The sequence below is a fragment of the Paenibacillus sp. p3-SID867 genome (assembly GCF_025142895.1).
GTDB lineage: Bacteria > Bacillota > Bacilli > Paenibacillales > Paenibacillaceae > Paenibacillus_AQ.
This window is the reverse complement of sequence record NZ_JAMBDM010000014.1, coordinates 115344-173014: the sequence shown is the minus strand read 5'-3', so window position 1 is coordinate 173014 and position 57671 is coordinate 115344. Positions and strand designations below refer to the sequence as shown.

51 protein-coding genes, 1 tRNA gene, 1 pseudogene and 1 riboswitch (1 of these 54 only partly in view) are annotated in these 57671 nt (G+C 50.4%); of the genes and pseudogenes, 36 read left to right on the top strand and 17 right to left on the bottom strand.

Annotation, left to right across the window (positions count from 1 at the left end; translation table 11 throughout):
- Positions 1-115 precede the first annotated feature (115 nt).
- The gene (locus tag M4D81_RS25505; RefSeq protein WP_260068482.1) at positions 116-259 is read left to right on the top strand and encodes a hypothetical protein; all 144 of its coding nucleotides are present in this window, start codon (positions 116-118) and stop codon (positions 257-259) included.
- 125 nt (positions 260-384) lie between these two features.
- A complete protein-coding gene (locus M4D81_RS25500) occupies positions 385-1326 on the top strand; it encodes a GNAT family N-acetyltransferase (protein WP_260068481.1) in 942 nt (313 codons plus the stop codon).
- 120 nt (positions 1327-1446) lie between these two features.
- Here M4D81_RS25500 and M4D81_RS25495 read toward each other — a convergent pair whose 3' ends face one another.
- Both M4D81_RS25495 and M4D81_RS25490 read right to left on the bottom strand, forming a co-directional pair.
- Positions 1447-2478, bottom strand: a complete 1032-nt coding sequence (locus tag M4D81_RS25495) for a ribonucleotide-diphosphate reductase subunit beta (protein WP_071222122.1) — start codon at positions 2476-2478, stop codon at positions 1447-1449.
- Between the two features lie 806 nt (positions 2479-3284).
- Positions 3285-5618 (bottom strand): ribonucleoside-diphosphate reductase subunit alpha, encoded by a 2334-nt coding sequence (locus M4D81_RS25490; protein WP_260068480.1) that lies wholly within the window; start codon positions 5616-5618, stop codon positions 3285-3287.
- 194 nt (positions 5619-5812) lie between these two features.
- A riboswitch (cobalamin riboswitch) is annotated at positions 5813-6045 on the bottom strand.
- A 359-nt stretch (positions 6046-6404) separates the two neighbouring features.
- Between M4D81_RS25490 and M4D81_RS25485 the strand changes: the two genes are divergently transcribed.
- Entirely contained in the window at positions 6405-6710 is a 306-nt protein-coding gene (locus tag M4D81_RS25485) for an MTH1187 family thiamine-binding protein (RefSeq protein ID WP_071222119.1), read from the top strand.
- A 108-nt stretch (positions 6711-6818) separates the two neighbouring features.
- A tRNA-Thr gene (locus tag M4D81_RS25480) sits at positions 6819-6890 on the top strand.
- A gap of 1030 nt (positions 6891-7920) precedes the next feature.
- Here the strand turns inward: M4D81_RS25480 and M4D81_RS25475 are convergent.
- Entirely contained in the window at positions 7921-8160 is a 240-nt protein-coding gene (locus M4D81_RS25475; RefSeq protein ID WP_216532661.1) for a WGxxGxxG family protein, read from the bottom strand.
- A gap of 364 nt (positions 8161-8524) precedes the next feature.
- Here M4D81_RS25475 and M4D81_RS25470 point away from each other — a divergent pair, with 364 nt between their 5' ends.
- On the top strand, positions 8525-8623 hold the full coding sequence (locus M4D81_RS25470) for a YjcZ family sporulation protein (protein WP_074961926.1): 99 nt from the start codon (positions 8525-8527) through the stop codon (positions 8621-8623).
- Between the two features lie 490 nt (positions 8624-9113).
- Here M4D81_RS25470 and M4D81_RS34875 read toward each other — a convergent pair whose 3' ends face one another.
- The gene (locus M4D81_RS34875; RefSeq protein ID WP_397376778.1) at positions 9114-9314 is read right to left on the bottom strand and encodes a DUF6199 family natural product biosynthesis protein; all 201 of its coding nucleotides are present in this window, start codon (positions 9312-9314) and stop codon (positions 9114-9116) included.
- Between the two features lie 406 nt (positions 9315-9720).
- Between M4D81_RS34875 and M4D81_RS25465 the strand changes: the two genes are divergently transcribed.
- A complete protein-coding gene (locus M4D81_RS25465) occupies positions 9721-10449 on the top strand; it encodes an N-acetylmuramoyl-L-alanine amidase (protein WP_071222317.1) in 729 nt (242 codons plus the stop codon).
- Positions 10450-10720: 271 nt separating this feature from the next.
- On the opposite strand, the gene M4D81_RS25460 is transcribed toward M4D81_RS25465, so the two are convergent.
- The gene (locus M4D81_RS25460; protein WP_071222114.1) at positions 10721-11053 is read right to left on the bottom strand and encodes a hypothetical protein; all 333 of its coding nucleotides are present in this window, start codon (positions 11051-11053) and stop codon (positions 10721-10723) included.
- Positions 11054-11315: 262 nt separating this feature from the next.
- On the opposite strand from M4D81_RS25460, the gene M4D81_RS25455 reads away from it, so the two are divergent.
- From M4D81_RS25455 to M4D81_RS25430, 6 genes are all read left to right on the top strand, one after another.
- Complete coding sequence (locus tag M4D81_RS25455) at positions 11316-13061, top strand: ABC transporter ATP-binding protein (RefSeq protein WP_071222112.1); 1746 nt, start codon at positions 11316-11318, stop codon at positions 13059-13061.
- Positions 13058-14863 (top strand): ABC transporter ATP-binding protein, encoded by a 1806-nt coding sequence (locus tag M4D81_RS25450; protein WP_260068479.1) that lies wholly within the window; start codon positions 13058-13060, stop codon positions 14861-14863. The genes M4D81_RS25455 and M4D81_RS25450 overlap by 4 nt, the downstream gene beginning before the upstream one ends.
- A 161-nt stretch (positions 14864-15024) precedes the next feature.
- Positions 15025-15579 carry a hypothetical protein gene (locus M4D81_RS25445; protein ID WP_260068478.1) on the top strand — a complete coding sequence of 185 codons (555 nt, stop codon included), beginning with the start codon at positions 15025-15027 and terminating at the stop codon, positions 15577-15579.
- A gap of 189 nt (positions 15580-15768) precedes the next feature.
- A complete protein-coding gene (locus tag M4D81_RS25440; protein WP_071222109.1) occupies positions 15769-16068 on the top strand; it encodes a phage holin family protein in 300 nt (99 codons plus the stop codon).
- Between the two features lie 112 nt (positions 16069-16180).
- Positions 16181-16699 (top strand): DinB family protein, encoded by a 519-nt coding sequence (locus M4D81_RS25435; RefSeq protein ID WP_260068477.1) that lies wholly within the window; start codon positions 16181-16183, stop codon positions 16697-16699.
- A 188-nt stretch (positions 16700-16887) separates the two neighbouring features.
- On the top strand, positions 16888-17046 hold the full coding sequence (locus M4D81_RS25430) for a hypothetical protein (protein WP_155087117.1): 159 nt from the start codon (positions 16888-16890) through the stop codon (positions 17044-17046).
- Positions 17047-17097: 51 nt separating this feature from the next.
- Here M4D81_RS25430 and M4D81_RS25425 read toward each other — a convergent pair whose 3' ends face one another.
- Together M4D81_RS25425 and M4D81_RS25420 are read right to left on the bottom strand one after the other, a co-directional pair.
- Positions 17098-17328 carry a hypothetical protein gene (locus M4D81_RS25425; protein ID WP_071222107.1) on the bottom strand — a complete coding sequence of 77 codons (231 nt, stop codon included), beginning with the start codon at positions 17326-17328 and terminating at the stop codon, positions 17098-17100.
- Entirely contained in the window at positions 17329-17904 is a 576-nt protein-coding gene (locus M4D81_RS25420; RefSeq protein WP_260068476.1) for a 5' nucleotidase, NT5C type, read from the bottom strand.
- A 286-nt stretch (positions 17905-18190) separates the two neighbouring features.
- Between M4D81_RS25420 and M4D81_RS25415 the strand changes: the two genes are divergently transcribed.
- From M4D81_RS25415 to M4D81_RS25405, 3 genes are all read left to right on the top strand, one after another.
- Positions 18191-20443 carry an excinuclease ABC subunit UvrA gene (locus M4D81_RS25415; RefSeq protein WP_260068475.1) on the top strand — a complete coding sequence of 751 codons (2253 nt, stop codon included), beginning with the start codon at positions 18191-18193 and terminating at the stop codon, positions 20441-20443.
- 292 nt (positions 20444-20735) lie between these two features.
- Complete coding sequence (locus M4D81_RS25410; protein WP_260068474.1) at positions 20736-22412, top strand: glycoside hydrolase family 13 protein; 1677 nt, start codon at positions 20736-20738, stop codon at positions 22410-22412.
- Between the two features lie 39 nt (positions 22413-22451).
- Positions 22452-23513, top strand: a complete 1062-nt coding sequence (locus tag M4D81_RS25405; protein WP_083397709.1) for an NAD(P)-dependent alcohol dehydrogenase — start codon at positions 22452-22454, stop codon at positions 23511-23513.
- 131 nt (positions 23514-23644) lie between these two features.
- On the opposite strand, the gene M4D81_RS25400 is transcribed toward M4D81_RS25405, so the two are convergent.
- Positions 23645-24493, bottom strand: a complete 849-nt coding sequence (locus tag M4D81_RS25400; RefSeq protein WP_260068473.1) for a hypothetical protein — start codon at positions 24491-24493, stop codon at positions 23645-23647.
- Positions 24490-25008 carry a sigma-70 family RNA polymerase sigma factor gene (locus tag M4D81_RS25395; RefSeq protein ID WP_071222101.1) on the bottom strand — a complete coding sequence of 173 codons (519 nt, stop codon included), beginning with the start codon at positions 25006-25008 and terminating at the stop codon, positions 24490-24492. The genes M4D81_RS25400 and M4D81_RS25395 overlap by 4 nt, the downstream gene beginning before the upstream one ends.
- Before the next feature lie 281 nt (positions 25009-25289).
- Between M4D81_RS25395 and M4D81_RS25390 the strand changes: the two genes are divergently transcribed.
- From M4D81_RS25390 to M4D81_RS25370, 5 genes are all read left to right on the top strand, one after another.
- Positions 25290-26540 carry an MFS transporter gene (locus M4D81_RS25390; protein WP_260068472.1) on the top strand — a complete coding sequence of 417 codons (1251 nt, stop codon included), beginning with the start codon at positions 25290-25292 and terminating at the stop codon, positions 26538-26540.
- A 421-nt stretch (positions 26541-26961) separates the two neighbouring features.
- Positions 26962-27282, top strand: a complete 321-nt coding sequence (locus M4D81_RS25385; protein ID WP_071222099.1) for a PadR family transcriptional regulator — start codon at positions 26962-26964, stop codon at positions 27280-27282.
- 71 nt (positions 27283-27353) lie between these two features.
- Positions 27354-27695, top strand: a complete 342-nt coding sequence (locus M4D81_RS25380; protein WP_071222098.1) for a DUF1048 domain-containing protein — start codon at positions 27354-27356, stop codon at positions 27693-27695.
- A gap of 169 nt (positions 27696-27864) precedes the next feature.
- The gene (locus M4D81_RS25375; RefSeq protein ID WP_260068471.1) at positions 27865-28626 is read left to right on the top strand and encodes an ABC transporter ATP-binding protein; all 762 of its coding nucleotides are present in this window, start codon (positions 27865-27867) and stop codon (positions 28624-28626) included.
- The gene (locus M4D81_RS25370; protein WP_071222096.1) at positions 28627-29376 is read left to right on the top strand and encodes an ABC transporter permease; all 750 of its coding nucleotides are present in this window, start codon (positions 28627-28629) and stop codon (positions 29374-29376) included.
- Between the two features lie 103 nt (positions 29377-29479).
- Here the strand turns inward: M4D81_RS25370 and M4D81_RS25365 are convergent, their stop codons facing one another.
- The gene (locus M4D81_RS25365) at positions 29480-33679 is read right to left on the bottom strand and encodes a WIAG-tail domain (protein ID WP_260068470.1); all 4200 of its coding nucleotides are present in this window, start codon (positions 33677-33679) and stop codon (positions 29480-29482) included.
- A gap of 651 nt (positions 33680-34330) precedes the next feature.
- Between M4D81_RS25365 and M4D81_RS25360 the strand changes: the two are divergent.
- Positions 34331-35828: pseudogene (locus M4D81_RS25360) on the top strand (HD-GYP domain-containing protein).
- Between the two features lie 179 nt (positions 35829-36007).
- On the opposite strand, the gene tatC reads toward M4D81_RS25360, so the two are convergent.
- Together tatC and M4D81_RS25350 are read right to left on the bottom strand one after the other, a co-directional pair.
- The gene (gene tatC / locus M4D81_RS25355; RefSeq protein WP_260068469.1) at positions 36008-36778 is read right to left on the bottom strand and encodes a twin-arginine translocase subunit TatC; all 771 of its coding nucleotides are present in this window, start codon (positions 36776-36778) and stop codon (positions 36008-36010) included.
- A gap of 23 nt (positions 36779-36801) precedes the next feature.
- On the bottom strand, positions 36802-37053 hold the full coding sequence (locus M4D81_RS25350; RefSeq protein WP_071222093.1) for a MerR family transcriptional regulator: 252 nt from the start codon (positions 37051-37053) through the stop codon (positions 36802-36804).
- A 277-nt stretch (positions 37054-37330) separates the two neighbouring features.
- Between M4D81_RS25350 and M4D81_RS25345 the strand changes: the two genes are divergently transcribed.
- The 7 genes from M4D81_RS25345 (at position 37331) to M4D81_RS25315 (ending at position 41934) form a co-directional block, all read left to right on the top strand.
- Entirely contained in the window at positions 37331-38935 is a 1605-nt protein-coding gene (locus tag M4D81_RS25345; protein ID WP_260068468.1) for a flavin monoamine oxidase family protein, read from the top strand.
- 19 nt (positions 38936-38954) lie between these two features.
- Positions 38955-39509 (top strand): RidA family protein, encoded by a 555-nt coding sequence (locus tag M4D81_RS25340; protein WP_260068467.1) that lies wholly within the window; start codon positions 38955-38957, stop codon positions 39507-39509.
- Between the two features lie 81 nt (positions 39510-39590).
- A complete protein-coding gene (locus M4D81_RS25335; RefSeq protein ID WP_071222091.1) occupies positions 39591-39806 on the top strand; it encodes a twin-arginine translocase TatA/TatE family subunit in 216 nt (71 codons plus the stop codon).
- Between the two features lie 247 nt (positions 39807-40053).
- A complete protein-coding gene (locus tag M4D81_RS25330) occupies positions 40054-40257 on the top strand; it encodes a CsbD family protein (protein ID WP_071222090.1) in 204 nt (67 codons plus the stop codon).
- Positions 40258-40289: 32 nt separating this feature from the next.
- Positions 40290-40565, top strand: a complete 276-nt coding sequence (locus M4D81_RS25325) for a hypothetical protein (RefSeq protein ID WP_260068466.1) — start codon at positions 40290-40292, stop codon at positions 40563-40565.
- A 245-nt stretch (positions 40566-40810) separates the two neighbouring features.
- Positions 40811-41485, top strand: coding sequence for an NAD(P)H-binding protein (locus M4D81_RS25320; protein WP_260068465.1), 675 nt, complete (start codon positions 40811-40813; stop codon positions 41483-41485).
- A 68-nt stretch (positions 41486-41553) separates the two neighbouring features.
- Positions 41554-41934, top strand: coding sequence for a RidA family protein (locus M4D81_RS25315; RefSeq protein ID WP_071222088.1), 381 nt, complete (start codon positions 41554-41556; stop codon positions 41932-41934).
- Positions 41935-42078: 144 nt separating this feature from the next.
- On the opposite strand, the gene M4D81_RS25310 is transcribed toward M4D81_RS25315, so the two are convergent.
- The 3 genes from M4D81_RS25310 to M4D81_RS25300 all read right to left on the bottom strand — a co-directional run bounded on the left by M4D81_RS25310 (position 42079) and on the right by M4D81_RS25300 (position 46344).
- Complete coding sequence (locus M4D81_RS25310; RefSeq protein ID WP_260068464.1) at positions 42079-42843, bottom strand: tryptophan-rich sensory protein; 765 nt, start codon at positions 42841-42843, stop codon at positions 42079-42081.
- A gap of 98 nt (positions 42844-42941) precedes the next feature.
- On the bottom strand, positions 42942-44558 hold the full coding sequence (locus M4D81_RS25305) for a response regulator (protein ID WP_260068463.1): 1617 nt from the start codon (positions 44556-44558) through the stop codon (positions 42942-42944).
- A 1-nt stretch (position 44559) separates the two neighbouring features.
- Positions 44560-46344 carry a cache domain-containing sensor histidine kinase gene (locus M4D81_RS25300; RefSeq protein WP_260068462.1) on the bottom strand — a complete coding sequence of 595 codons (1785 nt, stop codon included), beginning with the start codon at positions 46342-46344 and terminating at the stop codon, positions 44560-44562.
- Between the two features lie 152 nt (positions 46345-46496).
- On the opposite strand from M4D81_RS25300, the gene M4D81_RS25295 reads away from it, so the two are divergent.
- From M4D81_RS25295 to M4D81_RS25285, 3 genes are all read left to right on the top strand, one after another.
- Entirely contained in the window at positions 46497-47378 is an 882-nt protein-coding gene (locus M4D81_RS25295) for a carbohydrate ABC transporter permease (RefSeq protein ID WP_071222084.1), read from the top strand.
- On the top strand, positions 47378-48214 hold the full coding sequence (locus M4D81_RS25290; RefSeq protein ID WP_071222083.1) for a carbohydrate ABC transporter permease: 837 nt from the start codon (positions 47378-47380) through the stop codon (positions 48212-48214). Before M4D81_RS25295 ends, M4D81_RS25290 begins: the two co-directional genes overlap by 1 nt.
- 143 nt (positions 48215-48357) lie before the next feature.
- Positions 48358-49647: an ABC transporter substrate-binding protein gene (locus tag M4D81_RS25285; RefSeq protein WP_071222082.1), complete on the top strand. Its 1290-nt coding sequence runs from the start codon at positions 48358-48360 to the stop codon at positions 49645-49647.
- Positions 49648-49947: 300 nt separating this feature from the next.
- Here the strand turns inward: M4D81_RS25285 and M4D81_RS25280 are convergent, their stop codons facing one another.
- Positions 49948-50160: a PLDc N-terminal domain-containing protein gene (locus M4D81_RS25280; protein ID WP_260068461.1), complete on the bottom strand. Its 213-nt coding sequence runs from the start codon at positions 50158-50160 to the stop codon at positions 49948-49950.
- Between the two features lie 311 nt (positions 50161-50471).
- Between M4D81_RS25280 and M4D81_RS25275 the strand changes: the two genes are divergently transcribed.
- From M4D81_RS25275 to M4D81_RS25265, 3 genes are all read left to right on the top strand, one after another.
- On the top strand, positions 50472-53573 hold the full coding sequence (locus M4D81_RS25275; RefSeq protein WP_260068460.1) for a DEAD/DEAH box helicase: 3102 nt from the start codon (positions 50472-50474) through the stop codon (positions 53571-53573).
- Between the two features lie 70 nt (positions 53574-53643).
- The gene (locus tag M4D81_RS25270) at positions 53644-54381 is read left to right on the top strand and encodes a hypothetical protein (protein WP_260068459.1); all 738 of its coding nucleotides are present in this window, start codon (positions 53644-53646) and stop codon (positions 54379-54381) included.
- 190 nt (positions 54382-54571) lie between these two features.
- Positions 54572-55450 carry a M15 family metallopeptidase gene (locus tag M4D81_RS25265; RefSeq protein ID WP_071222078.1) on the top strand — a complete coding sequence of 293 codons (879 nt, stop codon included), beginning with the start codon at positions 54572-54574 and terminating at the stop codon, positions 55448-55450.
- A 249-nt stretch (positions 55451-55699) separates the two neighbouring features.
- Here M4D81_RS25265 and M4D81_RS25260 read toward each other — a convergent pair whose 3' ends face one another.
- Entirely contained in the window at positions 55700-56068 is a 369-nt protein-coding gene (locus M4D81_RS25260; protein ID WP_071222077.1) for a hypothetical protein, read from the bottom strand.
- A 376-nt stretch (positions 56069-56444) separates the two neighbouring features.
- On the opposite strand from M4D81_RS25260, the gene M4D81_RS25255 reads away from it, so the two are divergent.
- On the top strand, positions 56445-57266 hold the full coding sequence (locus M4D81_RS25255) for a zinc ribbon domain-containing protein (protein ID WP_071222076.1): 822 nt from the start codon (positions 56445-56447) through the stop codon (positions 57264-57266).
- A gap of 97 nt (positions 57267-57363) precedes the next feature.
- Positions 57364-57671 carry the start of a TrmB family transcriptional regulator gene (locus M4D81_RS25250; RefSeq protein WP_071222075.1) on the top strand. It continues 589 nt past the right edge of the window, so the window shows 308 of its 897 coding nt (coding positions 1-308); it begins with the start codon at positions 57364-57366; its stop codon lies beyond the right edge, outside the window.

Sequence of the window (57671 nt, the reverse complement as noted above, 5' to 3'; positions counted from 1 at the left end):
GTTAATTAGATGATGGAAAGCTAACGTTGCGACTCGAGCTTAAGGCAGAGACTTTGTATGAACATAGATGTTTGGCATAGATGAACCGCGCGAAGCAGAAGGGAGGAGGATCCACATGAAAAAAAGATCATTGGCGTCTTTGGCAAAAGGCATGGGATACTCCACCGCTGTTTTCTTTGATCCGTCCGATCTTGGGAGAAGTGTGTCCAAAATCGGATATTCGGGCGATCAAGGATCCTTCCATTCGATGACCGAATGAGGATGCAGTGGAATTAAACACCACAGGTCGCTTGCTTGTGGTTGCATAGATCGGCATGTACACCACAGGTGCGCTGTGGTGTTTTTTTGTGTTTCTAATGATTCAAACAGAGGAGAGGGATACGTATGTTCATGCAAGGGAAACAGATTTATGTGAAGTCGGTAGAGGAATCGAATGTGGACGCACTTTTGAAGCTCGAGAAGGATAACCGGGATTTTTTCCAGCGGTTCACGGGCTTAAGGGAAGAGAGCTTCTACACCCATCAGGGACAGCTTGAGCGGATCCGAAAGGCCATGGAAGCCAGCAAGGCAGATCAAGGGTATGTCTATGTGATTGGGCTGCGGGACACCCGAGCGATCATCGGGGAGATTATGCTTACCGAAGTGGTGCGGGGAAATCTGCAGAGCTGCTGGATCGGTTATTTTTTGGACCAAGACCATAACGGAAAGGGCTATATGACCGAAGCGGTTCAATTGGTCGTGAAGTTTGCCTTTCAGGAATTGAAGTTTCACCGGATTGAGGCGGGCGTGATGCCGCACAACCGGGCCTCGATCCAAGTGCTTTTGAAAGCCGGATTCCATAAAGAAGGGATTGCCCGAAAAAACGTGAAAATCAACGGAACGTGGGAGGACCATCAGACGCTGGCTATTTTGAATGAAGCCGATGAGCAGCAGCCGTCTTCAATTCAGCGGTACAATCCACATGTTATTGCTCCGCCGATCGGGCCTTATACCCATATAACCAAGGTTCCGAGAGGGAGCGAGCTGCTGGTCTTCTCCGGTCAGGTGGGAACCGACAGCGAGGGGAACCTGCCGGACGATATGAAGCAGCAGGTGGAGAACACCTTGGGGAACATTGAGAGGTTGTTGGCTGCGGAAGCGATGTCGGCGGATCATATCGTCAAAATCAACATTTGGGCGGCTCAGGAGGTCGACTGGGATCATTTCCATCAGGTATGGGAGAAATTCCACGGGGGGAAGGCCCCGGCCATGACGATGGCTTACGTGCCGGCATTGGCGATGCCGTCCATTCTGGTGGAGATCGAGGTATGGACAGCAAAGGGATAGCATTGATGAACCGTAAGTAAGAGCTGTAGACTTGGACTGCGGCCGATCATATGCAGTTACAAAAAAACCTCCGTGGATTCCTGTTAAGGGATCACGGAGGTTTGTTATATGGAGAGGAGCTTATAGATCGTCAAACCCGTTGTCGTCGCCAACTTTGCCGTAGTTACGGGATTTGGCTTCGAAGAAGTCGGTCTTCGTCGCGTTGAGGGCTTCATCCGAGAAAGGCTTGATCCATGGCATGCAGTTAACGTCCACGCCTTCATAAGCTTTTTCTAGACCCATCATGGTGATACGACGGTTCGCGATGTACTTGATGTAATCGCCCAATTCGTTCAGATCGATGCCGCGCACATTGCTGAGTGTGTAGTGAGCCCAGTTGGTCTCAAGCTCAACCGCACGGTCAATGGTGCGGTACAGGTAGTCGATGTTCTCTTTCGTGTTCAGCTCAGGGAAGTCCTTGAGCAGCTGCTTGAACACTTCGGCGAAGAAGTAGCAGTGCTGGTTCTCGTCACGCTGAATATAGGAAATCATCTGGCTGGTTGCCATCATCTTCTGGTCACGGGCCAAGTTGTAGAAGAAGGCAAACGTGCTGTAGAAGAAGATGCCTTCCAGGATCAGGTCCGCCACCATGGCTTCGAAGAAGGACTGCGGCGACGGATTGTCACGGAAGTTTTGATAGATGTCCGAAATGAACTGATTGCGCTCTAGCAGAACCGGATCATGCTTCCAGTACTCGAAGATTTCCTTCTGTTCCTGATCCGAAACGATGGAAGAGAGCACATAGGAATAGGATTGGTTGTGAACCACCTCTTGCTGACCGATGATGGCCGAGATGGCTTCGAGCGATGAATCCGTGAAGTATCGCTTCACGTCGCTCACAAACATCGTCTGCATGGAATCCAGAACAGCCAGCAGGGAGATGTTGATCTTGAAGGTGCGCTGCTCTTCAGGGTCCAGGCGCGGGAACTGCTGCGCATCCTTGGACATCGGAATCTCGTCTGCGATCCAGTGGTTCAGCAGCAGGACCTTGTACAGCTTATACATATGAGGCATCCGAATGTCGTTCCAGTTCAGAATCCCGGAGCATTCACCTTCAATAACACGCGTGGAACGGTTGGGTGCTTCGGTGTTAAATATCTTTTGCATTTGCATGCCGATTTTCTCTCCTTGTATATCATAGTAGGGCGGCGCTTAGGCGAAGCTGAGGAATATTGGTCCAGCATGCTCACGGGACGGGTATCGCACCGGGACGGGTATCCATCTCCAGCCGCTTGTTGTCCGCCCTTTGCCTGAATGTATTGTAAAGGTTGCAAAGGGCTCCCAAAGGCGGACGTAAACTCTTCCGATTGGATACCCTTACCCTTGTAGTCTTCTATTTAGAAAGCTTATCCACTTCTGCTGTGCGGGAACACCCGCATGCAGCTGTTCGATGCTTGTTTGCACCGCATGAGAAGCGATTCCCAAAGGGAGAGCGATCCACGCAGGCAGTAACTCAACAAAAAGCACGAAGTAACTCATTAGTTTCGCACCACATGAGAAGCGATTCCCAAAGGGAGAGCGATCCACGCAGGCAGTAACTCAAAAACCGCACGAAGTAACTCATTAGCTTCGCACCACATGAGAAGCGATTCCCAAAGGGAGAGCGATCCACGCAGGCAGTAACTCAACAAATCGCACGAAGTAGCTCAAGGTCCCTGCGCCGCATGAGAAGCGATTCCCAAAGGGAGAGCGATCCACACAGGCAGTAACTCAACAAATCGCACGAAGCAGCTCATTCGTCTCCGCACTAAATTCCAGCGTTCCCGTAGGGAGAAAGCGCTCCTAGCCACCAAAGTAACGTAGAAGCGTCTCATTCACACCTTGAACCTCTTACGGGTGTCCAGAGGGCAGCGCCCTTGGGGCCCTCCCTTGGAAGGGAGGGTTTGGGTGGGTTCGAAAATAGGTTGATCTATCGACAGTTAGCTAGCACAGCTTTCACACTCTTCAATCGTCAGCGCACGGCTGCGTACATAGTACGTGGACTTGATACCGGCTTTCCAAGCATGCAGGTGCAGCTCCAGGAATTCCGAAGCACGGATATCAGGGCGGACATACAGGTTAAAGCTTTGCGCCTGGTCAACGTGACGCTGACGGGCGGCAGCCATTTTGATGGACCAATGCTGGTCGATCAGGAAAGCCGTTTTATAGTACCAGATCGTTTTTTCGGACAGATCCGGAGCCGGGTTAGCCACTTTATAGGTGGTTTTTTCTTCATAAGAAAGAAGTTCGTACAATGGATCGATGCTCGCCGTGGAACCCGCGATGATCGAGGTGGAGCCGTTCGGTGCGATGGCAAACAGCCATGCGTTACGGACACCGTTCGCTTGCACTTCCTGCTGCAATTCACGCCACTGTTCGGTGGTCACGAACTTGCCTTCATGCTCGCCGTCGGTGTAACCGCGGAACGTGAAGTACTCGCCGCTCTCCCAGTCGGAGCCTTTGAATTTCGGATAGTGGCCTTTTTCCTTGGCCAACTCCATGCTGGATTTGACGAGCAGGTAGTTGATGTGTTCGTACAGATTGTCATTATAGGCAACGGCTTCGTCGGATTCCCAGCGAATGCCTTCCAGCGCCAGCAAGTGGTGCAGACCGAAGGTGCCGAGACCGACCGCACGATATTGACTGTTGGTATATTGAGCTTGCAGAACTTCAATATTGTTAATGTCGATGACGTTATCCAGCATGCGAACCTGGATTGGAACGAGACGCTCCAGCACACCGGCAGGTACAGCACGAGCCAAGTGGATGGAGTTCAGGTTGCAGACAACGAAATCGCCAGGGATTTTGGAAATGACGATCCGGGTTTGCCCGTCTTTCGTAACCAGCTCCTCTTGCTCAACGACTGTCGGAGATTGGTTCTGCATGATCTCCGTGCACAGGTTGGAAGAGTAGATCATGCCATGCGCAGAGTTCGGGTTCGCACGGTTGACCGTGTCGCGGTAGAACATGTACGGTGTACCCGTTTCAAGCTGGGATTTCATGATGCGCTTCATAATGTCGATGGCTTGTACCGTAATGCGCGGCAGCAGCGGGTTCGCCACGGCTTCAGCATACTTTTGACGGAATTCGCCTGCGCCTTGTCCTTGATCATAGAAGTCTTCCAGTCCCAGCGGACGGCCATTCTCGTCTTTCCAGCCCATGATTTTCTTCACTTCATGCGGACAGAACAGGCTCCACTCTTCACGTGCTTCTACAGCCTCCATGAACAGGTCAGGCAGACATACGCCATGGAACACGTCGTGTGCTCTCATACGCTCGTCACCGTTGTTCAGCTTCAGATCCAGGAAGGACAGAATGTCTTTGTGGAACACATCCAGATAAACCGCGATGGCGCCTTTACGGGTTCCCAATTGGTCAACGCTAACAGCGGTGTTGTTCAACTGGCGAATCCAAGGGATAACGCCGGAGCTGGTATTCTTGTGACCGCGGATGTCAGAGCCGCGTGCACGGACTTTACCGAGGTATACCCCGATGCCGCCGCCCATTTTGCTGAGACGGGCGATATCCGTATTGGAATCGAAGATCCCCTCCAGGGAGTCGTCCACGGTATCGATGAAGCAGCTGGAAAGCTGGCCGGCTACCTTTTTGCCTGCATTGGACATTGTCGGCGTAGCCGCCGTCATGTACAGGTTACTCATGGCCCAGTAGGCTTCTTTGACAAGGTCGAGACGCTTGTCGGCAGGCTCGTTATGCATGAGGAACATCGCGATGACCATGTAACGTTCTTGCGGAAGTTCCATAACGCGACCATCAAAATCGTTTGCCAGGTAACGCTCAGCCAGCGTCAACAGACCGATGTAATCAAACAGCAGATCACGGCTTGGATCGATGCACTCGCCGAGTTCTTCGATTTGTTCTTTGGTATAGCTGGTCAGAAGATCCTCGCGATAGATGCCTTTTTGTACAAGTTCCGTAATGAGCGGATAGAAGGCACCGTATGGTTCTTCCGGGTAGGCTTTGTATCGGCGGTTGGTGGCCGCTTTTTTATATAAAGAGGTCAGAAACGAACGCGCAGCTGCAAACTTCCAATTCGGTTCCTCTTTGGTGACAAGCTCAAGGGCGGACATCGTGAAGGCGTTGCTGATTTCTTCGCCGGTAACTTGCTCGCCGCGCAATTTGGCATTGACGCCGCGAAGCAGGCGTTCTTTATCGAGCATGTCCAATCCTTTCAGAGTCCGATCGGCATAGACAGAGAGGCGAATTTCATCAAAGGCGAGCTGACGGTTGTTCGGTTTAACTACGAGCTGGGGCATGAATAAATTCCTCGCTTTCTTCGGGGGAAATATGAAAAAGGACATCAAAAAAACATTTTCTGAAACCCGCGGGCAGGCTTGAAAATGTCCGTGCGCTGTGATTCGAAAATGACGTTTGCCATAAGCCCATGAACGGGCATGATGTTATGTACAGACGCAAGTTTAACGAACACTTACCTAAAACCCCGTAGGTTGGTGTCTACTGCATATAGGCAGGTCTCCTGACTCGAGCTTCTTCCCTCGGCATTGCCTTTCCCGAGACCTTACTCCGTTTCCTCGGTGGCATATGTCGGATGTGGATGGCTGATAGATTATAAACAGCTTAGAGCCCTTACAGTGGCGGGACCGTGATGGATTTACACCATGCTTCCCTATTAAGCCGGACTGCCTTATAGGTTGATCCGGCACCTATACACACTATATTTGGTTGTTGTTAATCTAATTTAACCCAATATATTGTGTTTGTAAACCATATTCTTAAAATTGAACGCAAAATGAATTATAGCAAACGAGCGGTCATTGTGCCAGTTAAGAAACTGCCAAAAGGCCATAACATTTCCGGAATTGTGACCAAATGCGACCTTTTCTGCGCAGATACCACGTATATTATCGTTTTGACAAAATAGGATATATTCGTATGGACGAAAAGAGGAAGGTACACCATATCTTGTGTGAAGCTAAAGGCAGACGGACTTTGATATGGAGGGCCAGAATTGTTATGATAACAGTATTCGGAAATTTAGAGCATACCATATAATTGGGATGGGAACGAGGGAGGTTTTTAAGATGGCAATAGCGGAGGTAACGGTGATTCCAATCGGAACCGCAACAACGAGTTTGAGCTCTTATGTTGCTGAGATGCAGCGTGTATTGAAACAACAGGATGGAATATCCTATGAGCTGACTTCAATGAGCACCATCATTGAGGGAGAGCTTAACATGATCTGGCGGGCGATTGAGGCTTTGCATGAAGCGCCTTTTCTGTCCGGTGCGCAGCGCGTATCGACTTCCGTGAAGATCGACGACCGCAGGGATCAAGTTTCCTCAAGCAAACAGAAGATCCAGTCCGTGCAGGAGAAATTAGGCGGGTAATGCCGCCAGTTTCGGGGGATATTTCCGTAAGAATTGGGCTTGCATTTTGCTGCTGAAGTATTATAATAATTTTTGTTGTTTCGTGAGGAATAACATCGAATCACATGTGCTGGTGTAGCTCAGGGGTAGAGCAACGCACTCGTAATGCGTAGGTCGGGGGTTCAATTCCCTTCACCAGCATCTTTATAAAGTCAATAACGGCGCGGTTTTCTGAGTTTTCGGAATCGCGCCATTTTTGTTGTTTAACCCGTTCTTCTACCATTTTTCTACCCTTTAGTCTGATGAAGACTTTTCCTTTTCACTTTGAAGAACAACCAACAATCGTCTTCCTTCTACATTGTTTGGGTTTAGGCCAACTCAACAGTGACACTTCCCTATGGGTGGTTATAGTGTACGTGAATCATCAAAATGAGAAATGGATTGGTGTCATAGTGAACTTGAATTAGGTGAGTGGTGAGGGCGAAAGAAGTTTGCTATAGAAAGCCAGAAAGAAAATGACACGAAAAAAGGAACCTCTGTCTATGCCAGCAGGTTCCTTTTGTCGTCTAGTCGGATTAATCGACTCACATGCTTTATTTCCTCTAATGGAACCCAGACTGGCCCATAAGCACTCCGCATCTCCAAGCGATCTGTACAAGCATCTGGTATGCCTTGTAATACTTCGCCATTGATGAGGTATATCGTCACGATATGCTTCTTCTGAATGGCTATTTTTAGTTCTTTATCCCACATTTGATTGATCACGCACCCATGACTAAAGTAATGAAGTCAGTATATCAAAGTCAGGTAAAATTTACTATGGTTCATTTGAACACGAGTAGATGTTATCTGAAAAAATGGGGATTCCAGACGGTAAGTTAGCAGACGGAGTGATTTATGTACCTCTCCGGGCTGCTGGCGAGGTGCTCGGAGTCAACGTGGCTGGGATAACAAAACTAAAATGAAAGCTAGAGTACTAATAGAATATAAGATCCTGCTGGCTTATTGACAGGCAGTTTTTTGTTATATCTAAGGGTCTCAGCTAAATTTTTCATCAAGTCAAAGTACACCAAAAGTCAAGGAGTGGGACTCGCGAAAGGGAACCCTGCTGCTGCAAAGTGTGTTGACTCAAAGGACCGATCTTGACCAAGATGGACTCTGAGATTGGTGAAAGAATGATAAAATCCCGCTCGAATGAGCAGGATTTTATTATATTGCTTCAACGTTCTCTTTAATGACGTTCCGGATTGCGACGTCTCAGACCTACGAGGCCAGCAAGACCGAGTAAACCGAGCCAACCCCAGTCAGTATCGTTGTCATTGCCTACAGCATTGGTGTTATAGCCGTTTGTGTTCACGTTATTGGTTCTCATATCGTTTGAATTCATGTTGTTGTTTTCTGCAAAAGCAGGAACCGCAAGAATCAAAGCAATACTTATACCGGCTAAAAATGTGGCGAGGATTTTCTTCATGATTTGAACTCCTTTCCGTAATTATGTTGATTTCTATCGGGACAGGTACCAGAATTATGGTGCCCTTTACAGATATTATTATTCGTTACTGAGCAACGAAGGAAGTATCTCAAAAAAGACAGAAAAGCAGCCTCAGAAATGGCCAGCACTATCATTTTTTGAAGGTTATACCACTGTAGATGTTAAGATTCCATATCCTTATCGTTATAGTGGAAATATGGATATGAACTGGGCTAAACAGTAATCGCATCTTCGATAGTTCTTGCTTTTATAAAATATGTCCTTGACTATTACCTCTTGCCTTTGCGTTATCAGACGCCCTTACATACTATGTATTATTCCAATTAGGAAGGGGTAGGGAAAAATGAGTGGATACGAAGGTTCTGGGTATGGAAGTAGTATTGGTGTTATTCTCGTTCTCTTTATTCTACTTGTAATTATACTGCGTACATGGGGATTTTAAGTAAATACCTTGTATAAGGACCCCGCTTACGTGAATTGAATGTTCCAGGATTATATTTGAAGGCATCCAGAAATCTGGATGCCTTTTCCATAACACAGTGCAATCAGAGAGAGGGTTCTTTTGTCGATTGTTTCATGGTTTCATTTCATAGATTAGTAGTCCAATTCATTCTCGCAGACGCTGCATATAATGCAATATCTTCTGTGAAGGGAGGATTTCTTATGAAAAAACATCATCATAAGGTTAAAGTTATCGTCCTCAAACCTGGACAAAAAATCATCGTAAAGTGTAAAAAGCATAAGAAGAATCACGCATAAAAAGTCTGTAATGCAGTGGTGAACCTTAACAGAGGTTCACCACTATCCATAGAGCTGCAACTTGAGAATGAAATGGAATTGACTATCTGCCGCTTTTCCGTTGATAGGATGTATAACCATTGAAAAAGGCGAGAAGGTGTGTGTGGGCTCGTTATTATGCTTGGAAAGAGGGATCATAGCAGAACAATCAGAATTCCTGCCACGAATAAAATGGATCCGAGAACCAGCAGAAGAAGCCCGCTGGATTTAATATGTTGAATGTAGTCCGAACTTGGCTCAGAATCATACTTTACTTTCCAGATTCTATATAAGGAACCCCATGTAGGTTTGCGTATTCTCAATACACCACGTACCAAAAAAACGACAGCAAGCACGATAAGTACAAATCCAGATATATTAACCAGCTCCTCACCAAAAGCTCAATGAAAATAGTTAATCCGAGTAATACATATTACAAGCTAAAAAGGTGGATAATTCCACCAGAGCTCCAGTTCATCCGGATTGCTATTTCGTCGGATTTCTGAATACTAATAGATCAAGCCTGATATGAATGGCATCGACGAACATAGAGACTGTATCTAGGCCATCCAATATAGGCTTAAGCAAACACCGAATGTACCAGATTGGAGTATCTTATATATTATACTCGTCCTTGCAGTAGGACTTACAGTTGCTTGCCTAATATAAGCGTGGAAGCATTGGTGGAAGGAATTGCTGCAGTTGCCTTCGCTGTAATGGATCACCGGGCTATTCAACAACCTACAAAGGCGGTGAATGATCGTGAAAAAGGTTTGGATTGACGCAGGGCATGGCGGGAAGGATTCCGGAGCAACCGGAAATGGCCTGCAGGAGAAAGACGTCGTGTTAGCGGTGTCTCTTGCTGTGAAGAAACGATTGGAAGCTGATTATGGCGATGTCCAAGTACTACTCTCCCGGTCTTCAGATGTGTTCCTTGAATTGGCTGAACGGACTCATAAGGCAAACGCTGCTGGCGCAGATATCCTAGTTAGCATCCATTGTAACGCGGGTGGAGGTGCAGGGGGCTTTGAGTCATATCGATATACCTCGGCAAGCTCCGGTTCGGTAAAATTGCAGAACGTTATGCATACGGAGGTCATGAATGCCATTAAATCCTTCGGAGTCATCGATCGGGGTCAGAAGGCCGCTAACTTGCATATGGTCCGTGAATCTAAAATGCCTGCTGTCTTAACCGAAAACTTGTTTATCGATGTCGCGGCAGATGCAGCCAAGCTTAAACGGCAGGATGTAATAGATTCTATTGCGATCGGGCATGTAAATGGCATTGCTAAATATTTGGGGCTTCAGAAGAAAGAGGGGGCTGGTACAGTGGAGGATAAGGTACATGTCGTCGTCAACGGAAAGCAGATCGCGGATGGCAAGCTTGAGAATGGCGTGACCTATGTGCCGCTTCGGGCCATCGGTGAAGCATTAGGGGCCAAAGTGAGCTGGGATAATAAGACCAAGACGGCTACAGTTACGACCGAATAAATACCTGATTATTTGGAGATAGGAAGTATGGTTCTCTTCCATGATATGCAAACCTCCACCTGTTGGGGGTGTGCAAAAGAGCAGTGCTATTTGTGCCCCATCGAACAATTTATGTCCCTTTAATCCTAATTTAAGCTTCCATTAATATTCGGAGCTTATGATATAAGCACCCCTTAAAAAATATATCAGAAGCCCTTCTAACATCGGTTAGAGGGGCTTCTTTGGTTGTCTTCCCTCATCTGAGGTAAAGTCCAGGCTTTTGGATGACTATTTACAATCCCAGCCATTTCGTGATATAAGCCGATACGGCTAATTCCTGGAAATCCTGCCAGCTGCGAAATGGGGTATGCTCAACGATAAACGGGTTAATCGTATGTCCTTGTATGAATTCGTCAAACTCTTCATCTGTGCTTCCCTCATAACCTGCGGCTTTCAGCAAGTGACCGATTGAAGAAAACTTGGTATGTCTTTGAATAAATGATTCCGAGAACAATTCTTCCACGGGCACTTCTTGTTTCATGTCCGAGAGCCTTGCGGCATTTTCGCGAATTTCTGATAGCTTCTCTTCATCCAGTCCGTCTAATCCACTGATCCCAGTATTCATTATGCCCACCTCCAAAAAGTTGCACGTCACTCTATTATACATATACGAGTATGCTGAATTATCGGATTCGCTTTTTTTTGAAGCAGGTATTGACTTGCTATTTTTATATAAAGGGAGAAGGTTTATTACATATTTATAATTATTCTTTACCTAGGAATGACGGTCGATATCATGTAGACTGGTAATGATTTACTGCCGCCACACCTTGCTTTATGGGGTATGGAGGTCCGTACATACTTGCTTGCATATGGGGGTGGGCACTATGCCCAAACAAGAAAAGGTTTCCATGTCTTGGCTGCTGCGGTATTTGAAACCGGTTAAAGGACGGCTAATACTGCTGCTCGTGTTGCTGCTGACGTCGACGGGCTTGCAGCTCTTGAATCCGCAAATTGTCAAACGGTTTATTGACACGGCAGCCGAAGGAGGAGTTATAGCCGCGCTGATTCAGCTGGCGGGATTGTTTCTGGTCGTGGCTGTTTTTAACCAGCTGATAACCGTGGCTGTCAGCTATATGGGGAACGATATTTCATGGCGCGCGACAAACCGGCTTCGCGGCGATCTTTTGAAGCATTGCTTGCGGCTGGATATGCGATTTCATAATGTCAAAACGCCCGGCGAGATGATCGAGCGGGTGGACGGCGACGTGACGAATATTTCGAACTTCTTCGCGATGTTCATCGTGCAGGTTATCGGAAGTTTTGTGCTGCTAGCTGGCATACTAGGATTTATGTTCACGGTCAATCTGCCGATCGCGATCGTCATGACGGTGTTTACGCTGCTGTCCATTTTGTTCATGGTGTTCATCCGGAATATGGGCGTCAATTCTTCGAAGAATGAACGTGAAGCCAGCGCTTCGCTGTTCGGGTTAATTGAGGAACGCATCGCCGGCATTGAGGATGTACAGGCGAACGGCAATGTGCCGTATGTGATGAATCGGTTTCACCGGATGATGCGCACCGTTTTTCTGAAAGGAAGAAAAGCCTGGATGCTCCGCGTTGTCCCTTGGAATACCACGGTGATTCTGTTTGCCCTTGCGGTTACCGCTGTCCTGTTACTAGGGGTTCGCTATTATCTGATCGGTGAAATTACGCTGGGGACCCTGTTCTTAATCTACCAATATACGCAGATGCTGAATGATCCGATCGAGATGCTGGGTGACCAGGTGCAGGAGTTCCAAAAGGCAAAATCCGGCATGCTGCGTTCCAGAGAGTTGTTGTCCAATAAGAGCGAGATTGTGGACGGAGAGCAAGAAGAGCTTCCGGAAGGGGCACTCGGTTTGGAATTTGAGGGCGTCAGCTTCAGTTATAACGAAGATAAACCGGTGTTAAAGGACATCAACTTTGAAGTCAAACCAGGTGAACGCCTGGGCATTATCGGTCGTACCGGCAGCGGAAAGTCGAGTCTCAGCCGTATTCTGCTTCGACTGTATAACATCGACAGCGGCGTGATCCGCGTTGGGGGGACCGATATCACGAAGCTAAAGCTGCCCGCGCTTTACCGCCGGGTGGGTATGGTCACACAGGATGTGCAGCTGTTCGATGGCTCGCTGCGTGACAACCTGACGTTGTTTGATCACGGCGTGTCGGATGCATTCATTCTGGAAACGACGGAGCGTTTGGGGCTTCGGCAATGGATCGATGCACAGCCGGAAGGCCTGGATACGCATCTGACAGCAGGCGGAGCTTCGCTGTCCGCGGGAGAAGCGCAGCTGTTCGCTTTAACCCGGGTATTTTTGACGCAACCAAGTCTGGTGATTCTGGATGAACCGTCTTCACGCCTGGACGCCGCAACGGAAATGATGCTGCAGGTAGCCGTGGATCAGCTGATGAGCAGCTGTACGGGCATCATCATCGCGCACCGGCTGGCTACGCTGGAGCAGGTGGATAAAATTATGGTGCTGGGTGACGGGCGAATTATGGAATTCGGCGAACGGGAAGCTCTTGCGTTAGATCCGGCATCACATTATGCCAGACTGCTGAGCACAGGCAGAGAGGAGGAACTGGCATGACCATCACGGGTTTTATAGGGCGCCTCTTTCGATTCAGGCCTTCATTATTTTTAATCAACGGTCTGCTGTGGTGCATATTTCATTCCTTGCCACTATTGATCGGACTGGGGATGCAGTGGTTTTTTGACCGGGCGACGGCCAGTTCCACGGATTATGTATGGCTGGCGGTGCCCTTGATCTTTATTGCCGTTGTAAGGGTAGCGCGGGTAGGGACGTTCTTTGCGGCCTTCTATCAATGGGTAACGTATATTTACCACATTCAGGCCATTCTGCGAACGAACATGCTGGCCGGGATTATGCGCTGGCCGGGGCGTAATTTGCCAGCTTCTCCAGGGGAGGCGATGAGCCGCTTCCGCGATGACGTGGATGAAGTTGTGGAATACGTTGAATCCTGGGTGGATTTCTGGGGACGTCTCGTTTTTGCCCTCGTATCCGTTGTCATTATGGCGAGCATTAACTGGAAGATCATGCTGGTGGCCGTGCTGCCGCTCGTGGTGGTCACGCTCCTCAACAATCTGTCCGGCAACCGCGCGCGTCGTTACGGCCTAAAGAACCGGGAGGCTACAGGGCGCATTACCAGCTTTATCGCGGAAACCTTCGGTGCGGTTCAAGCCTTGAAGCTCGGGCAGGCGGAGGATCATGTGCATGAGCGCTTCATGAAGCTGAACGAAGACCGCCGGCAGGCAGCGCTGAAGGATAATCTGTTCAAACAATGGATGCGATCCTTGAATCAGCATGTGCTTAGCATCTGTACGGGATTGATTCTGCTGATGTGCGCAGCTGAAATGCAGGCCGGGCGTTTTACCGTCGGGGACTTTGCTTTGTTCACGTCTTACCTGGCCAATATCGGCTTCAGCATTTCCTTATTCGGTTATATGGTATTCCAGCACAAGCGGCTGAAGGTTTCCTTTGACCGGATGCGGTCTCTGTTTCGCCCTGGTGAGGAAGACCGGATCATTGAGGCACGGGAAACGTATCTGAACGAAGAGCCGCCGGAACTGCCCGTCATTCACAGAGAACCGGGAGAAATGCTGAAGGAGCTGGAAGTCAAGAATTTATCGTACCATTATCCGAATTCGGATAACGGTATATCGGATATTAATTTTCGCCTGGAGCGCGGCAAGTTTCTGGTGGTGACCGGACGAATCGGGGCGGGGAAATCGACGCTTGTCCGGACATTGCTGGGACTGCTGCCAAAACAGGAAGGAACGATTCGCTGGAACGGGGAAGAGGTGGATCCGGCAACCTTCCTTATGCCTCCTCGGGCGGCCTATACTCCGCAGGTTCCAAGGCTGTTTAGCGATCCCTTGAGAGAGAACATCGTGCAAGGGAAGAAAGAGCGGACCGAGGAAGCTCTGGAACGGGCTGTTCGGCTGGCCGTCATGGAGAAGGATATCGAGAATCTGGATCAGGGACTGGAGACGTTTGTCGGTCCGAGGGGCGTTATGCTGTCGGGGGGACAAATCCAGCGGGCGGCTACGGCACGCATGCTGATCACGGGCGCGGATTTATTCATTTTTGATGATCTGTCCAGCGCGTTGGACGTGGAGACGGAGCAGCAGGTATGGGATGGGTTGTTCAAGGAGCAGGGCGTCACATGCATCGCGGTATCGCATCGGAGGGCAGCCCTTTCGAAAGCCGATCATATCATCGTTATGAAGGATGGGCGGATCGAAGCGGAGGGCAGCTTGACGGAGCTGCTCGCCACGAGTGAAGAGATGCAGCTGTTATGGCAGGGCGAGCAGTCCGCTGTCGAGGCTCAGGCCCCCGCAGAGGATGAAGCTGAAGTTAGTAAGGTATAACATCAAGTTTGGTTTGGAATTGGGGATGTAAGAACAGGTTTCGACAGGTTTAGATAGGTTTAGAGCAGGGCAGCTTCCGTTGGTGTGGAGGCTGCCTTTTTTTGTATAATATTAATGGGAAATAATGGATCTATATTCAGATGTATAAGGGAGAGATCTATATGAAGAATCGCAAATTCTTGGTAACGTTCGGTTATAACCTGGACCATAGCAATATCGATTACCTTGTGTCTGATCGCCTGTCCCGCCATAAGGGCTGGATTCAGAAGGATTACTTTGATCCGGTGCTGCACACAGGGGCTGCGTTTATTCTAAACTACCAGATCATCGACACGAATGCTGCCAGAGTCTCGCAGCGCTATTACTTGGATGATTACCACGTCACGGAAGCCAAGCTGCAAGGCTTTCTTTACTCGCTAAACAAGCTGAAGGGCACGCATGTGTTGTGCAATCCCAGGGTACAAGGACATCACTGGACCGTTATTGATGGGCACGAGTACAGCTGTTATGCCTATCAGACACTGGATGGAAGGAATCTGCGCTTCTTGCAGTACGAAGAGGATTCAGAAGAAGCTTCTCTTAAGAAGGGGGTGCCCCGGATTCCTGAGGATCAGCACTACCTAGTCTTTCCCTCTGATTGCAGTCAAGAAGAGAAGGATCGGCGGTTGACCGATTGGATCATCGGAATTATTGAAGCGGGGAGGCAGCAGCCTTAAATGTCACCGCCATTCATGATGGATACTCACTGCGTATTTCCACCACCGGGGAGCAACGTAATTCGTCGCTGCGTCTGCATATCGTCAAACCTATCGTAAATTCCGTTTCGCATATTCTATTATTTTACTTGCGAGAATAAGGATATAAATACAAGCCGATCGATAGGCTCGAGGAATAGGATGTAGAAGATGAATGGAAAGGGTGGGTTTACCATGGAATGGAGCGTCATTTTTCAATTGATCGACCCGCGGCTCTTCATGGTCGTTGCTGCCTGTTGGGTAATCGGATATGTGCTGAAGCAAACGCCCAAGGTTCCGAATTGGAGCATTGTATATTTGGTTATGGTCGTATCGATTTTGTTCACAACCGGCTTGATCGGCTGGAGCGTGGAAAATATCATTCAAGGCATACTCGCAGGGGCGTTTGCGGTATTCGGCCATCAGGCCGTTAAACAAACGGCAGAGGCGATTGCGACTAGAAAGAAGTAAGAACGGCTGAATGGTCCGGGATGATTTTTGCCTAAACCGAACTTTACCTGGAGTCTGCCGCTTGAGCCTGTTACTCTTAAGTCCATAAGATGATTTAAGGGAGCGTGAAGATTTGCAGAGGAAAACGTTGACGGTTGAGGCCCTGCCTGGATTTGAGCCGGAGATCGGCCGCTGGATATGGGGACTTGAGGATGTGCGGCGAACGATATTGAAACAGCTGGAAGGGATTCGGTATGAGCAGTTGAACCATAGGGTGGACGGTCGGCAGTCGATCGGTTCGCTGTTGTACCATATTGCTTTCATTGAAGCGGATTGGCTATACGCTGAGGTGCTTGAATCCGATTGGGATCCGAAAATAAAGGCCAGCTTTCCCTGGGATCACCGTACCGCAGATAACCGTCTTTCTGAAGTGCCGGATCAGCCGCTCGTTGAGCATCTCCACCGTATGCAAATGGTTCGTCAGGAACTGGTTGCCCATTTCCGAGGCATGGACCTTTCGGACTGGAGAAGACCCAGACAACTGGAGCCGTACGATGTGACGCCCGAATGGGTCATCTATCATCTGATTGAGCATGAGTCCCACCATCGGGGACAGATATTTCAGCTGTTAAGGGAACTGGAGCAAGCTTAAAGAATCGAAAGTCCACTCAGATGAAAGTTTTGGCCTTCGCGGCTAAAGAAAGAGTTTTTTGAGGCTGCTGCTATTCACGTTCATATTCCCCGGGCAGGGAGCTTTCCTTGCTCTTTTTTTGTATACCCTGCAACGATCCAGATGTCAAAACGTAATAAGCATATAAAGAGCACGGTATCGGAGGAGATATGATGAATAATGAATTTTACGTCGGGTGGGGAACGCTGGCATTAATCAATGCAGGATTGGCTCAAGGGAAAAATAGAACGGGATTAAACTGGTTTCTGCTATCCCTGTTGTTAGGTCCGCTCGCAACCCTGATTCTTGTCCTGTCAGCTAAAAGGTAATCAGAGCAATTAAAGAGCCGCCTCCCGGCAAGGGAAGCGGCCTTTATCGGTTTACATCCGTTGAAACATAGCGGTGTCACGGCTGTAGTGCGTCAGATAACCTGTCTCTTCGTTGCGGATGCGGACGACATCCGGTGTGTAGCATTCAATGTAACCTCGCTCGATCTCCACGTACACGCTTGCGGGATCCTCTTCCCATACGGAAACCACGGTTTCCGATAAGGCGGCCGCGAAAAAATGGATGTCTTGCGATAGGTACCGGCTATTGCGGTCTGTATTCATTTATTTCATATCCCCTTGATGGTTAGAATCAGATAAAATGCGGTCTACTAGCTCGTTCATTCCCTTCCAGGAATCCTTCAGAATAAATTCATGCTGAATATGCGCGTTCCACGGACGCGGAATCAGAATGGTTTGTTTTCCGGCTTTTCTGGCGGCAATCGCATTATGGGGACCATCGTCAATCAGAAGATCAAATTCCACTAAATCCTTGCGTTTGGCCACGAAAAAATTCTCGAACGGAATAAAAGGCATATGCCGCTGCAGCCATCTCCATTTCTCGGGCACCGAGGAGGGGCGGGCTGCGGTAACAACAATGACGTCATAATCATGCGTCATTCTGTGGACTTCGTCAATCGTATATTCATCAAATAGTTCAAGTTCTTCATATAAACCCGGCTTTCCGAAGAAAAACTCCTCCGAGCATTCAGGATGCCAGATTTGGTGCAGGTTATAATCGGTAATCTGATCCAGCGTCAGCTGAGGATCCTTGTACTCAAGATTGTGATAATGAATGGCCTTGGGTATGAGATGGCAGATGGTGTCATCCATATCGATGGCGACTATTTTTTTGCTCATATCGTCATTACTCTCCTGTTAATCATGAATTCTAAGAAACGATGATGTTCCGTAAATTGTAAGGGACAGGATGCTTGTTGGCAAACTGGAATCAAAAATGGGAGGGAGTAACATTTTCTTTCTCCTGACTCATTATAAACTAAGTATAGCATTAATGCGGCAACAACCTTCCTGATATTTCGCGGTTACGGGAATAACTTAATAAAGCCTTCGTCCATTATGACAGTACATGTCATGATTGCCCTTTTATAATAAGAACACTACAAGGCACAAGGGAGGAACGGCCATGGTGCAAGAATATATCAACATTCGTGGAGCCAGAGAGAATAACCTGAAGAATGTGACGCTGCAAATTCCTAAACGAAAAATTACGGTCTTTACCGGCGTATCCGGGTCGGGCAAATCGTCCATCGTGTTCGATACCATCAGCTCGGAAGCTCAGCGGTTGCTGAATGAGACGTTTACCGCTTTTGTCCGTAACCGACTTCCACGGCACAGTCAGCCGGACGTCGATTCGATCGAGAACTTGTCGACGGCCATCGTCATCGACCAGAAGCGTCTGGGGGGCAATTCGCGATCCACGCTAGGGACGATTACGGATCTGTACGCCATACTCCGTCTGTTGTTTTCCAGGGTGGGAAAGCCATTTGTGGGATATTCCAACGTCTTTTCTTTTAATGATCCGCAAGGCATGTGTCCGGAATGTCAGGGAATCGGCAGGAAGGTCGAGCTGGATCTTAATAAACTGCTGGATACAAGCAAATCTTTGAATGAGGGGGCGGTTCGATTCCCTATTTTCTCAGTAGATAGCTGGTATATGAAGAATTACACCATGTCCGGGTTCTTTGATAACGACAAGAAGCTGGCCGACTATTCCGAAGCGGAATGGGATCATTTCCTGTACGGCAAGGAGGGGAAGGTGACGTTCCCGTCCAAGGGAGGACCGGTACAGTCCGACTTCGAAGGTCTCGTGTTGAAGTTTAACCGGCTTTATATTCAGAGAGACAGCAGTGAATTATCGGAACGCACCTTGAATCACGTCAAAAATTTTATTACGCATGGCACATGCCCGTTATGCAAGGGGACGCGGCTCAGTCAATCGGCATTAAGCTGCTGGATCAACGGCTATAATATCGCCGAGTGTGCGGCCATGGAGATCGGGGAGTTAAGAGAGGTCATCCTGAATATCAAAGAGCCCGTGGCTGCCAGTATGGTGGCCAGCTTGGCCGAGCGGTTGCAGCACTTGATGGATATGGGGCTGGATTACTTGACGCTGAATCGGGAGACGACCACGCTCTCTGGGGGCGAGTCGCAGCGGGTGAAGATGGTTAGGCATCTGGGCAGCAGCCTGACGGATATGATGTATGTTTTTGATGAGCCTAGCGTGGGTTTACATCCACGGGATGTTCACCGGCTGAACGACATGCTCAGGAAGCTTCGCGACAAGGGCAACACGGTGCTGGTCGTGGAGCATGACCGTGACGTGATTGAAATTGCCGACCATGTGGTGGACGTGGGGCCGAATGCCGGTACCCGGGGAGGGGAAATTGTCTTCGAGGGCACGGTTGAACAGCTATGCAGCCAAGATTCTACGTTAACCGGGCAGTATATGAAACGTTTCATGCCGATGAAAGAACAGTTCCGGGTACCGACAGGACAGATGCGGATTGCCAATGCCAATCATCATAATCTGAATAATGTAACGGTGGATATCCCGGAAGGCGTGTTGACCGTGGTCACGGGCGTAGCGGGGTCAGGCAAGAGCTCGCTGATTCATCATGCCTTCCTGTCCCAGCATCCCGAGGCTGTCGTCATCGACCAGTCTGCCGTCAGCACCTCGATCCGTTCAAATCCTGCTACTTATACGGGCATCATGGATGACATCCGGAGTTTATTCGCCAAAGCTAACGACCAGAGTCCATCCCTGTTCAGCTTTAATTCCAAAGGAGCCTGCCCCGACTGCCACGGGCTTGGTTTCATCTATACGGACCTGGCGTTCATGGAAGGCATCAAGTCGCCGTGCGACACCTGTGACGGCAGGCGCTTTAAGGATGATGTTCTGCAGTATAAGCTCCATGGAAAAATGATTACCGATGTGCTGGATATGACCGTGCTGCAGGCGCTCGATTTTTTCGAAAAAAAAGAAATCAGGCGGCGGCTGGAGGCTTTGCACGATGTGGGCCTGCACTATCTGACCCTCGGCCAGCCGCTAAGCACTCTGTCCGGGGGCGAAAGCCAGCGCATCAAGCTGGCCAGCGAGCTGCATAAGCAGGGAAAGATCTACGTGATGGACGAGCCGACGACCGGGCTGCATATGTCGGATGTCGGGCATTTGCTGGACATGATGAATCGGCTCGTTGATAATGGCAGCACGGTGATCGTGATCGAGCACAATCTGGATGTGATCCGTCAGGCGGATTGGATCATTGATCTCGGACCCGAGGGCGGCAGCAGGGGGGGCAGGGTCATGTTCGAAGGAACGCCTGCTGAACTGATCACGGCGGAACAATCGCTGACTGCGAAGTATGTACGAGGTTAGCGGGAAATCAAGGAAGTGAAGGCCGGTCCTGACCGGAGTCTGACCGAACCCATGCAGTATGTAACATGGGAGCAGGGAGAAATTCGCTTTTCGTAGTTTCATAATAGACTTGCCAATGGCCATGCCGCATATCCCCGCGGCATGGCTATTCTATGGTTGTTAGGCTTATAAGATCGCTTAAACGGCAATACTGTATGCTGCGACAGACCAAGTTGGTTAATGATGTACGTGTAATGACTCGGTCCGCATTTCTAAATAAGCAGCATCTTTATTGTAAACGGGGGATACGACAATGCAGAAAGTATGGTGGAAAGAAGCCGTTGCTTACGAAATCTATCCGCGCAGCTTTATGGATTCGAATGAAGACGGCATCGGGGATCTGCAAGGGGTTATATCCCGCCTGGATTATTTGAAGGATCTCGGGATTGATGTTATATGGGTATGCCCCATCTATCGTTCGTCCAATAACGACAACGGTTACGATATCAGCGATTACCAGGATATTATGACGGAGTTCGGATCCATGGCCGACTTCGATCAGCTGCTGGCCGAAATCCATAACCGCGGCATGCGGCTTATTATGGATCTGGTGCTCAATCATACCTCGGATGAACATCCGTGGTTTATTGAATCCCGTACCTCAAGGACCAATCCGAAGCGGGATTACTATATCTGGCGGAATGCGAGGGATGGAGCCGAGCCGAACAATTGGGAATCCGTCTTCACCGGCTCCGCTTGGGAATATGACGAGTTAACGGATCAATATTATCTCCATCTCTATTCCAAGAAGCAGCCTGATTTAAACATGGAGAATCCGGCGGTCAGGGATGATCTGGTCAAAATGATCCGTTGGTGGCTGGATAAAGGGATTGACGGTTTCCGCGTGGATGCGATTACCCATATTAAGAAGCTTCCGGGTTTGCCGGACATGCCGAATCCGAATCACCTTCGTTATGTCGACTCGAATCCCGGACATCGGAATATCGCGGGCATCCATGAATTTCTTCAGCAATTCAAACGCGAGGCGTTCGCTCATTATGACATTATGACGGTTGGCGAAGCGAGCGGCATTCCGATAGCGGAAGCAGACCGCTGGATCGGGGAAGAGAACGGGTCACTGAATATGATTTTTCAATTTGAGCATGTCAATCTTGATTTCGGACTGGAAGGACGCTGGGATTATGCGGTCTGGGACTTGGCCGAATTGAAGCAGATCATGCATAAATGGCAGACGGGCCTTGAAGGCGTGGGCTGGAATGCCCTCTATATGGAGAACCACGATCAGCCGCGGTCCGTATCCCGTTTTGGCGATCCGGTCCATTATCATAAGGAATCGTCCAAGATGCTGGCTACTTTTTTTATGCTAATGCAGGGGACGCCGTTTATTTACCAGGGGCAGGAAATCGGAATGACGAATGTCGAGTTTGCAGAGCTGAGTGATTATCGGGATGTGGAGATCTACAATTATTATCGCGAGCGGCTTCTGGACGGGAAAGACGTGTCCGAGACGATGCGTAGAATCGCGTACCGGGCTAGGGACAATGCAAGAACGCCGATGCAGTGGGATGACACACTCTATGGCGGCTTCTCAACGGTTGTGCCGTGGATCCGCTGCAATCCGAATTATCATGAAATCAACGTAGAGCAGCAGCTAACCGATCCCGACTCCATTCTGAATTACTATAAAGCCTTGATCCGACTGCGCAAATCCAGTGAGACGCTGATCTACGGAAAATATGAAGCCGTGCTAAACGAGCATTCAGAAATTTTCGCCTACTCCAGATCGCTCGGGAACGAGACGTACTTGATTGTTCTCAACTTTTATAGCGGAACACCGGATTTTCAGTTCCCGGCAGAATGGCGTGAGCATCAACCGGAAGTTGTACTCTCGAATTACGAGCGTTCGGACCGAAGCTTCGACGAATTCGCTCTACACCCTTATGAAGCGATAGTTTATCGTGTAAACTAAGTGGGTAAGCGATTTCTTGAGATGAGAGGTGAATGCAGCTTGCCACAATTCAATATGATGTCTGCCGCCGTTCTTGATCGCCCGTTATCCATTGGGGTGAAGCAGGTCCCCATTCCGGAGCCAAAGCCGGATGAAGCCTTGATTCAGGTGTACTGCATCGGCATATGCGGCTCGGACGTGCATTACTATGAGCATGGACGGATTGGCAGGTATGAGGTGAAAGAACCGCTGATTCTGGGGCATGAGCTTGCCGGCGTTGTGGTAAGAACGGGGGAGAAGGTAAGAAATGTCTCCGTTGGTGACCGCGTGGCCGTGGAACCGGGTGTAACGTGCGGGCGCTGCTCTTATTGTAAAAGCGGACGTTACAACCTGTGTCCGGATGTTGTATTTATGGCAACCCCTCCGGTTGACGGGGCTTGGGCCGAATACGTTGCGGTACGAAGCGACTTCCTGTTCCGGCTGCCGGATGAAATGTCCTTTGAGGAAGGCGCTTTGCTTGAACCGCTGTCCGTAGGACTCCATGCCGTACGACGCGGGCGTATCCGGCCAGAGGACCGGGTGCTGGTGCTCGGACTGGGGCCGATTGGCTTGCTTGCCATGGAGGCGGCCAAAATGTCCGGAGCCTCTCAGGTATATGGCAGCGACGTCGTGGAATACCGGCGTAATCTGGCCCTGCAGATGGGAGCCTCCGGCGTGATCAATCCGATGGGCGAATCCGTTTCGCAGCGATTGAACGAACTGACGGACGGCAATGGCATTGATCTTATTATTGAAACGTCGGGCAACGCCGGGGCCATCGCGGATTCGATTGGTTATGTGAACCGGGGAGGCCGGATCGTGTTTGTAGGTCTGCCCACAAAGGATGCGATCCCGGTGGATATTGGAGCTTTGGTTGACGCCGAGCTGGATGTATATGGCGTGTTCCGCTACGCAAACACGTACCCGGCGGCTATTCAGATGCTGCAAAACAAGGCCAGCCGCATACGCGATATCATCACCCACCAATTTTCCTTGGATCAGATCGAGGAAGCCGTAGAGCTTGCTCGCACGCACAAGGACACCAGCGTAAAAGTCATGATCTATCCTCATCCAAACGTTTAAGGTGGTTCGCGGCCTGGAGAGTCGCTTCGGGAGCTGTCGTGTAACAAACGCGCCAATGCAGCGTAATGGACCATCATCAAAAAGCACCGCTCCAACACTTGTCGGAGCGGTGCTTTTTTTCGCGTTACCGGTTAGTTCGGGCGTTCATTACTCATCCAGCTGTCGATGCGCAGATCATCGCCGTAGCTGTCGCGGGCCGAAATTTCGCCGAGCTTCTGCTCGGCTTCCTCGCGGGTATCGAACCCGCCGATGACCGCGATGAAGTCGTTGCTGGCCGTCTTAATGAAGGTCACGTCGTCTTCCATATAAATCTCTTCAAGGATGGCGAGGGATTCCCCTTGCGGCATGGCTTCACTGCGGATATAGAAGACCTCGCGCGGGGTGACCGGCTCTCCGGTCGAAGTGAGCTTCAGCTCAATATAGCCGGGGTCTTTATATTCGGATATGGTATGCTTCACGCCATCCTTCAGTTCAACGACAAAACGCATTGCCGAGTCGTCCAGAATCACATTCTCGTAGACATCCTTCACCAGCGGCAGAGCCAGCATGTCTTTCTTAAGGGTTTCATAATCAAAATTTCGTACTCCGTTAAACGTGAAGATCAGACGGTTTGGCGCATCCCGATGATCCACCGTGTAGGCCGGGACACTTGAAACGGACTTGCCTTCCTGGTCAAATTGAATTTTTAGTACGTCTTCGGAAGCTTCCGTGCCCACGGTAACGCCGTCGGTCCGCTCGCCTCCGCCCCCGAATTGCAGAACCTGAACGATGCTGCCCACCAGAGGGACTTTGGATAAGGCGTTGGCCACCGTCGGGATGTTGATCACGAATAGCAGGGCAACGGCAGCTGCAACAACGGAAGAGTATCTCGTCAAGCGCATGGAGCGTTTGCGGGCAGCCGCCTTTTTCTGTGCAGCATCGATAACGCCGGTTAGCTGGGCGGGGATTTCAATGTGTTCGTAGCGTTCTTTTCCTGTCATAGGCTATCGACCTCTCCCTCGATTAGATATGATTTTAGTTTTCCGATAATACGATAAAACCTGGTCTTGACGGTACTTTCGGACACGGATAACACATCTGCCATTTCTCGAAAGCGCAGGTCTTCAAAAAACTTCAAAATCATGTAGGTTTTCTCCTCCGGCAGCAGTCTGTCCAGCGCATCGTACAGATCCATCTTCTCTTCCAGCGGTACGGCATGCTCTGCGGCTGCATAGTCCTGCGTCTGGTCTTCCATATAAGTAACCCGCTTCTTGCGACCGAGATGGTCAATGGCAGCGTTAATAACGATCCGGGTCATCCAGGAATCAAAATACTGCGGCGTGTTCATCCGCTCGTAAGCGAGATATCCCTTATAGGTTGCCTCGGAGACGATATCCAGTGCCTCCTGTTCATTTTTGACATAGCAATAGGCTACCCGGTATAACTTGTTTTTGCATTTCTCCATATTTTCGCTGAACTGTTGCTGTTTCGACTCTTTCGCTCTCAGTTCACTCACCCCTAACTACTAGCACTAGTAATATTGTCATGGCACGAATTCGTTTCATCTATTCATTCATTGGCCGGATTGGATCATGCTCAAGTACTTGAGTGCGCTTGACTGATCATTAGACCGTGGAGGAGGCCAAATAGTTTTAACCGGGGATAAAAAAAGTCCATGAACTTAACAGAAGTCCTTAACGGTGTTACTATATTAACCATATAAAATGTACGGAGGCCAGAACATGTAGGCTTTTCTACCCTAACCCATACAACTAAATACAGAATTGGGGTAGAAAGATGGAAAGGAAATCTTTTCGATATCTCTGGATCGGTCAGGCGCTCGCCAATAGCGGCGATTTATTTTACATTGTCGGCCTGATGGCTATGATCCATGAGATTACAGGATCTGCCATGCTGATGGCCATGGTACCCTTTCTCACGACGATGGCACGGTTTATAAGCGGGAGCTTTGCACCCGTATTGATGGATAAATACAGCCTCAAGTCACTGCTTGCTTCGTCTCAGATCGGAAAAACGGCCATGCTGTTTCTGTTGTTGGTAACCTGCTATGTGCTGAGAGAGCAGGAGGCGACGGTCTATGCAATCCTCGGATTCGTATTCCTCATCTCTCTGCTCGATGGCTGGGCTGCACCTGCAAGTCATGCCATGCTGCCGCGTCTGGTGGATGCCGCTGAGCTGACGAAAGCGAACAGCTTTGTTGCCATCGTGGATCAATTGATCCAGCTGGGAGGCTGGGCTGTTGGGGGACTGCTGGTCGCAGCCTTGGGCGGAAGCAACGTGATATGGCTGACCTTTGCTCTGGCCCTGGCAGCCGCTGTCTGCATGAAGATGATCGAGGATCGGCATGAATCCTCCCCGGAACAGAAAGAGAAGGCGCGCGTTTCGAATTGGCGTTCCATTCAGGAAGGCTGGACACTCATTTGGAAACAGCCTTCTATTCGGGCGATTCATGTGATTTATGTATTGGAGACGATGGCGGGTGTGATTTGGATCGCGGCGACCATCTACGTGTATGTAGCCGATGTGCTGCACAGGGAAGAGGCATGGTGGGGATATATCAACGCAAGCTTTTTCCTGGGACTTATGCTGGGCGGACTGTTTGGCATGAGAGGCGCAGGGCTGATCGACCGCAACATCCGCAAGTTCGTCATCTGCTCTTCCTTCGGCATCAGTATCATGACGTTCGGTTTTGGATTGATCTCGGTGCCTTGGCTGGCCCTGGTGTTTTCGGCAGGCTTCGGCGTTTTTGAACAGCTTAAGGCAGTCTCGCTTCAGACTACACTGCAGCGGGGCATATCTGTCCATGTATTGCCGAAAGTGTACGCTGCCCAAAGCGCGCTAGTTTCGCTGGTATTCGGCTTATCCACCCTGTTGTTTGGGTTCATAACCGATGAATTTGGCGTTCGGGCTACGTATATCATCGCTGCCACGGTGCTGTTCATCTCGGGATGCTATGCATTACGGATGCGAACGAGATTGCCGGAGTCAGGGGAGGGGCTGGAACAAGGCCGGATCGGCATCGAATAATCATTAAACTTAAGGCGAGCTTAACGCTCGTCTTTTTTGCATGCATAAATGGATCCGGACGCAAGCTACAGCAAGCATCATCAATACGGTTTACGGTACGTGAAACCTAAATAATCGCGGGGCGATACTGATTTAAAAATATTTCGAAAATCCGGTTGACAATCCATCTACTACGTATTACGATATACCTGTAGTAGGTCACACTGAATACCGACAATACTGAGCAATGAGGTTGCAAAAATATTTTAAAGAAATTGTTGACATCCCCTACTACTCAGTATTACAATGTACATGTAATGAGTAATACTTAATAGCGTGTTTTTCCAAATGCTATTAAGTAAAAAATTCCCTTAGTACTATGTTATACTGAATATAGGTAATACTGAATAGGGGAGGGACGAAATAAAGGAGGCTTTCGAAAATGGAAAATTTAACTGAAATGCTGAAAGGTTCGCTGGAAGGCTGCGTGCTGGAAATCATCAGCCGCCGTGAAACCTATGGCTATGAGATTACCCGCCGTCTGAACGAGCTTGGCTTTACCGAAGTCGTGGAAGGGACGGTCTACACCATACTCGTGCGGTTAGAAAAGAAAAAGCTGGTGAACATTGAAAAGAAACCGTCAGACATGGGGCCGCCGCGCAAGTTTTACTCACTTAATGAGGCTGGCCGTCAGGAGCTTGAATTGTTTTGGGAAAAATGGGATTTCTTATCATCCAAAATCAACGTCTTGAAGTCAAATTAGCTTCATAAGATATTCAGTCCGATATTGTGTGGTGCCTTGTTCAGCTTTATATAAAAGGAGGAAAAAATAATATGATGGAAATGTTCAAAAAAATGATTGGTGAGAAAAAGGAGTACAAAATGATGATGGCACGGGTTGAAGCCCTGCCAGAGGACTACCAGTTTGTATTTAAGAAAATTCAAAACTACATGTGGAATTTCTCAACGGGCAACGGGATGGATATGCTGCACATGCAGTATGAATTAATCGAGTTGTTCGAAGCTGGTGCGGCCGATGGCAGACAAGTGCTGGAGATCACTGGTGAAGACGTGGCGTCCTTTGCCGACGAACTAGTGGCAAACGCTAAAACCTATGTAGCCAAGTATCGGCAAGATTTGAATCAGGATATCTTGAACCGATTGGGAAAAAAATAACTCCAATAGATAATACGACTGATTAGCTGGTTATCAAATGTGAATTACCGCCTTCGCTATTCAGTTAATTTTTGACCCGGTAGTAAGTCATACGGATTATCAGTCTTACTAAATAGATGAGTGTAGGCAATCCAGCTCAGCAAGGCGCTTATTATAAGGAGGATAAAATATGAGAAATGTAGCGATTTCTGTAAAAGGGTTAAAAAAATCCTTTAAAGACAAAGAAGTCTTAAAGGGGGTAGATTTTGAGGTGCGGCGCGGCGAAATTTTCGCAATGCTGGGCTCCAATGGAGCGGGCAAGACAACGACAGTCAATATCCTCTCGACGCTGATGAAGCCCGATGGCGGGGAAGTAGGTATTTGCGGCTTTGACGTCCAGCGTCAACCGGATCATGTCCGCCAGAGCATCAGTCTGACAGGGCAGTTTGCAGCTTTGGACGGCATGCTCACCGGGCGGGAAAACCTGATGATGATCGCCAAGTTGCGGGGAGTTTCCAATCCTGCTCAAGTTGCCGACAATCTGCTTGCAAGATTCAGCCTGACCGATGCGGCTAATCGCCGGGCAGACCAGTATTCCGGCGGGATGAAGCGCCGGATTGACATCGCCATGAGCCTGATCGGGACGCCAGCCGTCATTTTTCTCGACGAACCGACGACAGGGCTTGACCCCGAAGCGCGAATTGAAGTTTGGGATACCGTCAAGGAGCTTGCCGGCGGCGGCACGACCATCTTGCTGACAACGCAGTACCTGGAGGAAGCTGAGCAGCTGGCGGACCGTATCGCCATCCTGCATAGCGGAAAAATCATCACGACCGGTACGCTTGCCGAACTCAAAGCGATGTTCCCGCCGGCGAAAGTGGAGTACATTGAGAAGCAGCCGACATTGGAGGAAATTTTCCTCGCGATCATCGGCAACAAGGAGGCGATGTAAATGAAAAACAAAACAGGGACATTACTAGGGCGTTTAATGCGCAACATCTTGCGCAGCCCGGATACGATTATCACGGTGGCGATTACGCCGATTATGATGATGCTGCTGTTTGTCTACGTATTTGGCGGTGCCATAGAGACAGGTACGGACAACTACGTCAATTATTTATTGCCGGGAATCCTGCTGATGGCTGTCGCATCCGGCGTCGCTTACACTTCACTGCGGCTGTTTACGGATATAAAAAGCGGGTTGATGGCGCGTTTCGTTACCATGCCCATCAAGCGCTCTTCGATATTGTGGGCTCACGTGTTGACTTCGCTAGTTTCTAATGCGCTTACTGTCGTGGTGGTTTTCCTCGTCGCGCTGCTGATGGGCTTCCGTTCAAGCGCGAGTATCCTGGATTGGCTCGCGGTAGCCGGGATACTAGGGCTGTTTACGCTGGCGCTGACATGGCTGGCGGTCATCCCTGGATTGACAGCGAAGTCTATGGAAGGGGCGACAGCCTACTCGTACCCACTGATTTTCCTTCCGTTTATCAGTTCGGCCTTTGTTCCCACCGAAACCATGCCTAAAATTGTTCGGGCGTTCGCTGAGAACCAACCCGTGACATCGATCGTGAATACGATTCGTTCCCTCTTGTATGAAGGGTCTGTTGGGAACGGGATCTGGGTTGCGCTTGGCTGGTGCGTCGGCATCATGGTCATCGCTTACTTCTTCGCCAGTAAACAATTTAAACGCCAGTTAGGGTAAGTACACCATGATGAGATTCGCCATTTCAATAGTCAGCCGGTAGTCTGAAAGAGACCCTCCCCTGTTATCAGGGGAGGGCCTCTTTTATTTGGATGCTATGGCGTTATCGTGAAGGGCCGATTGCAATCCAGGACATGAAACCATAGGCGAGATTGCAGTTAGGCTGGCGGCTTACTTCAAGGACGGCGGCATCCTCCCGCTGGGATTTCAAGGAAATCTGGAAGCCAGGATTGTTGCTCATTCCTACAATGATATAGTTGATCCCAGCAAAAGCCTCCTCGAATTGGACGGTCACCTCGGTCAAGGCTTCAGCTCCAAATACAAAAGGCGTCATGCCGAATTGCTGCAGCTTCGGCTGGCCGGCTGCGCTGCGTATTGGCGCAAAGCTTAAATGTTCTGCCGTTACGGCGCCTTTAGCCAATTGTTGTCCGGTAACGGCTCCGTCGGCCAGATGGGCGCTTGTGACGGCGCCGTTTGCAAGCTTATCGCTATCAATGGATCCTTCGGCCAACGTGAAGTTATTGAAGGCATCCGGTCCAAGATGCTTACTGCCGATGGTTCCGTCGGCAATCTGTGCTCCAGTGACGGAGCCGTCAGCAATGTGCGCGCTAGTGATGGAAGCCTCAGCAATTTTGCTGCCAGTTACCGATCCTTCGGCCAACGTGAAGTTATTGAAGGCATCCGGTCCGAGATGCTTGCTGCCGATGGCCCCGTCGGCAATTTGCGCTCCGGTAAGTGAGGCGTCAGCAATGTGCGTGCTAGTGATGGAAGCCTCGGCAATCTTGCTGCCGTCAACTGAGCCTTCGGCCAACGTGAAGTTATTGAAGGCATCCGGTCCAAGATGCTTGCTGCCGATGGCTCCGTCGGCAATCTGCGCTCCGGTAAGTGAACCCTCAGCAACATGCGCGCCAGTGATGGAGGCGTCAGCAATTTTGCTGCTAGTCACCGATCCTTCGGCTAACGAGAAATTGTTGAAGGCATCCGGTCCGAGGTGCTTGCTGCCGATGGTTCCGTCGGCAATCTGCGTACCAGTAAGCGATCCATCAGCAATGTGCGTGTTCGTGATGGAAGCCTCGGCAATCTTGCTGCCGTCAACAGATCCTTCGGCCAACGTGAAGTTATTGAAGGCATCCGGTCCGAGGTGCCTGCTGCCGATGGCTCCATCGGCAATCTGCGCTCCAGTCAGGGAGCCGTCAGCAATGTGCGCGCTAGTGATGGAAGCCTCAGCAATCTTGCTGCCAGTAACCGATCCTTCGGCCAACGTGAAGTTATCGAAAGCATCCGGTCCGAGGTGCCTGCTGCCGATGGCTCCGTCGGCAATCTGCGCTCCAGTCAGGGAGCCGTCAGCAATGTGCTTACTAGTGATGGAAGCCTCAGCGATCTTGCTGCCTGTAATTCCACCTTCCTGCACAAGTTCCGTTGTGATTGCGCCGGCTTCGATATGCTGCGAACCGATGCTGGAAATTTGCAGGTGATGGGGAAGAACGGCACCCTCCGCCAGCTGCCTCGATTTTACGGCCCCCGGCTGCAATTGATCGACGCCAACGCTGTCCGGCTGCAGGTGGACATGACCGACAGACTGATTTCCAAGATGCGCTGCGTTGATCGAGTACGGCGCCAGGTGATGGCTTTGAATCGAGAATAATTCAATATGCTTGGAGCTCACAGCGCCTTCGGCAAGATGTCCGCTCTGGATCGACTCTCCGGCGATATGCTCAGGAAGGACAGCGTCGTTCGTGATATGTGCGGACTCTATGCTTTCGGCTTGAATGTGCCGGGCATTGACAGAGCCGGAAGCAAGATGGCGTCCAGTCACCGATCCTTCATCCATATGCTGTGACTTCACAATATCCACGCCCAGATGGTCAGACTGGACGCTCGCTTCTTGCAGATGCACTGCTGAAATGGAGAGAGGCTTGATCTTGTCACCACTCACGGCGTTCGCCTGCAGCGCGGCTCCCGAGACCGACGAAGGCGAGAGATGGGCTTCCGTAATCGATTGTGACCCGATTTTTACGCCAGGTATGCTGCCGTCGGCAAACAACGCTTCCGCCGAGCGGCTTTCATCGGCCAAATGGCTCAACATGATGGATTTTTTCTTCAAGTGATAACCATGAATGGCTTCCTGCACGATATGTTTGCCCAGGATGGATTCCAGTCCCAGATGTGCGCCCTCTACAGCTTGCGGAGCGATTTTCTCCGAAGTAACGGCCTTGTTCTGAATCGCTTCTGAGGTCACCGCATTCGGCGAGAGATGAGTGGATTGAACGGCCTTTGGAGCTATTTTGCCAGCAGAGACACTGCTCTCAGCCAGTTTATTAGAAGTTACGGCAAGGTCTGTCAGTTTATCCGTGGTCACGCTTTCCGGAGACAGCTTCGGTGAGGTTACGGCGTGGTCCCCCAGATGTCGAGGCGCAATAACCCCATCGCCGATCGAGGACTCCACGATGCTGCCTGCGGCAATTTTATCTGTCGTTACCGCACCCTGGGCGAGCGCTTGAGTCCGTACGCTTCCCTTCTGCAGATGACGGCTGGCAATAGAGCCATCGGCCAGATGCTGCTCGCGAACCGCACCGTTTTGCAGAGCTTCGGCGCCTACACTGCCCCCTGACAGATGCTGCTGCTGAATGGCCTCACTGGCAATATTGCCGGAGGTTACGCCATGCTTAGCAATAATGGCTCCGCCAACCGATCCAAGCGCAAGCTTTTGGCTTGTCACGCTCTCAGGGGCCAGCGTCTCTTCTCCGACGGATGCGGGCTGAAGATGCTGTTTTCCGATCGCTCCGTCAGCCAGATGCTGCTCCGCTATCGTTTTGGGATGAATGGCGCTCCCTATGACGCTTTGAGGCGCGAAATGCTTAGATATGATGCTGCCCTCGGCAATGTGCTCGGCGTTTACTGCATCCGCAGCGAGATGCCGGGTTTGAATGGCATCCGATGCAATTTGGTCTGATTCCACCGTATCCTTAGCCAGATGGCGCGTTTGGACGGCTTCATTGGCAATTTTGTTAGGAAGTATGCTCTGATCCGCGATTTTCGAAGCCGTCACCGCTTGTTCCACCAGCTTCACGGTATGGACGGATTGATCGGCAAGCTTGGAGCTTGTAACACTGGAATCAGCCAGATGGCGGGCGGATACTGCATTGATGCTGATCTGATCGGAACCGATAGAGCCAGGCCGGATTTGCTCTGATCCTATGGCTCCATCCGCTAAATGGCGGGCGCTGAGCGAGCCTTCTTCAATATGTCCGGCATTGATGGCACCATCTGCAATTAGGCCTGACCCGATGCTGCCGGCAGCAATATGTTCCGCAGTTACAGCTTCGCTGGCCAAATGCTTGCTTTCGATGCTTTGCGGTTTTATGTGGGACGCTGAAATGGCATCATCGGCGATTTTTTTTCCTGTTACGGCACCTTCACGGATTTTGGTCGAAGTGACGGCATCCTCTGCAAGCTTGGAGCTATGGACGCTCTCATTAGCGAGATGTCGGGTTTCTACGGCGCTGGATGCGATTTTGTCTCCTTGGACCGCTTGGTCTTCAAGCAGGTCGGTTGTCACGAGAAGCTGTTGAAGATGACGTGCAGTAATAGCCCCATCCGCGATTTTGTCGCTAACTACGGCGTGGTCTGCCAGCTTCTGCGAGGTTATACTGCCATCCTTAATCTTGCTGGCATTCACGGAACCGTCTCGAAACTTGCGCGTAGATAAGATGCCATCCATTAGATGTTCACCCGTGACCGATAATGGCGCGATTTTTCCTGAGGTCACGGCTTCGTCGGCAAGGTGCAGACTGGTGATGCTGTAGTCTTGTATTGCTTCAGGCCCGACGGCACCACGCGACAGCTTGGATGCTGTGACCGCTCTCGAAGCGATCCGGCTTTCGGTTACCGCATATTCCCCTATGTCCTCTGTATATATGAATGCGCCCTTAAGTTCAGGCATTTCCTTTTCCAAGATCAACTGCACATGCTCGATCTCCATCTCGGGAAGGGAGGGGGGATCGGTAGGCACGGTCGGGGTGTCAGCGGCTACAGCCTCTTCTGTTGGTAAGCTGGAAGCTTCGTCAGATATCGATAATGGGGTATTTTCTTTGTTTTCTTTTTCTTCTTGTTTTATTTCCATGATGCCGATAAGATCCTCATCCAGATCCATAATGGTTGCTGCTGAAAGAATGTGGGCATCTTTATCTTTTTTTGGGCTGCGTCCTTTATTTCGCTCGAGCAGATCGAGTTCCCTCGTAGTGGGATCTACCCTGTAGGGCTGGGAAGAGGAAGATGATGGGCTTTTCTTCTTTTTCTTCAAAACAACACGCTCCTTCCGAATACTCATCGTCTTCGGTATCATATGCAGCCGTTTAGGCGACTGTCACTGGTCTTTTGGGATTCGACAAACGAAAGGGCAGCGTAAGATGGAAAAGGACCCGGCCAAAGGCCGAGTCCTTGATTGAGCGCTAGAAAGCACATATAAAATTTAACCCCTGACGGCCGTTAACGGCTGTACAGTCGGTTCCGTATTTGAAGTTTCTTCAAGAATCTTTGCTTCTAAAACGACAAAAGCCCTGCCTCTCTTTCGTCCTTGCGGCTCCGATGACCGCGCCAGTGTGAATCAGAAATCCGTTCCATAAAACTCTTACTCTTAGGGTCATAAAATAGGAATTTGCACTTCAACAGAGATGTAAATAACCATGTTTCGAGGAACTAACGGGGTTAAACTTCATGTAACAATTACTTATTATAGCACAGGTACTTGTAATAAGCAAAGATATTCAAATGTATATTAGAATGTTATGCAAAAACGCTTGATTTTTTCTGGAAATCCAACGATATTCATATTAACAGTTTTTTCTTGCAAATTCTGCTGTTGGGATCTTAAGTTGTAGCATCATGTCGAATACGTTCGGATTCACACCTGCCTTGCCGATGTTTATTATCTGTTAATGAAAGTAGGCGAACGATGCAACTGTATAAGTCTTTTCTTAAACAGCTAATCCGGAACTATATGATCGGGTCCATTGCAGCTGTGCTTGTTGTGGGTGGCGTATTAATGGTAACGACTCTGGAAATTCCTATTGAGGAAGGCGCGCGTCTTGTGGTCATACTGACCATTTCATTCATGGTGATGATTGCGTCCGAGCTGACCGTCTTTCTTCGGCATTTACGACCGATTCACGCGGGGTTTCATGAAGGCCATACGGATTTGGAAACGTTGGAAAAAGCATATTTGAGCATACACCGTATGCCGCGTTTGGCGGTATACCGTATATTCGGACCTCGGCTTGTCGCTCCCGGCCATTCTGCTGACGGTTTGGATGATGGAGCAGGGCAAACTGAATTTTCCGCCGTTCTATATATGGCTGGCTTGCCTGGGGGCGGTCCTGCTAGCCAGCTGTCATGCCATGATCGAATTTTTTCTGACGATAGCCGCCATTCGCCCTTTGATTAAGGAGATTCGGCGGCAGGCGTTATCTCGTTATGGCGTGGACTTCTCCCTTGAGGGCCATGTATTCATGGCGATTCGGACAAAATTTTTGCTCAGCACGATGCTAATCGGCACTTTTCCGCTGTTTTTGTTTAGTCTGGCGGTCCAGATTCGTCTGGAGGGGCTCAGTCAGATCGTAGCTCAGCAGTACTGGGGCTGGGCGGGATTTATATTGCTGCTTGGCGTCGGTTTTGCTTATATCGGCGCCTGGCTCTTGACCCAGGATTTACAGCGGCCGATCCGGCAGCTTTACCGGGCGATGAATGAGATTAAGGAGGGGCGTCTGATTCAGACCTCCAATCTCTATTCTGATGAATTTTCCAATCTGATCGCGGGTTTCAATATGATGGTTCGCGGGTTGCAGGTGCGCGAGGAGCGAAACCGCAAGCTGCTGGACAGTTATTTTGCCGCCCTGGCAGCGGCGCTGGATGCCAGAGATCCTTACACGGCCGGACATTCGCTTCGGGTAGCGGAGTATTCGGTGTTAATTGGCCGTCTGGCGGGACTCAGCGAAGAGCAGGTAGATTTGTTGCACAAGACGGCATTGCTGCATGATATCGGCAAGATCGGGGTTCGGGACAATATTTTGCTGAAGGAAGGGAAACTGACGGCAGAGGAGTTCGATCAGGTAAAGGCCCACCCGGCTCAAGGAGAGAACATTCTGCTGCAGATCGAGCCTGCCGATGCCATGGCTCCTTATCTGGAAGGGGTACGGTCCCATCATGAGCGCTATGATGGAGGCGGGTACCCTGACGGGTTGAAGGGGAAGGAGATTCCGTTGTTTGGACGGATTATTGCCGTGGCCGATGCCTATGATGCCATGACGTCGGACAGGCCGTACCGCAGCGGCATGAAATCAGCGGATGCCTTGAACATACTGGAAGCCGGCAGGGGAACCCAGTGGGATCCCGATTATGCGGGCATATTCGTTAAATATATGAAAGCGGAGAAGAAGGTCATTACGATCCGCTAGTAGGTAATTAGCAGGGAATCGCGCTGATTCTATGGATAGGAATGAGAAGGAGACCGTACCTGTGCAGGTAAACGGCCTCTTTTTTGTGCGCCTGTCGTTAAAATATCACTGCCCCTAGGGCAGCCAATTAAATTTATACTCGTGCTGCTCCAAGAGTCGGCTAGGAGTGAATACGGAAATTAGATCATCTGGTGAACCGTATCGATTTCCGTGCTTTCTTCATGGTTCACATGCTTCTGTTTGCGATGCATCCAGCTTGCCAGCCATGTGCTGATCTCATACAGGGCGATGAGCGGGATGGCAACCATCAGGTGAGATACGAGATCGGGCGGCGAGATCAGCGCCGCAATGATCACCAGAACGACGTAGGCATAGCGCCTCATCGTATGCAGGATAGCCGGGCTTAATATTCCTATTCGCGTCAGAAACAGGACGACAACGGGCAGCTCGAAGGCAAGGGAGAGCGGGATGATGATATTGAACATGAATCCGAAGTACTGGGCAACGCCGTACGTTTCGACAAGGTCCATCTGACTGTTGATTCCTGTCGTAAATGCAAGACTCATTGGAAAAACGACAAAGTACGCAAAGGCAACCCCTATTAGAAAACATAACGCGGAGAATGGGATAAACCGTAGGGCCGCTCTCTGCTCGCGGTTGTTCAGTCCCTGATTGACAAACAGCCATATTTGATAAAGGGCAAACGGCAGGGTAGGAAGCAGCGATAATACGATGCTTATGCTCATATAGATGCGCAGTCCATCCCAAGGCGAGAACACGTTCCAGGTTACCTGAAAGGCCGGTGAGTGATGCTTTAACATGGATAACACATGAGGGGCGGCAATGAGGCCTCCAGCCATGCTCAGGATGAAGACGGCAGCTACCAGTAGGATCCGTTTTCTTAGTTCGGCGATGTGCTCGAGCAGTGTCATGGTACTCTTGAACTCCATAGGCTTCGTCACTCCTTCGGTCATCATCGGAAGATGGGCGTGCAGCGCTGTTTTTTCGTTTTGTTCAATTCCTTCAGTTCAAATGTATTAAATCCCTCCTGCATTTTTTGATGGATTTCCTGGATGCTTTTCACATCCTCAAAAGAATATCGACGATTTCCTCCCTTCGTACGCTCCGGAAATATAAGCTTTCGTTCCTCGTAATACCGAATTTGCCGTTCCGTCAAGCCGGTCAGTTCGCAAACAACCCCAATACTCATCACCTTACTCTCCATAATCTTTACCTCCTATGTAAGTATTATTAACCCTGAGCTATTGTTCCTGGCTTGGGATTAAAATCGAAGAAGATAAAACGGCAATAATTTTGGCGATTCCATTTTGTTTGGAAGGATTTATGACATGATTTTATGAAAAAGAAGGTGAAAAAGCAATCATTTTTCAAAAATAAAAAAATAGTGTAAGAAAACCTAACAAAATTTAAGCCAAACCTTATTTTCTCTGCTAAGATCGGCTCATGAATCCAATCACAAACTAGCGAAGGAGTGAACGAGGGTGGCTACAAAAGAACAACCAAAAGAGATGACCCGGAGGCAATTTCTGACGACTGTTGGCAAGGTGGGTGGATCTGTCGCCGTCTTCAGCTTGATGGGTACGATGGGGCTCCTTACGCCGGAAACGTTGAAAGCAGCAGAATATACGCCTCCCGGAAAAAATGACCTGAATCTAAGCGGCCGCGGCGGCAAGAAGATTGTTATTCTCGGCGCAGGAATCGCGGGTTTGACGGCAGCGTATGAGCTCGGTCTGGCAGGTTACGACTGCACGATATTGGAAGCCAAAAGCTTTGCCGGCGGGCGCAACTGGACGATCCGCAAAGGAACCTCCGTTGCGGAGATCGGATTTGGCCGTCAGACCTCCCGCTTTGATAACGGGCTGTACTTCAATGCAGGCCCGATGCGGATTCCGCAGTTTCACGTCACGCTGGATTATTGCAAGAAGTTTGGCGTAGCCATCGAGCCATTCAACAATGTGAATGAGAGCGGCTACTACTATAACGAGAACGTGGGGGCTTTATCCGGGCAGCGCGTCCCCAAGCGTGCAGCCAAAGCCGACGTACGCGGTTACGTGGCTGAGATGCTCGCCAAAGCCGTGAATCAAAATGCGCTGGATCTGCCTTTGACAGCGGAAGAGAAGCTGAAGCTGGTGGATTATCTGAAGATCGAAGGAGATCTGAATCCGGATCTGTTCTACAAGGGTTCCGAGCGCGGCGGGTATAAGGATGAGCCGGGAAGCCGCCTGGATGCCGGTGTGCTCCGGGATCCATTCGATTTGAAGGCGATCATCAATTCCGGCTTCGGCAAATATTTCAGCAACGAGTACGGTTACGACCAGCAGATGATGATGTTTCATCCCGTAGGCGGCATGGACGCCATCATCAAGGCATTTGAGAAAAGAATCGGCAACCGGATCAAGTACCGGGCAGAGGTGAAGGAAATTCGCCAGTCCTCTTCCGGTGTGAGGATCGTGTACACGGACGGCCATTCCGCCAGAGAGCAAGAAATCCGCGGCGATTACTGTATCTGCACCATACCGCTGACGGTGCTGAAGAAGATTCCGGCCGATTTCTCGCCTGAGATGTCCAAAGCGATCAGCAGCGTCGGTTACGCCTCTGCAGGTAAAATCGGCCTGCAGTTCAAACGGCGTTTTTGGGAAGAAGACGAATATTTATATGGCGGCAGCAGCTTGACGAATATGGACATTACGCAAATCTACTACCCTCCGACAGACTATTTTGGAAAGAAGGGGATTCTGCTCGGCTACTACGCATACGGGGGCACTGCCGATAAACTCGGAGCCATGTCGTATGCCGAGCGCGAGCGCCTTGCGCTGACGCAAGGCGCCAAGATCCATCCACAGTATCCGAAGGAGTTCGAGGCATCCTTTTCCATCGACTGGAAAAGGACTAAATACCAGGAAGGCGGCTGGGTATCCTATTCCGCCAACGACAGGAAAACCTACTACCCTACCCTCTGCAAGCCGGATAACCGTATTTACTTGGCAGGGGAGCACATCAGCTACATCACGGCTTGGCAAGCAGGGGCCATTGAGTCCGCCCGCGAGGTCGTAACCGACATCCATCAACGCGTAATGAAAGCGTAAAACGAAGGGAGACGATTCCATGAAAAATCAACTGAAGACGATCCTGGCGCTGGCCATGCTGATCAGTGCGGTGAGTGTAACCGCCGCGCATGCCGACAGCTCCTCCGCCTATAAGAAGCCGACCAAAGCTTCGCCCGCCCCGAAATTTTACGGCAGTCCTACATCCTCTATTTCCAGCGGCGTTATCATACCCGAAGGGGCTTCCTATCTTTATACAAGCGGGACGGTTCCGCCCTTGCTGAACAAGGATGGCAAGACGGTTTATGAGCGCTATGGCGATACCAAAACCCAAGGGATCGGCATCCTGAAGGAGATCGAGAAACAACTGAAGGAGCAGGGGCTGACGATGAAGGATGTCGTCTATTTGAGAGTGTACTTAACCCCGGATGCAGCCAAGAACGGAGCTTTTGATTATACCGGCTGGTTTGACGCATACGCCAAGTTTTTCAATACGAAGGAGAATCCCGTGAAGCCTGCGCGTTCTACCGTGGGGGTAGCGAGCCTCGTGAATGCCGATTGGTTGATTGAGATTGAAGCCGTAGCCGTATACCCTGGCAAGGATAAGAAAAAGTAAATTGTTCTTGTTCCACGTAGTCGGCTGATCGAATAGCCGCTGGCTTTCACACACCATCACATATTAAAGGAGTTGGGTTCCATGTTTCAAAATGTCGGCTTTGTCGGATTGATGATGATCCTGATTGTCGTGCTCATTCTGTTCGGTCCTTCCAAGCTGCCGGAGCTTGGCCGGGCGGTGGGCCGCACATTGTCTGAATTCAAAGCTTCCGCCAGAGACTTGGTTGGGGAAGATAAGGAAGAGGAAAAGGGCAAGGAGAGGGAAAGGGAGGGAGCGGTCATCAAACTGAAAGGGTGATCAGGCCGTTTCATCCAGCCCTCAGCACTATGAGATTGGATATGTATGTACAAATGAAGCTGTCCCGTGGAGCTGCTGTAGCCCATGGAGACAGCTTTTTTGAATGCTTGGACTTTGAGGTCAATGCAAGGACTGAAACTTAGCGATGACATCCTTTGCCAGGATTCAGAGAAACTCCTGAGGGGTATACACAAGTACAGGCAATTCTACATTCCATCATTCATTACTCTAAGAGGAGCTGATATTTATGGATAGCAACGTATTTAAAGGGAAATGGAAACAGATGAAGGGTGAAGCGAAGAAGCAATGGGGCAAATTGACAGATGACGATCTCGATGTGATCGACGGCCAGAAGGATAAATTGGTTGGCAAGCTGCAGGAACGTTACGGACATACGAAGGATGCGGCGGAGCGTGAATATACCGATTGGAGTGCAAGATACCGCGACTAGTCTAAAGGACGATAAGGGAGGCGGAACGAATCATGTTGGAATCCCGGGTTGTGACCGGCAAGGTGATCGATATTCGTGACGGCAAGGTGTTTACCTTACACGGAGACATGGTCAGCACCTATCATTTGGGATACTATGAGATGATGAATGAGGAAGTTCTCCCTGTCACAGACAGTCAGCAGGCGGCATCGTCCACCGCGGGGCTTATGGCGGAGGAAGCTGCCGAATCCTCCGGCTGGCTCCGCAGGGAGTGGAAACCGCTGACCAGCTTCATAACCGCTTGGAGAAAGAGTGCAAATCGAGCCTGATTTGCGCTCTTTTTTTGCCTTTTTAAGCTTGGATGTCCGGGCACTGAGCCATGAGAATTTCATGTGAGTTTTATATTTAAAAAGTCATATTGACTTGGGTCTGATGCGGTGTAGAATGAGGTCAAAAGGAAGTTTGATCATCCCATTTAGGGCGGAGAGTGCTTCGTGCTGCATAGAAGAGCGGGGGCAGCAGAGGCCTTTCATGTCATTCATATTTTATATCATGAACGGAGGGAGGGGGCGAGGTGGGAATGGTTGCACTTGTAATCGGGGCCACAGGGCTTGTGGGGCGTATGGTAACCGAAGAACTGCTGGGACGCGAGGAGCTTGAAGAGGTTCGCGTGCTGGTACGAAGTCTGCCTGATATTTCGCATCCCCAGTTGAAGCCCATCTTGGTAGAATGGGATCAACTGGATCGATACAGCGAAGCTTTTTCAGGCGTCCACAGCGTGTATTGCTGCCTGGGAACCACGATCAGGAAAGCAGGGTCCCAGCAGCAGTTCCGTAAAGTGGATGTGGATTATGTCATCAAGACAGCGGAGTTGGCTAAGCGGCACGGGGTGAGACAATTTATGGCGGTCAGCTCCGCAGGCGCTAATCCGAAGGTTCGTAATTTCTATCTTCGCACCAAGGGTGAGGTTGAAGAAAAGCTGGCCGGGATTGGTTTTCGGGGGCTGCATCTGTTCAGACCGTCATTATTGCTGGGCGAGCGGCCCGAGCGGCGGTTTGGAGAGCGGGTGGCATCGGTTCTCATGACTTCCCTCGACTTTGCATTCAAAGGTCCGAAGCTGGCTCCATATCGGGCCATACCCGCGCGGAAAGTAGCCAAGTCGATGGTGAATATCGGCTTAACGGATATGAAAGGCCGCCATGTATACACCAATGAAGTCATTCATGTTCTCGGCGAGGCCGCTGAATAAATTTGCCAGAGCACCCGTGGCAGATTACAATGTACACAGATAGGAATACATAGAAAGGGTGACAAACCATGAGTAAACATATCATATCGACCAACAAAGCACCGGGAGCTATCGGACCTTACAGCCAAGCTGTAGAAATCAACGGATTCGTCTATACCTCAGGCCAGCTCGGCCTGAATCCGGAAACGGGTGAATTCGGCGAGGGAGTTCAGGAGCAGGCGAAGCTGTCTCTTAGCAACGTGAAGGCGATCCTTGAAGCAGCCGGGACAAGCCTCGACCATGTGGTGAAAACTACCGTATTCTTGAAGGATATGAATGATTTTGCAGCGGTTAACGAAGTGTACGGCAGCTTCTTCTCCGAGCCTTACCCTGCTCGCAGCGCCGTTGAGGTTGCTCGTTTGCCGAAGGACGGACTGGTTGAGATTGAAGTCATCGCCGTTAAGCCATAAGCGATATGATCATATGTGAAAGGGAGCTTTGCCAATGCAGGCAAAGCTCCCTTTTTTTTATGCTCTATTGATTTTTAGCGATATTGAAAAGGGTGCGAACTAATCTCATAGACGAGCAAGGGAAGCTTTTCGTTAAGGCTCGGTTTAATATCGAGATCTTCTCCGATTGCGCGTAAGGAAGAGCCATATGGCATATACAAACAGGACGATAGAGAGTACAAAGGCGGTCATTAAGATGCTGTCGGTTTCCCGATGCTCGGCCGCGATGGCGATGTAAGCCCAGGTGAAGACCAGCGGCACGATGCTGTCCCGGTAACGCTGGCCGATCCATATGGCGAGTAATGTACCGATGCAGAGCAGCACAATCCCCAAAGTGGTTTCGCGCAGGCCGAAGAGGCTCCAGTCATTCTTCTGAAACACGATTCCGACGTTGACGATAAAGGCAGGACATACCCAGCCGATATATAGGCTGAACGGAAATTTCAGACAGAACTTTTCCCCTGACGTTGGATAGTCGATTGTATGCGTGCGTACGTATAGAACCCATAGGGTTAACAGCAGCAGGAACATCACCACGACAGACCATTCAATATACAAATAGTGCCACAAAATAAGCCATGCCATATTGAATACGCAGCTGAGGATAAACCATGGACCGATGGATTTTACCGAATCGCGGTTTCCGGTGTCACGACGCAGCTGATAGATGACAAAAAAGAACAGCAGCACATAGATGACGGACCATATGGAAAAGGCATATCCTGCGGGAGTGATCGCTGTATAATACATATCTGATATCTCCCCGGTTGTTCTGCCGCCAAGCGGCAGCATGCCTGATAACACATTCACGGCAATTACACCGGCGAAAAACAGCAGATTCCACCAGCGGTACGGGTTGTTGCGGTACAATATAATCTCCTCCTGATATCAGTCTGGAATATATATAGAATATACCCAAAAGAATGAATATCGAGCCAGCAGCCAAGAAAAGGGCACCGCCCCTTCACTTAACTCATAGGTTTCTTGCGGTATTCGTTGGGCGTTAAACCCTCCATCTTTTTGAACACTTTGCTGAAATACTTCTCATCCTGGTAACCAACCATCTCCGCGATTTGGGCGATCCGGATCTGGGGATTGAGCAGCAGCGTTTTGGCTTTGTCGATACGAATCCGCCCGAGAAAATCCGATAACGTTACGCCGAATTCCTGCTTGAATTTTCGCGAAATGTACTCCCTGCTAAGAAAGAACTTCCCCGCAATTTGCTGAAGGGAAATCTCCTCATGATAGTGCTGCTCCAAATAGTGGGCAATATCATGAATGATGTGACTGTCCTTGGAATGAATCTGGGTAAGAACCCGGGATGCTGCATACAGCCTTCCGCTGATCTGTTCGCGCCAGCGATCCCAGCAGATCATTCCCTCCTCGCTGTAAGGAAGCGGGGAGGGGAGGTCCTGCGAGATTTCAGCGTCTTCGATGGGCTCCTGCGTGCTTTTCACTTCATTTTCCGTCCAATGATACTGGATCCAGTCCCACTCCGAATTCCATCTCGCCAGATGCTCCGGCGATACGAGATCCCTCTCTCTCACATCTTGCAGCCATTCTTCCGTGGCTGCCTCAATGCGCTCCTTGCTCCTGCTAAGCGCAGCCAGTTTGAATTTCTCCTCGTAGGAGGAGAGCCGCAGGGTGCGCGAGCCATCGCTTTCAACGGCGCGTTCGCGATGGATACGGGATTTGCCGGTTAATAGATTGCGGCTGCACAAAGCTTGGGCGGCATTTAGATAAGCCTTCGGCAAATCTTCGGGAAAGGCGTCTGCTCTGGCGGCACCGAAATGGCTTCGCCTCCGAAGGGTGGAGAAGAACCCGTCATTGATTCGATCCAGTACGTCGTTAAAGGGAAGCCGCGGATTCCAACAGAGGATCATGATTTCACCGGGCTTGTCGATATGTCGAAAGGCAACCCCCTGATCCATCAACAGTTCATTGCAAATATTGATGAGCGTGAAGGATAGCAGATGGCGCCTGTTGCGGAATTTGGACAGCAAAGCTTCGTCAAATTGATCATCGCGTAGGACGGCAACGTTATAGATCATGCCGGTTACCGGCAGCGTCATCCGGTTCCGCAATTGAGAAACCACGCTGTCCCTGTTGCCGTAGCCGTTAACCAGATCCGAGAGCAGGCGGTCCATATAGAAAGGGGTCATCTGATTCATTTCGATATTCTGGTTAGTAATCTGCTGCCGCTTCTCTTCCTCGAGCTGCCAGGTTTGAACCGCTTTGGCCAGCGCTTCGTTCAAGCTGTCCGGTTCAACGGGCTTGAGAATATAGTCAATGCCTCCCGAACGGATCGTATGACGCACATATTCAAAATCATCATATCCGCTAATGACGAGCACTTTAATATCCGGTTTCGTAGTATGGAGCCAGGTAAGCAGCTCCAGTCCGTTTTTGCGGGGCATTCGCATGTCGGTCATGACAATTTGCGGTTTGTTCTCCTCGATTAAGCGGACCGCTTCCTCCCCGTCAGCGGCCTGATCAATTTCCGTGACGCCATGCTGCTCCCAGTCTGCCAGAAGCCCTATAGCCTCCCGCACATGCTGTTCGTCATCTACGATCAATACTCTCATTCTACTGTTCACTCTCCCATGCGTTGATATCGAGCGTGACCTTGACGCCGTGTGGTACTACATTCTCTATCGTTAATCCGGCCTTGTTGTCGGAGTATAAGTTCAATCGCATCAATACATTTAAGAGCCCAATCGATTCATTGCCGGCATCGTTCCGGTCAGGGTGGCCGTAAGCGGTCGCAAGCTTGCTGCGAATCAAGGCGAGCTCGGCCTCTTCGATGGAGGACCCGTTATTTTCAACGATGACGATCAAGCGGCGATCTTCCGAGATGCGGGAAGATATGGATATATGGCCGACGCCGGCGTGCGTATTCATGCCATGCTTAAAATAATTCTCAACAATCGGCTGCAGGATCATCTTTGGAACCGGAGTCGTAAGGCTCTCCGAATCCAAATCCCATGTGATGTCCAGCTGGTCACGGAACCGCTGCTTCTGCAGTTCAAGGTACAGCCGCACATGGTTGATCTCATCCTGCAGGGTCACTTTGCCCTCGCTGTTGCGCATATTGTAGCGCATCATATTCGCCAGCGATGAGAGCAGGGAATAGATTCGCGGCACATTATGCTGCAGGGCCAGGGTACCGATCGACTGGAGCGAATTGTACAGGAAATGCGGATCAATCTGCGCCTGGAGTGCCTTCAGCTGATTGGTCTTATTGGCGATTTCCAGCCGGTACTCACGCAGGATCAGGTTGTTGATGGTGTCCATCATCGTTCGGAAGCGGCGGGAGAGAATCCCGATCTCGTCCGGGCTTGTAACGTCAATATCCACGTCAAGCCGCCCGGTTTTCACCTGATTCATATAGCTTGTGAGTTGTTTAATGGGTCTTGTAATCCGAATGGATATCCATAGCGTGCCGAATATGACAACGAACAGTGCTAATATCGCAATAATCGCGTTAATGCTCGTGAGTTCTGTCGAATGTTTGTACAACGTTTGATGCGGGATTTGTTTGACAAGCGTCCAAGGAGCGTAAGGCAAATCGAGCTTCTCGTAGACGATCATCGCGTCTTCGCCGTCATAATATCCATTATCCGCTTGAGCGATTTCGCCCATGAGCACAGGGTCGTCCAAACTTTGCCCTCTCTGCTGCGGATCCGGACCGTAGATGATGCTTCCCTCGTCATCAATCAAGTATAGCTGTTCTTCCCCTTTAGCATACAGTTGATCGCAAATGGCCAAAATACTGTCAAGTTTCACATCGATCGCCATAAGGGCATATTGGTCGGGTGACGGCACGTTGGTGATGGATCGATAGAAGGTGAAAACTTCAAAATTCAAAATGTCCGCAGGCCGCGGAGGGAACCCGTAACTGTGCACCTGATGGACGGGCTCGATGGCCGTATTGCCCAGGCCGAATTCTTCTATTTTACGGTAGGGCGCCTGACGGAATTCCCTACGAGGGAGATTACTAGATATCTGGGTGGACTGTCCCGTTAAATTATTATGCAGATAAATTTGATGCACGTCCTGCGTGCCCGTTTGAATGGCCTGCAAGGTTGTATACAGCTCGGCTACAACCCGGTGATTATCGGGATCTAAGGCAAGATTGCGCAGAAAATGGGGATCGGAATATACGGACAGGGAGGCGCGGTCGATGCCGCGCAAATAGTTCATCAGATTGGTGGCTCCCTGATAAATCAATCGTATATTTTCATCCACCGTCTGCTCCTTCACGGACTCGCGGGTATGCGTAAACGTAATGAACAGCGAGAGCAGGAGCGGAATGGTTGTGACAGCGAGCATGAATGTGATCAGCCGGGTCTGGATGCTGCGGTATTTCATATAGGATCACCCCCTGAGTTATGGATTGGGCATCGCGTATGGTCAATATTTTACACCTAACGGTTCATGATTCTCCGTGTTTATTGTTTACAGGTTACCGCATAATGGCTGTACATCATACAACAACTTAAACGAAAAGGGGAGATCAAGGGATGAATCGAAAAAAATCTTCGGCGCTGCTGCAGCAGTTTCTTTTCGTGGGACCTTCCACTATTTTTTTCATCCTGATCATGATCATTCCGTTCCTTCTGGGTCTTTATTATTCCTTCACGAACTGGAATGGCGTGTCAAGCAAAATCGACTTTGTCGGCTTTGATAATTTTGTTACCATTTTTACCAATGATGATAAATTCCGTGATGCCTTCTGGTTCACAACCCGGTTTACGGTGCTTGGCGTCATCCTTACGAATCTGCTCGGATTTTTACTGGCATACTTCCTGACCAAGCCGCTTAAGACACGGAACGTGCTCCGGACGATTTTCTTCATGCCTAACGTCATCGGCGGCCTGCTGCTCGGTTTTATCTGGCAGTTTATTTTTGTCAAAGGGTTTGCAGCGATCGGTAATGCCACCAACCTCGGTTTTTTCAATCTGCCGTGGCTCGGTACGAAGGGAACTGCCTTTTGGGCAATTGTAATCGTTTTCGTATGGCAGACGGCAGGTTACCTGATGGTCATCTACATCTCCTCGCTCAACAACGTGCCGAAGGATATTCTGGAGGCAGCCGAAATCGACGGCGCGAGCAGAGGGCAGGTACTGCGGTCTATCATTATACCGCTCGTTATGCCAGCGGTTACGGTATGTTTGTTCCTGGCGATTTCCTGGTCCTTCAAAATGTTCGACTTGAACCTGTCCTTAACTAAAGGCGGACCGTTCGGCTCCACGGAGTCGGTGGCCATGAATATTTACAACGAGGCTTATACGAATAACCGTCTCGGGCTCGGAACGGCGAAAGCGGTCATCTTCTTCATCGTGGTTGCCATCATAACAAGTCTGCAAGTTCGATTCACGAAGAGCAAGGAGGTTGAAGCCTAATGGAGACCACGAAAAAATACCGGCTGAACACCATGGTTACCGAGATCATTATGGTCGTCGTAGCCCTGCTCTTCCTGGTTCCGTTCTACTTCCTGTTCGTGAACTCTGTCAAAACCTTCGGCGATCTGTTGACGGACTCGGCAGGACTTCCGACCACCCTTGAATGGAGCAACTATTCACGGGCGTGGGAGATCACCAATTTCCCGCAGGCGTTCTGGAACTCGCTGGTCGTTACGGTAGCCAGCAATCTGCTGCTGGCGATGTTAAGTGCGATGACCGCGTATCAGATGGTTCGTCGGAACACGCGCTTTAACCAGATCATGTTTGCGCTGTTTGTGGCGGCGATGGTCATTCCGTTTCAATCGATCATGATTCCGCTCGTGAAAGTGACGGCAACGATGGGCATTAACAACAGCTTGTACGGGCTCATTATCTGTTACCTGGGTTTCGGAGTTCCGCTAAGCGTATTTCTGTTCCATGGCTTCGTGAAATCGATCCCGATGGAGATCGAAGAAGCCGCAACCGTGGATGGATCCAGCGGATACGGCGTATTCTTCCGGGTGGTATTCCCGCTGATGAAGCCGATGTTCGTTACGGTCATCATCCTGAACACCCTATGGATATGGAATGACTACCTGCTGCCATCCCTGATCCTGCAGTCCGCAGAGCTTCGGACCATTCCGATTGCTACCTTCGCCTTTTTTGGGCAATATACCAAGCAGTGGGATTTGGCTCTGCCGGCGCTGGTGCTGGGGATCATGCCGGTCATTATTTTCTTCCTTGCCATGCAGAAATACATCATTGAGGGCATTACGCAAGGAGCGGTGAAGGGATAGCCGCCAATCGGTCAATTCCTTCCCCCTCACAGATCAATATAATCCCTGATTTAACGAAAAAAGGTTGATTATACTGGAAAAGTAAACGCTATCAACAAATGCAGTACACGATCCTTATAGAAGAAAAAAAGGGAGGATTCACAATGAAGAAATACGGTAAGCTGCTCCTGGTCATGGTTCTGGCTTTCTCTACGCTGCTTGCAGCCTGCGGCGGAAAGAATGAGGACAATCAAGGCGCTGATGGTGGTGCCGAGGGCGGAACGAAAACGATTAAGATTTTTCAATTTAAAGTCGAAATCGCCGAAGCTCTGAATAAACTGAAAGCCGAATACGAAAAAGAGCATCCCGGCATTAAGCTGGACATTCAAACGGTTGGCGGCGGCTCGGATTATGGCGCGGCACTGAAAGCGAAGTTCGCTTCCGGCGACGAGCCGGATATTTTCAACGTTGGCGGATATCGCGATCTTGAAACCTGGTTCGAGAATGTTGAGGATCTCTCAGACCAGCCATGGGTGAAGGATGTTGTTGACGTTGCCAAAGAGCCTATGACCAAAGACGGTAAACTGTACGGGCAACCGATGACGATCGAGGGTTATGGATTTATTTATAATAAAGATTTGTTTGAAAAAGCGGGAATCACCGAGCTTCCTAAGACGCTCACAGAGCTTGAGGAAGCAGCCAAAAAACTGCAAGCAGCCGGTATTACGCCATTCGTGAACGGATACCAAGAGACCTGGATTTTGGCCAACCATTTGCTGAACATTCCTTTCGCCCATCAGGAAGATCCGAATGCATTCGTTAAAGGAATGAATGAAGGCACGGAGAAGCTGGTTGGCAACGCGAAATTCGACGAATGGATGAGACTGTTCGACCTCACCGTCCAATACGGCCAGAAGAACCCGCTGACGACGGATTACAACACGGAAATCACGACCTTTGCCAGCGGTGAAGCGGCCATGACCCAGAACGGGAACTGGACGCAAGTACAGATCGACGGCATCAATCCGGATCTGAACATCGGCCTTCTGCCGATGCCGATCAATGACAATGCCGAAGAGAATGACAAGCTTCCGATCGGCGTGCCAAACAACTGGGTCGTGAACAACAAATCGCAGGTGAAGGATGAAGCGAAGGAATTCCTGAACTGGCTCGTCACTTCGGAGACCGGTAAACGTTACATTACGGAAGAGTTCAAGTTCATCCCGGCACTGACCAGCATCGAAGCAAACAGCGAGACGCTTGGCGATCTGGGGAACGATGTCATGAAATACAGCAAAGAGAACAAGGCGCTCAGCTGGGAGTTCAACAAATTCCCTGACGGCGGCATGAATGAATTCGGCAGCCAGATGCAAGGTTATGTGGCAGGCAATGTGGACAAGAACCAATTGTTCGAAGGCATTCAGAAATCATGGGAAAGCTTGAAAGCGAAGTAATCATAATAAAAGGTCGAAGACAGACTCATTTAGAGCGCTGTGCTTCGACCTTTTCGTTTCTTAATCACATACTTTTAGCTCGTTTTGGGTACGTGAGCACCGGAAGGCCCGGCTGAATTCAAGATTCGATGCCGAGCTGCTTCCTGATTCGCTTCGTGTTAGATATAGAATTTATGAGTTATCAGTGGAACTGATGAAATTATATATCGCAAGAAAACCTACCTATGCATCGCGGTCGCTCATCCTTGAAGTGGCCTCGATAGAGGTTTTCTTATCAAAAGCGGACTTTTTGAACAACCTCTAATAATGATTTCGGATCAGCAAATATATAATGAGACCAACAACAGGGAAGAACAACAAGCCCAGCACAACCAGAATCGCAAATTCGGGGCTGCGGCCTTTTCGCCTGGCGTCCTTATAACCCCATACGCAGACGGCAATGTGAAGAAGGAAGAAGAATAATCCCAGTAATAATGTCAAAATCCCGATAATGCCAAAGCCAACAAAACTCATAATGAAATACCCTCCCGAACTCTAATTGTATGATCTACATACGGTCGATCGGCATTAGGGTCGCATAAAAACAAAAAAATTGGGATTTTCCTGCTGGCGGTAACCGGTGATTGTATAAGATTACGGATATTTTATTAACCTATATAGGAGAATTCTGCAATACATAGATCACTACGAAATAGTAAATACATGGTATGATAAAGGTTGACGTTATTTTGGCGTGGGAACGATTTCGCATCGTTTTGAAATGTTGAAGCTATCGTATAAGATAGTAATAATATCTATAAAGCAGGAAAAGACGGGAGACAACGATGAATCAACCGCTCTATGGCGTATGGTTAGGTGACGTATTCTTTTGTTTTTCCGGTGAGGTTTCGGAACCGAGAGTGGATGCTTGGAGCCGCGTGGTCCGTACCTTTCGCAGACCGGATGGAATCCGTCCCTTCGCTAACGCTTCCCTCCGGCTTGCCGAGCTCCGATATCCGGCCAAAGTTCTCGGATCGAAAAGCGCACGGCGTCCGGAACGGAAGACACTTGGCGGACGGACGATGGAAGGGCTTGCTCTGACACCGGGAGACGCATTTCAATGGCTGATCTCGCTGGATCCTGAGTATTATCAGACTCAGGGCCTAAGCGTTGGTGAAGAAATGGAATATTGGGTACAAGCAAGCAGATTCGCATTGGAACTGCTTCTGCAAGGGAAGTTTGCACCAGGGACGGTCGAGGTGCCTTCCGTAGGCAGGCGCCGGACAACGATGCAAAACATAAAGGCGGTATGGAAGCCGCAGCTGTCTGCCGAGGATGGAGCGCGCTTTCTGCAGTTGGCAGCGAATATCCCGCCCATTGCGATCGGGACGCCGGCAGCTCTTGCCGGATTCGATCCTTCTACCCGTGAGGAAGCAGGGGCTATTGTGCTGTATTCTTTTCTGTGCGGCGTGATCGACAGCCAAGTCCGGGCGGCTGTCCGCGAATCGGAGGATAAGCTGCGGACCTATCTGGCGAACTACCGGCGGGGACAATCTCCGCTGGCCGAGCTGTGGTGGAACAGCCTGTTGACCGTTAGTCGGGACATTCCCATTCAAGGGACGGCCGAGGAAGTGAGCGAGCTGGAGGAAGCCGTTGAACGCGTTGGAGGGACGGCGTTTCCATATGACAGCGGAGAGGATCAGCCTCCCGAGAACGGGACCATTGGACTTGGGCTGCGGCTTGAGCCGCCCCTGGATGAGAGCCGGAAGGACTGGAAGGTGTCCTTCTGGGCACGCAGTCAGGAGGATGAAGGCTTATCGATGCCCGTCCGCAGCATTTGGGGAAATCCGGAATCCGATCAGCTGATCCGTGGACGGATGTATTCTAAGGTTCAACTGCAGCTGTTAATGAAGCTGGGAGAAGCGGCAGAGCTGGCACCGGAGCTGGCCGCTGGCTTGTACGGGCGTGCTCCCGAGAGCGTATCGCTGTCGCTTGACCGCTTGTCCACATTTATGAAGGAATCGGTTCCGAAATTAACGGCAAGCGGAGTCACGGTTCAAATGCCTTCACGATGGAGCAGGGAAGGGCGCCGCCGCGTCGGCTTGTCTCTCAAAATGATGCCGGATGCAAGACCATCCGGCGAAGCGCATCCTCTGCCGGTGCTCGGCATGGAGCATCTGGTCAGCTTTCAAATCTCCGCAGCGATGGGAGGCCAATCCCTGACGCGCGAAGAATTGAAGTTTCTGGCCGAACAGAACCTGCCCTATGTCGAGTTCCGCGGGGAATGGGTTGAGGTGGATCTGAAGGAGATCAACCAAGTGCTGCGGTTCATGAAGCGCCATGAGAAGGGCGAGATGGAGCTTGCGGAATGGATGCATCTTAGCGCGGATATGGATGGAGAACGCATGTGGAAAGGTCTCTTTATCGAGGAAGTGGAGACAACCGGTCTGCTATCCTCCTTACTGGATGGCGAAACGGCCCGCAAGCTGCCGTCTCGTCCAATTCCTTCCTCGCTTCACGGCGAACTGAGACCGTATCAGGAACGGGGGTACCAGTGGCTTAGCGTGATGCGCGATTTGGGATTTGGTGTTTGCCTTGCCGACGATATGGGACTTGGAAAAACGGTACAGGTTATTACCTGTCTGCTGGAGCGTCTAAATACGGAATCGGCTGGCGGTCCGGTGCTGATTATTTGTCCGACTTCGCTTCTGGGTAACTGGCAGCGGGAAATTCAGCGATTTGCACCGGATCTGACCTTGCATGTGCACCATGGCGTTCGACGTCTGCGTGGAGAGGACTTCCTGCAGGAAGCAGCCAATCATGATATCGTGCTGACCACCTATCATTTGGCGGGAAGAGACGGCGGTGATTTATCCGCTATCCAGTGGTCGAGTGTGGTGCTTGACGAAGCACAATATATTAAGAATTATCGTACGAAGCAAGCGCAGAGCGTCATGAAATTATCCGCGCCTCACCGTATTGCCATGACCGGAACACCGGTGGAGAACCGTTTGGCCGAGCTGTGGTCGATCTTTCACTTTCTTAATCCGGGATATCTCGGCTCCTTTAACACGTTCCGTCAGCGATATGCGCCGGGAGAGGGGCAGCAGGAGAGATTCCGTGAGCTTCATAAGCTCGTATCTCCGTTCATGCTGCGCAGACTCAAGAGCGATCCGGATATCCGGAAGGATCTGCCGGAGAAATTGGAATTGAAATCGTATTGCCCGCTGACCGAGGTTCAAGGTGCGATGTACCAAGCGGTTGTCGATGAGATGATGGGACAGATCGAAAGCCGGACGGGCATGGCGCGCAAGGGACTTGTGCTTTCATCCCTCACCAAGCTGAAGCAGATATGCGATCATCCGCAGCTGCTTCGACGCGACGAAGGACGTGCGGTGCGTGCGGAGTCCTCGGGCAAAATGGAGCGCATGCTTGAAATTCTCGACAGCATCGCGGATGTTGGAGAATCCGCACTGATTTTTACCCAGTATGTAGGCATGGGTGAATTGCTGGTAAGCATGCTTGGGCGTAAATACGGGAAGGAGCCGTATTTCCTTCATGGCGGGGTGCCCAAACGGGAGCGGGATGAGATGGTACGGGCGTTCCAGGCAGGCGAGGGGACTGAGTTTTTTGTTCTGTCGTTAAAAGCCGGGGGCGTAGGTCTGAATTTGACCCGTGCGAACCATGTGCTCCACTATGACCGTTGGTGGAACCCGGCGGTTGAGAATCAGGCGACGGACCGTGTGTTCCGGATCGGCCAGCATCGCAACGTTCAGGTTCACAAGCTGATTTCTCAGGGAACGCTGGAGGAACGGATTGACGAGCTGATTGAACAGAAGAAGGCGTTGTCCGAGCAGGTGGTCGGATCGGGTGAAACATGGCTGACGGAAATGTCGGACGGTGAGCTTCGCCAGTTGATCGAGCTGCAAGAGCAGGATTGGATGTAACCGGATTGCATAAGGCGCGTGAAGCAGCGTAAAAAGGCGTATAAAAATGGACGCCAAGGAGGTGTGGGTTATGGAATCTGCGGAATCGGCCGAACGGATCGGGTTGGTGATCGAACCCGGATGGTTAAAAGGGAAAGTGGATGGAGCGCCCGAATCTTCGGGGACCTATGAGGTCAGCGTTCAGGTAAAGACGCTGAGCCCTGCTGCCCGCGAGGCCGTGCTGGTTTATCTGGAGGAAGACCCGCAGGCGCTGTACCGCCTGCTTGCAGGGAAGGACGCACCTTGGCTGGCCGAGCTGGCGCCGTCCCCCCTGCAGGGCGAAGAGGCGGCCGCCTCTGCCCGCTGCACCTGCGGCCAAGCGGCCTGCGGGCACGCCGCAGCCTTGCTGGCTGCCGCAGCCCTGCGGCTTGCGGCTGAGCCGCTCCAGCAGCTGACGCTGCTGGGGCTGCCGCGGGAAGCGCTGCTGGCCGGCGTCTTTGGCGCTTGGGCCAAAGCAGCTCCGCCGCAGGCAGGCGGCTCTGCCGCAGAGCAGGCCGCCCGCGCGAAGGAGAAGGGGCCGTCCGGCCCTTCTCCTGGCGAATGGGTGGCCGAAGCGGCGGCCGAGGGCCGATTGCACCGGCCCGGCCCGCAGCTTAGCGAGCTGGCGGTGCAGCTGTCACCGCCGCCTCCGGCAGATCAGCTGGGCCCAGTCGGCGACTGGACAAGCTTACTGCCAGGCGTTCGCGGCGCGTCCAAAGCGCTCAGCGTGATTGCCCGCGGCGCGGCCAAGCAAGCCGAGCAGAAGCGCCGCAGCTTGAAGTCGCCGTAAGGCTTACCAATCCATCACAGAATTGTATTGAATTTGATAGATGCGGCGCCATAAATCGGGGCAATCTGCCGGATATTTGACGTAAACGGAGATTATCTGGGATGTTTCGACAGGCGCCTCGTTTGTTCTGCTCATTCTGAATAAGGTACAATGGGGGCAGGACAAACCGTGGGAAAGGAAGAAGCCATAGATGAATGCATTTTCGGGAAAACGAACACGATTTACAAGCGCAATGCTGTCATCCTTGCTGTTAGCAGGAGCCATTCTGGCAGGCTGTCAATCGGATGATGCGGGTTCCGGCAAGGAACAGGGTCAGGAATTGCAGTCGCCGGCTGAAGGCCAGGAAGGAAACACGCTTCCTGAGGCCGGCGCGGGCAATGAAGAGACTGGGGCTGAGGATCAGCAGGCGGATCCGGTCATGGCGAAGCGGAGCGAGAATGCCCTTCAGGCCACGATCCAGGAAAGCGGCGGCAAGCAGGTTGTAACCAATGCAGAGGCGATGACGGTGGTTGTGAATAAGCAGCGCAGCTTGCCGGATGGATATGAACCAAGTGACCTCGTGGAGCCGGATGTTCCATTTTCTTTTGATGAGCCGCACGAAAAACGGCACCTGAGAAAAGAAGCGGCAGACGCGCTCGAGGAATTGTTCGCTGCGGCCCAAGCAGACGGCATCGAGCTCCGGGCCGTGTCGGGATACCGTTCTTATGCCCGTCAAAAAACGATATACGAGAACAATGTTCGTACCAAAGGGGAAGCCGAGGCTAATCGTGTAAGCGCGGTGCCGGGTACGAGTGAGCATCAGACAGGCCTTACGATAGACGTGTCCAGTCCTAGCGCAGGCAATGCGCTGGAGGAAGCGTTCGGGCATACGGAGGAAGGGCAGTGGCTGGCGCAACGCGCGCCGGAATTCGGCTTTATCATTCGTTATCCGGAAGGGGCCGAGGATATTACCGGCTATGTATACGAGCCGTGGCATATCCGTTATGTAGGCAAGGATCTTGCGCCGGATATTGCCGACAGCGGCTTGACGCTGGAGGAATACTTCGATGAGGCGAACATTAAACTGTAAGCTGTGCTAATAGTCGTGGGATAAACGGGACTTTTTATCCTTGTACCCCGGCTTGCGAATCTATAAAGTAGAACAGGACCTGCGCAAGACCGGGCGATGTTCTTGTTATACGAATGAATCCCGGGGCGGCTTGGCTCCGGGATTCATTCGTATTTTAAGAGATAAGAAAGCATACACTTCAGAGGCCTTGATCTAGCAAGAAAAACTTCCGCTAAATGCGGTCTGTCTTCCGAGAAGGTACGTCGATCTTTACTTATTTAATGGCGAGTCCTCATAACCGGGATCATCGTAGCCGGTGTCGGTCAGCTTGCCGATGATGTTCATGTCCTCAATGGTTTTGCGGGTGCGTTCATCCCCATGTTCATGGAGAAAGTGGTAGAGGTTGATCGTTCGTTCATCGTATTGCTCGGCAGCATCGTCATGATCTGCCGACTTATAAGGGACGAATGTGCGTTTAAACGCATACCGATCGCTGCTGCTGACTTCATAGAGCAGCCCCCTCAGCTTTGAGACCTCTTTATCATCCATATATACGACATATTCGTTCGTATCGTTCGGCACATCCTGGATCAGGTTGTGATTGACTGAAACATAATACGTCTTTTTATCGTTTGTCATATTAAATCCCTCCAGTCTTCGGCAGCTAAGGGCTGCACGGTATAGGATGCGGCTGTAGCCGACAGTATCCGGCATTGCACTGTCCAATTTTCTAATCATATACACGTTCGGGGCCGGGATGAATCAGCCGTGCAGTTGGAAGGGGCTTCCTTTTTCACATGGGGCAAGGAATTTGGTATGATAGAATCACCATGGCGGCAGTATACTGGACGATGAGGAGCATGGATCATCACATCGAGTAGTATGCGAACGTTAAAAATATGGGATGGCCGGTTTATGGCTAGTTAAAAATCGTTAATAACCTTAATGAAGTGATATGACAATGTGCCGGCGGCCTGCCGGTCAATCGGGATATGAGAAAGAGGAGGATTCATAAATGAATATTTTACAAAAGCTTAAGGATGGAGCCAACCGCGCAACGGAAAAGGCGCAGCACGTAGTGGAAGTGAATAAACTCAACAGCCAAATTTCCGAAATCGAACAGCAGAAGAACTCATATTACTTACAGATGGGTAAAGTGTTCTATGAGGGCTACCGTCTGCAGGACATGACGATGGCAGAAAAAGAAATGGTTGAGCTTGCGCAAACCTGCGATGGATTGCAGGAGCAAATCGAAGCGATTCGGAACCGCATTGCGGTCCTCAAGAATGAGCGGGTCTGTGATTGCGGACGGGTTGTCGCGTTGGATGCGAATTTCTGCCCGTACTGCGGAAACAAGCTTGCTAATTTGATACACCCTGAGAAGTCAGCATCGGATGAACCAAGGGAGCCTGAACGTAAGATCGTGTTTGATAAACATGAATATGCAGCGGCTGAAGAACAACAGGAACAGGATGAATTTCCTACCTACGACTACCGTTCGAATCCGGATCCATACGAGCCGGACATGTACGAGCCGGAGCCGGAACGGCAGCACGAGGAGATGGATCTCTCCGAACCTGAGGTTGATCCAGAACAGCTGCGTATCGAGCAGGAAGAGCAGGAGAAGGAGCGCCGTCACTGGGAAGAACTTGAGCGGGAGCGGGAGCGGCAGCTGGAACTGGACCGCCGCATTCGTTTCTGGCAGGAGAATAACCAAAGTCAGGACTATGTTGGTGATGATGAGGCGACGCGCGATATGGTGAAGTGCCAGATTTGCAGTGTCGACTTGCCAAAAGGCTCGAAATGGTGTCCGCGCTGTGGAGCTGAACAGATTTAAGATATAGGGATTCGGACGATCATGCCCTTGCGCGAGTGTTAATAAGACAGTGTGAATGATAGAGCAAGCGTTCGAGCATCTTGGGAGGACTAATATTATGGAACAATTGCTGCATCATTTGCGGAATTTGGGATTTACGGAGATTGAATCGAAAATTATGGTAGACCTTGCCGAGTATGGGCCGGCGGGTGGTTATGAAGTGGCAAAACGACTTGGAGCTTCGCGTTCTAATGTCTATGCTGCCATGCAGCGTTTGGAGCGGCAAGGGGCACTTGAGCGAATGGACGGGGAACCCGTCCGTTACCGTTCGCTGAAACCGGAGGAATTGACGCGGATGATATCCGGCCGTGTGGAGGCATCACTCGCTTTTGTTGAGAAGAGCTTGCCGCGAGGAAGCGGCACGGC

Bases quoted from the DNA above. Each gene is read 5' to 3' on its own strand.
- M4D81_RS25505 (WP_260068482.1), top strand. From the start codon at position 116: ATGAAAAAAAGATCATTGGCGTCTTTGGCAAAAGGCATGGGATACTCC.
- M4D81_RS25500 (WP_260068481.1), top strand. From the start codon at position 385: ATGTTCATGCAAGGGAAACAGATTTATGTGAAGTCGGTAGAGGAATCG.
- M4D81_RS25495 (WP_071222122.1), bottom strand. From the start codon at position 2,478: ATGCAAATGCAAAAGATATTTAACACCGAAGCACCCAACCGTTCCACG.
- M4D81_RS25490 (WP_260068480.1), bottom strand. From the start codon at position 5,618: ATGCCCCAGCTCGTAGTTAAACCGAACAACCGTCAGCTCGCCTTTGAT.
- M4D81_RS25485 (WP_071222119.1), top strand. From the start codon at position 6,405: ATGGCAATAGCGGAGGTAACGGTGATTCCAATCGGAACCGCAACAACG.
- M4D81_RS25475 (WP_216532661.1), bottom strand. From the start codon at position 8,160: ATGAAGAAAATCCTCGCCACATTTTTAGCCGGTATAAGTATTGCTTTG.
- M4D81_RS25470 (WP_074961926.1), top strand. From the start codon at position 8,525: ATGAGTGGATACGAAGGTTCTGGGTATGGAAGTAGTATTGGTGTTATT.
- M4D81_RS25460 (WP_071222114.1), bottom strand. From the start codon at position 11,053: ATGAATACTGGGATCAGTGGATTAGACGGACTGGATGAAGAGAAGCTA.
- M4D81_RS25455 (WP_071222112.1), top strand. From the start codon at position 11,316: ATGCCCAAACAAGAAAAGGTTTCCATGTCTTGGCTGCTGCGGTATTTG.
- M4D81_RS25450 (WP_260068479.1), top strand. From the start codon at position 13,058: ATGACCATCACGGGTTTTATAGGGCGCCTCTTTCGATTCAGGCCTTCA.
- M4D81_RS25445 (WP_260068478.1), top strand. From the start codon at position 15,025: ATGAAGAATCGCAAATTCTTGGTAACGTTCGGTTATAACCTGGACCAT.
- M4D81_RS25440 (WP_071222109.1), top strand. From the start codon at position 15,769: ATGAATGGAAAGGGTGGGTTTACCATGGAATGGAGCGTCATTTTTCAA.
- M4D81_RS25430 (WP_155087117.1), top strand. From the start codon at position 16,888: ATGATGAATAATGAATTTTACGTCGGGTGGGGAACGCTGGCATTAATC.
- M4D81_RS25425 (WP_071222107.1), bottom strand. From the start codon at position 17,328: ATGAATACAGACCGCAATAGCCGGTACCTATCGCAAGACATCCATTTT.
- M4D81_RS25420 (WP_260068476.1), bottom strand. From the start codon at position 17,904: ATGAGCAAAAAAATAGTCGCCATCGATATGGATGACACCATCTGCCAT.
- M4D81_RS25415 (WP_260068475.1), top strand. From the start codon at position 18,191: ATGGTGCAAGAATATATCAACATTCGTGGAGCCAGAGAGAATAACCTG.
- M4D81_RS25410 (WP_260068474.1), top strand. From the start codon at position 20,736: ATGCAGAAAGTATGGTGGAAAGAAGCCGTTGCTTACGAAATCTATCCG.
- M4D81_RS25400 (WP_260068473.1), bottom strand. From the start codon at position 24,493: ATGACAGGAAAAGAACGCTACGAACACATTGAAATCCCCGCCCAGCTA.
- M4D81_RS25390 (WP_260068472.1), top strand. From the start codon at position 25,290: ATGGAAAGGAAATCTTTTCGATATCTCTGGATCGGTCAGGCGCTCGCC.
- M4D81_RS25385 (WP_071222099.1), top strand. From the start codon at position 26,962: ATGGAAAATTTAACTGAAATGCTGAAAGGTTCGCTGGAAGGCTGCGTG.
- M4D81_RS25380 (WP_071222098.1), top strand. From the start codon at position 27,354: ATGATGGAAATGTTCAAAAAAATGATTGGTGAGAAAAAGGAGTACAAA.
- M4D81_RS25375 (WP_260068471.1), top strand. From the start codon at position 27,865: ATGAGAAATGTAGCGATTTCTGTAAAAGGGTTAAAAAAATCCTTTAAA.
- M4D81_RS25370 (WP_071222096.1), top strand. From the start codon at position 28,627: ATGAAAAACAAAACAGGGACATTACTAGGGCGTTTAATGCGCAACATC.
- tatC (WP_260068469.1), bottom strand. From the start codon at position 36,778: ATGGAGTTCAAGAGTACCATGACACTGCTCGAGCACATCGCCGAACTA.
- M4D81_RS25350 (WP_071222093.1), bottom strand. From the start codon at position 37,053: ATGGAGAGTAAGGTGATGAGTATTGGGGTTGTTTGCGAACTGACCGGC.
- M4D81_RS25340 (WP_260068467.1), top strand. From the start codon at position 38,955: ATGAAAAATCAACTGAAGACGATCCTGGCGCTGGCCATGCTGATCAGT.
- M4D81_RS25335 (WP_071222091.1), top strand. From the start codon at position 39,591: ATGTTTCAAAATGTCGGCTTTGTCGGATTGATGATGATCCTGATTGTC.
- M4D81_RS25330 (WP_071222090.1), top strand. From the start codon at position 40,054: ATGGATAGCAACGTATTTAAAGGGAAATGGAAACAGATGAAGGGTGAA.
- M4D81_RS25325 (WP_260068466.1), top strand. From the start codon at position 40,290: ATGTTGGAATCCCGGGTTGTGACCGGCAAGGTGATCGATATTCGTGAC.
- M4D81_RS25315 (WP_071222088.1), top strand. From the start codon at position 41,554: ATGAGTAAACATATCATATCGACCAACAAAGCACCGGGAGCTATCGGA.
- M4D81_RS25305 (WP_260068463.1), bottom strand. From the start codon at position 44,558: ATGAGAGTATTGATCGTAGATGACGAACAGCATGTGCGGGAGGCTATA.
- M4D81_RS25300 (WP_260068462.1), bottom strand. From the start codon at position 46,344: ATGAAATACCGCAGCATCCAGACCCGGCTGATCACATTCATGCTCGCT.
- M4D81_RS25295 (WP_071222084.1), top strand. From the start codon at position 46,497: ATGAATCGAAAAAAATCTTCGGCGCTGCTGCAGCAGTTTCTTTTCGTG.
- M4D81_RS25290 (WP_071222083.1), top strand. From the start codon at position 47,378: ATGGAGACCACGAAAAAATACCGGCTGAACACCATGGTTACCGAGATC.
- M4D81_RS25285 (WP_071222082.1), top strand. From the start codon at position 48,358: ATGAAGAAATACGGTAAGCTGCTCCTGGTCATGGTTCTGGCTTTCTCT.
- M4D81_RS25280 (WP_260068461.1), bottom strand. From the start codon at position 50,160: ATGAGTTTTGTTGGCTTTGGCATTATCGGGATTTTGACATTATTACTG.
- M4D81_RS25275 (WP_260068460.1), top strand. From the start codon at position 50,472: ATGAATCAACCGCTCTATGGCGTATGGTTAGGTGACGTATTCTTTTGT.
- M4D81_RS25270 (WP_260068459.1), top strand. From the start codon at position 53,644: ATGGAATCTGCGGAATCGGCCGAACGGATCGGGTTGGTGATCGAACCC.
- M4D81_RS25265 (WP_071222078.1), top strand. From the start codon at position 54,572: ATGAATGCATTTTCGGGAAAACGAACACGATTTACAAGCGCAATGCTG.
- M4D81_RS25260 (WP_071222077.1), bottom strand. From the start codon at position 56,068: ATGACAAACGATAAAAAGACGTATTATGTTTCAGTCAATCACAACCTG.
- M4D81_RS25255 (WP_071222076.1), top strand. From the start codon at position 56,445: ATGAATATTTTACAAAAGCTTAAGGATGGAGCCAACCGCGCAACGGAA.